This window comes from Virgibacillus sp. AGTR (genome assembly GCF_016919725.2).
Classification (GTDB): Bacteria; Bacillota; Bacilli; order Bacillales; family Amphibacillaceae; genus Virgibacillus; species Virgibacillus salarius.
Map to the genome: position 1 here is coordinate 1 of NZ_JAJERH010000031.1, position 46,006 is coordinate 46,006.

The window sequence follows — 46,006 nt, forward strand, 5'->3', positions numbered from 1 at the left end:
GACCTGGTTAAACAGTTCAAAGTAACCCTTAACGAAAAGACTGTTAGATATACAAAAACATAAGATACGCTGGTGTTATTAATAATGAGATCATATATAATGTTCATTCATGATGTCAGTACCACATTTATGAATCGTAAATACGATTTGATACATAGAAAGGTTATGGTTTTCTTTCATATGAAGTGCTTTATAACAGCATCAAGGTACATAAAAAGGATAAAATTTAATACAATAAGCTAATATCATTTATTCTATAAATAATAGGTAGCGCTTGCATTCTGCTAAGCTAACGACAAATTAAAATGTATGCTATATTATTGATTGTAGAGGTGATGGATATATACTCTTTCTACTTTAGCGTAATTTGATGTCCTCACCCTTAAAAATAGGAACAGTCTAGTTTGGGGAGGATAATAGAAAATTGTTACTGGATAAGACATGGCACGAACTAAAACAATTTTCATGTAAGGGGGGATTTGTCAGACTATGGAAATACTGTCATACTTATTAGGATTTATTTTAATTTTTAATATTGCCTTAGGTGTTTCTATTATCTTTTTGGAACGAAAGGATGCTAGTGCTACATGGGCGTGGTTAATGGTATTATTGTTTATTCCAATTGCAGGTTTCTTTTTATACTTAATCTTTGGTAAGCCGATTAGTAAACGAAGGATATTTACTTGGGATACAAAGAGTAGACTTGGTGTAAAAACAGCTGTACAATCCCAGCTTCGTGCAATTGAAAACGGTACGTTTGCATTCAAACATAAAGAGATAGCAGAGTATGAGGATTTATATTATTTACATTTACGTAATGATGATGCCATCTTTACACAAGATAATAAAGTGACCATTTTTACGGATGGAACAGAAAAGTTTGAATCCCTCATTGCTGATCTGGAAAAAGCTACGGATCATATACATTTGCTTTATTACATCATTCGTGATGATCAACTAGGTAAGCGTATTGCTGACATTCTTATTAAGAAGGCTAATGAAGGTATAGAGGTTCGTGTACTTTATGATGATATGGGTTCCCGTTCATTACGAAGAAAGTATATTAGACGATTACGCAGAGCTGGCGTAGAAGTGGAGGCGTTTTTTCCGCCAAAGATTCCGAAAATCAATTTCAAAATTAATTATCGTAACCATCGAAAATTAGGCATTATAGATGGTAAGGTGGGATATATTGGTGGTTTTAATATTGGTGATGAGTATCTTGGGCAGGATAAGAAATTTGGAAATTGGCGCGATACACATTTGCGTATTTATGGTGATGCGGTTCTGCATATGCAAACTCGCTTTATTTTGGATTGGAACCAAGCTTCTAGGAATGATATCTTATATGAAGATCGTTATTACAACGCTGTTCCAGCTGGTGATGTGGGTGTGCAAATCGTTTCGAGTGGACCAGATTCAGATTGGGAGCAGATAAAAAATGGATACATTAAAATGATTATGTCTGCCAAGGATTATATTTATATCCAAACACCTTACTTTATTCCTGATGAAAGTTTACGGGATGTTCTTAGAATTGCTGCTTTATCGGGGGTAGACGTAAAGATTATGATTCCAAATAAACCGGATCATCCGTTTGTTTATTGGGCAACATTATCCTATGTCGGTGATTTATTAGATGCAGGTGCAGAGGTGTATATTTATCAGAATGGATTTCTTCATGCTAAAACAATCGTAGTGGATGGAAAAATTGCATCGGTGGGAACTGCTAATATCGATGTCAGAAGCTTTCGTTTGAACTTTGAAGTAAATGCATTTCTTTATGATAAAGAGTTAACGAAGCGGTTGGTTGAGGCTTTTAAGGAAGATATTGTGCTATCTACACAAATGACCAAGAAGTTATATAGTAAACGATCATTAGGCATACGGTTTAAAGAATCTATCTCCCGATTAATATCACCAGTATTATAACAAGTTTGAAAGGAGAAAAGTTAAAATGGAAAAGAAAACATGCTCGACATCATTAGCTGTTAAAACGTCTCATGTATTGCCTCCTGATACGAATTCATATGGGACATTGTTTGGAGGCAAGTTAATGGCCCATATTGATGATGTGGCTGCAATAGCTGCATCACGTCATGCACGTAAGCCTGTAGTAACTGCCTCTACAGATTCTGTTGATTTCCTTGCTCCTGTTAAAGAAGGTCATTCGATATGTATTGAGGCATTTGTAACTTGGACGCATAAAACATCAATGGAAGTTTTCGTTAAAGCAGTTACTGAAGATTTACGAACTGGAGAAAGACGTGTTTGTGCTACGGCCTTTTTGACCTTTGTTGCTGTTGATGAAGACGGCAAACCAAGTCCAGTCCCTGAAGTTATACCTGAGACAGATCATGAGAAAAAACTTCATGAGCTAGCTGCCGTCAGAGCTAAACAAAGGATTGAGCGTCGTAAACAATCGAAAGAATTTGCACAGGAATTTGGAACGGATTATCCGTGGAATAGTCGAGGAAAATAAAGGGGGATTTCTTAGAATAAGTAGGGGGAATACATAAGAACAAAAGCGCAAGCGTCCGATTAGAAGCGTAGCGACTGGAGCGAGTCAACGAAGATTAAAGGAATCACGGAGTGCTTGCGAGCGATGATGACTTACCGTAGGGCGATTCGTGAAGTCGCCTCGTTTCTGGGCATTGGAGCTGGACGTGGCTCAACACGCGCCTATTTATCCACATGGGCAAATTTTATAATTTCCTAGACAACAAGAAAAAAGAGAAATTTCTCTTTTTTTGTGTGGTTCATTCCTTTATTGTAGATTTAGTATACAATATTTAGGGTAATAACGAATAACACACACATAAGTATAACGATATGAGCTAAGAAAATGTGGATAGTGTAAAAGGAGGAAGTTTACAGGATGGAGATTTTAAAAAATCTAATTAGCGAAGCCAATAACATCTTATGGACGTATGTATTGATTATAGTCTTAATTGGACTGGGGCTGTGGTTTACATTTAAGACGGGATTTGTACAATTTAAATATCTTCCAGAGATGTTTCGAGTATTGTTCGATAAGCGGACAATTAGCGCGAGTGGTAAGAAAGGTACCTCTTCATTCCAGGCTTTTGCAATAAGTGCTGCCTCTAGAGTAGGTACTGGAAATATGGCTGGAGTGGCTTCAGCCATAGCAGCAGGTGGCCCTGGTGCCGTATTCTGGATGTGGCTAATTGCATTACTCGGATCAGCATCTGGCTTCGTAGAAAGTACACTTGCACAGGTGTATAAAGTACCGGATAAGAATCAATACCGTGGAGGACCAGCTTACTATATGGAAAAGGGATTAAAAAAACGGTGGCTGGCAATTATTTTTGCAATAACGATCACCTTTACCTACGGTCTCGTATTTAACTCTGTGCAATCGAATACAATTAGTTTAGCCTTTAAAGGGCAGTTTGATATTAATCAACACTTGATTGCTTTGTTGTTATTTGTTTTTACTGCAATTGTTATTTTTGGTGGTTTAAAAAGTATTGCAAACGTTACACAGATTATCGTACCGATTATGGCCATTTTATATATTATCTTATCGTTGTATATTTTACTTGTAAACTTTACTGCAATTCCAGATATGTTATCGATTATAATTACGAACGCATTCGGTATTCGGCAAGTAGCCGGTGGAGGCTTTGGCTTGGCGATTATGTGGGGAATTAAGCGAGGATTATTTTCCAATGAAGCTGGTATGGGTAGTGCACCAAATGCTGCAGCAACAGCAGAAGTATCACATCCAGCCAAGCAAGGGTTTATTCAAGCCTTAGGTGTTTTCTTTGATACGTTATTAATTTGTAGTGCAACGGCATTTATTTTAATCACTGCAGGTGGATATGAGGGTAGTAAGGCAGATGGAATCCAATTAACACAAAATGCTTTTGCTTTTCATATTGGAGACTGGGCGAGCGGCTTCATTGCAATTGCCATTTTACTATTTGCCTACAGCTCTATTTTAGGCAACTATTACTATGGTGAAAATAATATTGCATATATAAAGAATAGTAAAACAGGACTGTTCCTTTATCGGATTGCAGCATTAGCGATGGTTTATTTTGGAGCAGTAGCATCCTTTGATTTTGTTTGGTCTTTAGCTGACTTGACAATGGCTATTATGGCATTGATCAATCTCTATGCGATATCGAAGCTATTTAAAATTGCTAATAAAGTACTCCAGGATTATCGAAGACAGCGTAAAGAAGGTAAGGATCCAGTATTTTACCGAGATACTCTAGATAATCAAGAAGGAATCGAGTACTGGGGAAGAGAACAAACAGGTAATACAGAATAGTTCAAAACAGACCACATTGCATTGTGCAATGTGGTCTGTTAATTTTCTCGTCAGTTAAGAAAGTATAAAATCAGTGCAATGACTGCGTTAAGCCAAGTAGTTATTTTGAATGTTAGATGTATATTGGCAATGCTCCGACTAATTACTTCGCTTTCCGCGGGAACGGCCACAGCTAACTCGGTAAAGAAAAACACGTTACCAAGTGGAACTTCGGTCTCGTGCTGTTTCCGCCGGAGTCTCGCTTGTTTCAGGTACTAAATGAATGATTCCGTGCAAAAAACGAACGATAATTAATTTTAACTTATCATCGTTCGTTTTTTATTGTTTCTTCATTCTTTTGTCTCAGTCTCATTTCACTCTTCATCTATTTCTTCTAATGAAATATGATGATCTGCCCAACATTGAATTTCTTTAATAACTGGTTCTAATGCTTTTCCTTTTTCGGAAAGAGAATATTCAATACGAACAGGAAACTCCGAATAAATATCTCTTGTAACGATTCCTTCTTTTTCTAGCATTTTAAGTCGATCAGAGAGCAACCGCCCGCTGATAGGCAAATCAGCTTCCATTTCAGAGAAACGTTTTGTACCTTTTAATAGTTCAAAAAGTATAAGCCCTACCCAGCGTGTGCTAAGAAGTCCCATAGCTTTTTCGAAACGTGGACAAAGGTTCTCCATGATCATCACCTCAATCGGTATCATATATCTATTAGCAAATTCTACAGTTATTACGAAAAGTAACCTATTTTTAGGATAACATAATCTCGATATGTCGTAAATAGATAAGGGGGATAATAACAAATATTTTCCAATTTATTCTAATTATAAAAAGTTATTTGGTAATTTTATTGAATTTATGAAATAATAACGGTATACGAAATAATTTAATTTGGAGGTAAAGAGATGGTTAGTCAACGTACACAAGAAAAATATGCAGAGTTAGCATTACGCACTGGTGTGAATATACAGAAGGATCAGGCATTAATGGTTAATGCGCCAATTGAGGGTGCAGATTTTACAAGAATCGTTGTACGTAAAGCGTATGAGTTAGGAGCAAAGGACGTACATATTAATTGGGTGGATGATGAGCTTACATTGTTAAAATATGAAAACGCTCCAGATGAAGTTATTGCTAGTTTTCCTGAGTGGAAAGTGGAGCTACAAAAAAGCTATGTTGAGGATGGAGCGGCAATATTAAATATTCGTTCAACGAATCCTGATTTATTAAAGGATATTGATCCTTCCCGTGTAGCAAAAGCAAATAAAGCAGCTGGCGAGGCGATGAAGCACCTTCGGAAGTATACCATGAATGATATCATTCCGTGGTCAATTATTTCTATTCCAACAGGAGATTGGGCACAAAAGATTTTCCCAGAAAAATCAAGAGAAGATGCCATTGAAAGCCTTTGGGACGCAATTGTAAAAATAGTAAGGGTTGATCAAGATGATCCGATAGCAGCTTGGGATGCACATAACGAAACACTCCGAACTGCTCGTGAAATCTTAAACAAGAAAAATTATAAGAAGCTAGTATTTACTGCGCCAGGAACAAACTTAGAGATGGAACTTCCTAAAGGACATATTTGGAAGGGGGGTTCTGCAAAAACGTCGAGTGGCACGACCTTTAATCCGAATATGCCAACAGAAGAAGTGTTTTCTATGCCCCACAAATATGGTGTGAATGGTACAGTAGCCAGTACAAAACCGCTTAATTATGGTGGTAGCTTAATCGATAATTTTAGTCTAACGTTTAAAGATGGAAAAGTGGTTGATTATCAAGCTGAACAAGGGGAGAATACCTTAAAGCATTTATTAGAAACAGATGACGGTTCTAAGCGCCTTGGTGAAGTAGCATTAGTACCTCATGAATCACCAGTTTCTCAATCTGGTTTAATCTTCTATAATACGTTGTTTGATGAGAATGCCTCTTGTCATATTGCGCTTGGTAAGGCATATCCTACAAATGTAGAGGGTGGAGCTGCAATGAACGAAGAGGAGCTAGATAAGCATGGAGTGAATGATAGTTTAAATCATGTCGATTTCATGATTGGTTCAGAGCAATTGGATATAGACGGTGTATTTGAAGATGGAACAACAGAAGCTATTTTCCGTAATGGAACTTGGGCATTAGATATAAAGTAAAACAACAATCAGTTGGGGGTATGATTTATCCCCGACTGATTGTTAGTACCACAAGAGTATGACCTAAAGGCCCTGGAACCAATCGGACATTTACTGGCAGTCGATCCCCCACTTATATATATTGCTTTCTTTTTATTGCTTGAAGTGGGTGATCTTACTGCCAGTTATATGCGGGATAAAAGGTGAACAACGGAAGCAGTCAGCTCGAAATAGAGAGCTGACTGCTTCCGTTTATACGGATCCAAGGGTCTTCTTGTCCGAAGGTGAAGGACTTTCGTTTCCGTGGTTGAATGCGTAGGTTTCCTCATGGAAATCGCTTCGTTCGGGAATCTAGGATCAATTGTTACGCTATAGGAGATTTGGGTCTTTACTCACTAGGACATTACACTGGTACTCGTCGTCAAGTCTGGCAAGGACCATCTTTTTTTACCCAATATCCGATTAGATGAAGCTATGTTTTGTCAGTACAGCTTTTATCTTTGTGTAATCATATTCCGTCGGTAGTGCCTCTTTAAGAGACTTTAACTTGATGTCATCAAGTTGTTCTCTAGCTTGTAAGATGGCTTCCTCTTCCTTCGATGTAAAAAATATTTCCCAAGCGATCGGATATCCGTCTTTAAAGGCTTTAAATAAGTGATTTTCTACCGTCTGATGGGATATATCACGTATAACAGCTATATCTTTAATAGATTTGCCAGATTGGAACATTTTATAGCTTATAACATGACTTGGATTCTCGTCTGTTTCAGGGTTATTTTTTTTAGGTTTTGGATGAACAGGATCATTTATGCGAATGATGTTTTTTACATCAGGATTCTGTGATCGCCATTCTTTTAGAACGTTTAAAAATGCTTCACCAAATTGGTCGTATTTCTTCTCACCTACCCCTTTAATTTCTAGCATATCTTCTTTGGTAACCGGAAAATATCTGCTTAATTCCTTTAAGGTTGCATCAGAAAATAAAACATAAGGTGGAACCCCTTTTTCATCAGCCAACTGCTTTCTTAAGTTACGCAATGCCGTAAATAAATCTTTATGGTAATCAGTCTGCTCATTTATCGGGATCGGCATCGTAAACATGTATACAGACTTTCTTCCTTTTAACACTTCAACAGATTGATGATTTAACTTTAGAATTGGAAATCTCCCTTCCTCCGTAGCTAATAATTGTTCTGCTACCAAGAAATGTATCCATTCAGTTAATTCTTTTTCGGTAAAAGCTGAGAGGATTCCGTATGTAGATAATGTATGGAGCCGAAACTCTTTTAGCTTTTTATCTTTCGATCCTTTAAGTACCTTCGCTGTCATCCCAACTCCAAATCTTTCTCCCATCCGTTTTACACAAGAAAGTATTTTCTGCGCTTCCTCTGTAATATCTATTTTTTCCTGACGTTGGATGCAGTTGCTACAGCGACCGCATAATTCATTGTTATCCTCTTGATGAAAATAATTTAAGATAAACGTAGTTAAACATCCATGGGTATGACAATAGTTAATCATGGACTGCAGTTTACGATATTCCCCTTGCTTTGCGGCATCATCCATTAAGGATTGTTCAATAAGAAATTTCTGTAGCTGTATATCCTGTGCTGAGAATAATAATATGCAATCACTTGGCTCCCCATCTCTTCCAGCTCTCCCAGCTTCTTGGTAGTACGATTCAATATTCATTGGCATAGCATAGTGAATGACAAAACGAACATTAGATTTATCAATCCCCATACCAAATGCATTTGTTGCAACCATAAGCTGTTTTTCATCATGAATAAATGCAGATTGCGCATGTTGTCGTTCTTGTTCTGAAAGACCTGCATGATATTTAGCAATCGAATAACCGCGTCTTTCTAGCTGATCATAAAGACTGTCTGCCTGTTTTCTTGTTGCTGTATAAATAATTCCTGATTCAGTGCCTCTTTCCTGTAAAAAAGAGCGGATATAGGAGGATTTATTCTTTCCTTTAATGACGTGAAAGGATAAATTATCTCTTTCGAAGCCTGTATTTACTACATGATTTATGTGTAATAACTGCTGGATATCGAATATGACTTCTTCTGTTGCCGTTGCCGTTAACGCCATTATAATTGGAGCATGATGTAATTGCTTTAATTGTGGAATGATTGATCGATAGCTCGGTCGGAAATCGTGACCCCATTGGGAAATACAATGTGCCTCATCAAAGGCAATTAATGATATATTTATTTGCTTAAGTACATTCAAGAAATTTCCTGAATCAAATCGTTCGGGTGCTACATAAACAAATTTATATCTTCCTAATGCAATATCCTTTAGCCTATGCTGTTGTTCACCTGCAGTTAATGAGCTATTAATATAAGTAGAAGCAATTCCTAAAGACTGTAATGCATCTACTTGGTCCTTCATTAAAGAAATAAGAGGAGATACGATAATTGCAGTGCCTGGCAATGCTAAGCCGGGTATTTGATAGCATATGGACTTTCCCCCACCAGTAGGCATGACAGCGAGAATATTCTTTTTAGCTAAGATGTAATCAATGGTTTCCTTCTGCCCTGGACGGAAGGTTTCATAACCGAAATACGTTTGAAGTAGTTTTTCTTCCTTCATTCCCATGATGTATTTCCTCCTTTTACATGTACCATCCTAACATATTCTTTCTGTAGTTGGTTATAGAAGAAAAAAAGAAGCTGTAAAGATACAGCTCCTGCATATACAAATATTCTATAATTTTACCACACACATAACTGGTAGTAAGACCCCACTGATTGAAGTTTCATTTTTATAAGTTGATATGATTTTTAGCTTTCATGAGCTTATCGTTTAATGTACGGACGGTATTGGCTAATTCAGCAATATCTCACAGCTTTACTGGAATACACTAGCCTAAAGTAATAGTTAAGTCTTTTGGGGTCTAAGCTTTGAAACTAGAAATCCGATACATCCTCCAATAATAGCTGGTAGTAGCCAGCCCAAACCAATATCAAATAAAGGAATTTTCATTACATAGTTCGTGACAGTTGGAATATCAATACCATAGGACGTAATCCCATCATTTAAGCTTATGACTGCGGTAAATAGAATTGCCCCACGGTAGACCTCCGGCCTATTCTGAAATAATGACCGTAGAAAGGTTAGCATAATAAGTACAATAGCTATTGGATATAAGAATACAAGTACGGGAACAGAAAAACTAATGATTGCATCTAAACCCTGATTAGCAATAACAAAACTAGAGAAAGTAATTATAAAAGCAATCAAGGAATAAGAGATTGGCACCAATTTTGAAAAAAATTGCGCACAAGCAACTACTAAACCGACAGAAGTGGTAAAACAGGCTAACGTAACAATAATTCCTAGCAGCAGTGTTCCAAATGTTCCAAAGATTGAAGTTGCAGCATGTGAGAGTATCTCTCCGCCATTACTGAAGCTAGCTGATCCTGCCACCTTTGTACCAATCCAGCCGATAGAGGTATAGACAGTGATCAGACCTACTCCAGCGACCAATCCAGCCTTCAATGTTGCAGTAATAAGCCCTTTCTGTGTGGAAACACCCCTTTCTTTAAAGGCATTTACCACAATAATTCCAAAGGCTAGAGCTGCAATAGCATCCATAGTTAAATAGCCTTCGACAAAGCCTTTAAAAAAAGGACTACTAGCATAATCACTGGTAGGTGCTGTAGCTGGCTGGTCAAATAAGATAATAGCGCCAATTACTAATGCTGTAATAGACAGCAATAGTATAGGTGTTAAATACTGTCCAATTCGATCTACCATTTTTGAAGGATTTAAACTGATAAAAAAGACGAAAATAAAAAATACACTTGTGAACAGCAATAACGTATAAGGTGATACGTTATTAAGAAAGGGTTCGATGCTCATCTCGTAGCCAACTGTAGCTGCACGAGGTATTCCAAAAAATGGTCCAATTGCTAAATACACAGCTGTTGTAAATAGAATGCCAAATAGAGGGTGGACTCGATTTGCTATTTCTCTGGCATCTTTTTTTACGAACGAAATAGCAGTAACTGCTAAAATAGGTAAACCTATACCAGTTATCACAAAGCCTGCAATAGCAGTAATAAAAGACGATCCTGAATGGAGTCCAAGTACAGGAGGATATATGAGATTTCCAGCACCAAAAAATAAAGCAAATAACATAAAGCCGATTATGAATGTATCTTTATTCATCATACGTGTATCCCTTCTATATGATTTCCTGTTGAGATTGTTTATTGAATACAGTTGTATAGCACTCCTTAAATTAAAACGAAATGGAATGAACATTCCTGTATTATCAAATACTAAAGAAAGAAGAGTAATATCTATTTTTTCAATATAATCTGAAAATAAAGGGCGATTTTTTGAATTAATTTTTTTCAGAAAATAACGCAAAGCAGACATCATCTTAACAGTAACAGGTTAAGATTGTCAATGGAAAAGGAGAGAAAAGTAAATGTTGATAATAGTATGATTTATATTTGCCTGAATTAAAATTGTTTACATTCTTTCCTTTCACATTTAAAATGTTTTTATCTTATCTATAATTTGCCATTACAAAGGAATGTGTTATTTCCTTTTATATGGCTATCCGACGTTTTACTTTCTGTAGGATTGATTGCAATGTTACATAAGGAAGTAGTTTCGTTGAAATTTTAAATAGGGGGTATCACATGGTTCCGTCTTTATTATTTGAAATCATGCTAATAGGCTTCTTAGGGATCGGGTCCCAATGGATCGCTTGGCGTTACCGTATGCCGGCTATTGTTGTTATGTCGATCACTGGACTGTTGGCAGGACCAGTTTTTGGTTTAATGAACCCTGAGGAAGACTTTGGCAGTTTATATAGCCCAATTATATCTGTAGCAGTAGCCATTATTTTATTTGAGGGCAGCTTAAATCTCAGCTTTAAGGAGCTCAGGGGACTAGGCAAGCCTGTTTTCCGAATCTCCACTGTTGGTGCATTTATAGCCTGGATTCTCGGCTCATTAACTGCTCACTATATTGCAGGTTTGTCTTGGACCGTTGCTTTTGTAATTGGTGGCCTATTTATTGTTACTGGACCAACTGTAATAATGCCATTATTACGGCAATCAAAGCTAAAGCCTAGACCAGCTAAAATCCTAAAATGGGAAGGAATAATCGTTGATCCAATTGGTGCACTTTTAGCAGTGTTCGCTTTTGAGATTATTACCTTTTTAACAGCAAATGATCCGGATGGAGCAAAGTTAACACTATTTTTTGCAGCATCTATTTTTGCGGCAATATTTGGCTGGGCATGTGGTAAAGGAATTGGCTGGATGTTTGAAACAGGCCATATTCCAGAATTCTTAAAATCTCCAGCAGTTGTCATTGTTGTTATTGTTTGTTTTACCGGTGCAGATGAAATTATGCACGAAACAGGATTATTATCAGTAACAGCTATGGGAATTACACTTGCCAATATGGGGATAAGCTCTATTTCTGACATGCGTCATTTCAAAGAAAACATTTCAATTTTACTCATTTCAACGATATTTATTATGCTAACCGCATCCTTGCAATTAGAAACCCTACTGCAAATATTTAGTCCCAACATTATTGGCTATGTATTATTAATGATGTTCATTGTTCGCCCATTATCGATTTTCCTTTCTACCATTGGCACGGGATTATCATTTAATGAGAAAGCTCTAGTAGGTTGGATTGCACCAAGAGGAATTGTAGCGTTGACCGTATCAGGCTATTTTGCTAGTGTATTGACCGAAGCAGGTTATGAAGATGCACAAATACTAACAACACTTACCTTTGGACTAGTAATTTTTACGGTTGTAGCTCATGGATTTTCAATTGGTTGGTTGGCGAAAAAATTACATTTATCTATGGAAGGAAGACCAGGAGCGTTAATTAATGGAGCTAATCGCTTTACAGTTGAATTAGCTAAATCACTGGCAAAGGCTAATTTTCCAGTAATAATTGTTGACTCTTCATGGGAAAGATTAAGGCCAGTTCGTGAGGCAGGTATTAATTTTTATCATGGAAATATACTCTCTGAGCAGTCGGAATATAACCTGGATACAATTCCATATGAATATTTGCTAGCTATAACAGATGATCATGCTTTTAATTCCCTTGTATGTACAACATTTATGCCCGAATATGGTAGAACTAATGTCTTTAAAGTTAGTCCACTTGATCAAATAAAAGGTGATACAACAGAGGTTGTATCTAAAGTTGGAGGACGGATTTTATTTGATAAGAAATTTACGATGGAAGATTTGTTGGAAAAGCTGAATAATCATTATGTGTTCAGACAAACTACGTTAACTTCACAATATAACTATAAGCAATATGTAGCTGACAAAGATGAATCTACTGCTTTTCTTTATCTAATTAAGCCTTCAGGTCAATTGAAATTTTATTCCGAAGAAATGCGAACTGTTCCAGCAGTAGGGGATACAATAGTAAGTCTGACACCACCTAATAAAGAAAAAGCAAAGATTCAAGCCAAGTTAGAAACGCAGCGAAATAACAATACAAAAGGGAATGAAAAAGAAGTATGAAGCTGAATTGACCCTGTCAAGTAGACATTGGAAATTATAAAAATGGATAGCGGCTTTAGCTCTATATTCAACAGGGCTAGGGCCGTATAATCTTTCTTGATATCTTTCATACCTATGTAAATAGTACTTCTCACATTTGAGAGTCCCCCAAAATGATTCCATTGGAACTTCTTTATAAGAATAGTCTCCTGACAACTAATCAAATACAGCTGCTTCCTTTAACCCACTTATTCCGTCCGTTTCAAATGTCCATCCATTTAGAAAGGGTTGTATTATTTATTTGATATTTGAACATCCTTCTTTGTATCACCTTCATTATTGTTGACATTATTACTTCAAATTAAATTCACTCGAATGAGATCTCTTGGACATAAAAAATTCCCCCTAGGTAAAACAGATTTTTATTTGTTAATCTGTCTAACTTAAGGGGAGCAGTTCAAACGCTTCACTCTTTTAGAAAATAATAAAATTTGCCCATTTGTATAAATATGGTGTCGGGTTGAGCTGCGTCCAGCTCCAGCGCCGAGAAACGAGGCGACTTCACGAATCGCCCTAAGCTAAGTCGACATCGGCCCGTAAGCAAACCGTAGTTCCTATATTTCCGCTGACTCGCTCCAGTCGCTACGTTTCCAATCGGGCTCTTGTGTTTTTGTTCTAAGTTAAGAAAGTATAAATTCAGTGCAATGACTGCGTTAAGCCAAGTAGTTATTTTGAAATGTTTGATGTATATTGGCAATGCTCCGACTAATTACTTCGCTTTCCACGGGCACGGCCTCAACTAACTTTGCAAAGAAGAACACGTTGCAAAGTGGATTTTCGGCTCGCGCTAATCCCGCAGGAGTCTACGTAATTAGTCTCCGCTATGAGAAGGTGCAACAATTCTTGTCATAAGTAATAGGTTGACTTTTTTACAATGGATAAAGTGAAAATCGCTATCCGTGAGTATAAAAGTAGCTGTGTTACTTCATGCTAGCGTTGTAGAGCCTGATAATAGCGAAGGGCGGCCACTTCAACTCCTGTGGGAAATGTTTGACCTGAAGATCCACTTTTTTGAGCGGGTTTTGCTAAAAAAGTTAGCTGAAGGACAAACCCCACGGAAAGGGAAGTGGGCAGCCGGAGTGGTGGTCAAGCAGTAGCTATTATTCCATAATAGCTACTAGAGGGAGCGTAAATCTGAGCATGTAGTGATAAGGACTGAGCGAATTTTGCTCAGTTTTTCTTATTTAAATCGGCTAATTGTTTATTAACTTCAGCAATTTCTCCTTCAAGACGAATAAGTTGTTCCTCTGCAGATGATACTCTGCCGCGGACATACTCAAGTTTATCTAAGTCACTTTGAATCCGTACGTAATCGGATTTTAACTCATCAAGCTTTGCTTGTAACTGCTCTATTGTCATCGTTCATCACCTCTTTATACTAGTGTAGCAAAAAACACTTTACAAAACAGGTAAAAACATTCATAGTATTAGAAAAATAGAGAGGGAATGGTTAAGGTGAAGGTGTTTATTAACCAGGCTGTTGATTCATATGCAAAACGAGTTGAACCGCTTTTACTTCAGAAAGAAGCATGTAATAATTTGATGCTTGGTATTATGAATCGCTTGAAGGAAAACAAAACAGATTGTTTCTTAGGTTGGGTAGAAGCGAATGGGGAAATTATTTATGCATTCCTGCGAACTCCACCCCATAATTGGATCTTGCCAGATATTGAAGTGAATTCTCTCGATTTCATACCGGTTATTACGAATTATTTATATCAACATGGCTATGAGGTTCCTGGCGTACTAGGGCCAATAAAGTATGCAAAAGCTTTCGCCCAGCAATGGGAAGAAAAAAGCGGGAAAACAGCATCCGTACATATGAATGAATTGATCTATCAATTAGACCGTGTGCAGATAGAGTATCCTTTACCAGGACAGCTAATTCAAGCAGAATTAGCTGATCATGCACTTCTAGCAAAGTGGCTTCTTCTTTTTGGAGAGGAAGCTAATGCACCAATAGATGAGTCGCGAGCATCTAGTTTGGCGGCGGAGTTTTTACATAAGCAAACAGCTTATTTTTTGCAGATAGGGGAGAATAAGGTTTCCATGGCGAATAAATCAAGGGAGACGAAGCATGGTGCGACAATTAATGCTGTCTATACCCCTGATAAATATAAGAAAAAAGGGTATGCTACAAGTGTTGTAAGCCAATTAAGTCAAAAGCTGTTAAATGACGGGTATCAATTTTGTAGTTTATATACAGATTTGTCGAACCCAACTGCAAATAATATTTACAAGAAGATTGGCTATTATAAAATTGGTTCTGCTATTGTCTATTTGTTTTAGAGATAACCGAGTGGTTAGGTTAAAACTAAATGAGTAGTTCACAAGCAAATATAATACCATGTTCTAAAATCGCAATCTAAACGATGGGAACCTTTATGATGATCAGCTAACGCACGAAAAAAATTGCTTAGCAACTGATTCTTCGAGCTCATCAGTTATCACAGAAGTCTTCACCACCATAAATGATAAAACTCCAAACCAATATCCGGAACTAAGTTCGTAACCTCGGATTATAGTTTGGAGTTTCACTTTATCTACATGTAATTTATGCTTTTAATAAGCTCAGCATTAGATTAATGCATCTTCCTTATTTTTTTTAGAGTTTACGTATGTTTTATAGAAATGGATAATGATCGTCTTAATCACTGCATAAAATGGTACAGCAAATAGAATACCTAAGAATCCAGCAATGCTTCCTGCTGCTAAGATAACGGTAATGACTGTTAATGGATGTAAGTCTAATGCACGCCCCATAACATTTGGTGAAATTAAATTACTTTCAATTTGCTGCGCGGCTATCATTACGATGGACACCCAAATCACCATAAACGGATCTTGGAATGCTCCAACGATTAATGCCGGAATTACGGCTATAAATGGACCAGCAAAAGGAATTACATTCATTACCATAGCAAATAACGCTAGTGTTAAGGAATATTTTAAGTTAATGATCAAATATCCAATAAATAACAGCACACCGACGGCAAAACTAACAATTAACTGCCCTTGTATAAAGGCTGTTAACGTTCCATCTACTTTGACAAACAAGCTACGAATATTCTCCGCTTTTTTCTTGGAAAAGATTTGTGTAATAAATGGAACTAGCTTCTCTCCATCCTTCAACATGAAGAATAAGAAAAATGGAACGAGAACTAATGCAGTAACAAATCCAATGAGTTGTCCAATAAATCCAAACAAATAATTTAATACACTATCAATATGTGATTGAAGGTTATTCGTAAAATTATTGATTGCTTTGTCTATTTCTGCAGGAATAGCAGTTTGGTTTGATTGCCATAAAGAAATCATATCCTGCGCCCAGTTTACCATTGTTGGAACATTATCAATTAAATTCCTAAATTGTTGTTGGGCAATTGGAGCAATATACATATAGACAAAAACACCAAGAAGAATTAATACAAGAAATACAAGAATAATTGAAAAGATACGATTTATTTTAAGGCGTTCAAAGAAGTACATTAACGGCTTTGTTAAATAGTAAAGAATACCTGCACCTATAATAGGTACGGCGACGGCCCCTATTACTTTCAAAAAGGGTGTAAAAATAAAATCAGTAACCGAAATAAGTAATATTAACAGAAAAACCATTATGAAAAACACTAAAAACTGAAACCAGCGTTTATTTACCACCAACATCCCAACCTTCACAAATCATTTGTATCTATTTTACCTGTTTCAAAGAATAATAGAAAGTATATCTTATTTAGCTTTACGAACTGTTTTGATACGACGACGCTAAAGTAACAATGATATTCCCAAACAAGACAGCTTTGATCTTTACGTTTTCTATTATTTTAACCTAATTTATGAAATCATAAACGATTCAAAATTTGATCGATAGAATAATCTGTGTAAGTATGCTAAAATTCGTATAGATTATATACAGTTGGAGGACATAACGAATGACCAGTTGGGAACAAGTCTATCAAAAATGGGAAACATTCCAAGATCTTGATGCGAATTTAAAGAATGAGTTAACGAAATTAAATGGAAATCAGCTCGCATTGGAAGATGCTTTTTATAAAGAATTGACATTTGGGACAGGCGGGATGAGAGGGATCATTGGTCCTGGAATAAACCGTATGAATATATATACCATTCGTAAGGCTGTTAATGGACTAGCAAATTATCTATTAGAACATACGGTAAATGTAAAAGACAGAGGTGTTGTAATCGCGTACGATTCCAGACATATGTCAAAAGAATTTGCTATTGAGACAGCAAAAGTATTAGGGGCATTTGGAATAACAGCATATGTGTTTAAATCATTAAGACCGACCCCGCTACTTTCCTTTGCGGTACGTTATTTGGGAACGGTATCAGGAATAATGATTACAGCAAGTCATAATCCTCCAGAATATAACGGTTTTAAGGTGTATAATGAGGATGGTGGACAAATAACACCAAATCAGGCAGCTGACATTATTGCCTGCATTCAACAAACAGACGATGAATTATTAGTTCCCTATATGGATCAAGCTACATTAGAAAAAGAAGAACTAATTAACTGGATTGGGAATGAAATTGATAATGCCTACTTAGAAAAATTGATTGATATATCTAAGCTGCCTGCAGAAGAACGTGAGCAAGAGAAAGCTATACCAATTGTCTTTACACCACTTCACGGAACTGCTTATGAGCTCGTATCTCAGGGATTGGCACAATTGAATTTTACGAATGTTCATGTTGTAGAAGAACAAGCTGTCCCAGATCCAGAGTTTTCTACTGTGAAATCACCTAATCCAGAGGAGCATCAAGCATTCACAAGGGCAATACAACAGGGGAAAAAGCATGATGCAGCTATTTTATTAGCAACAGATCCGGACGCCGATCGTTTAGGTGTTGCTGTCAAAGACGACACGGGTAATTATCAAGTGTTAACCGGTAATCAGTTAGGTGCATTAATGCTGGATTATATTTTATCGCATAGTGATTCGGCATTATTAAAAAGCGGACGGATGCTAAAAACAGTAGTGACATCGGAACTAGGTAAAGCAGTGGCGGATTACTATGGAATAACGACAATTAATACTTTGACAGGCTTTAAATATATTGGAGAAAAAATACGGGAGTTTGACGCAACTGGTGAAACATTCGTATTTGGTTATGAGGAGAGCTATGGTTATTTAACGAGTAGCTTTGCACGAGATAAAGATGCGATACAAGCAGCTATGATGGCAAGTGAAATGGCATACTATTGGAAGAATAAAGGTAAAACTTTGCATGATGCGCTTCATGAACTATATGAAAGGCATGGCTATTATAAGGAAGACATGACATCTCTAACTTTAAAAGGGAAGCAAGGGTCTGAGCAAATAGCTAAGATTATGGCTACAATCCGCTCAGAACCATTACAGGAAATTGCTGATTTATGTGTGAAAGCAACAGAAGATTATTTAATTGGTCAACGCTATACGCTCGATAATCCAGAAAATATAGAAGCTATTGAACTACCTAAAGAAAATATGATGAAATTTATTTTAGAACAGCATAGCTGGGTTTGCCTTCGCCCATCAGGTACTGAACCAAAAATCAAATGTTATTATGGGGTTTGTACGGAAAATGAAAAAGAGAGCATACAAAGGATTTCTGCATTAAAACAAGCTATGGAACGGATTCTTGAACAAATTATCGAGGGCTAATATGGTGAATAGATTTGATTCTGTGGGGAAGGCTAGTTACTAAAACTAGACACATGGTAGAATCAATCGTTGACATTTTATGTTTATCGATGTTTAATAGTAAGTAATGTTATATTCCTATTAAAGGGGAGTAGCTGTACAATTTTAGTCGTCATTACGAGAATATTCTCCGGCTGAATTGGCAACGATCGTTGTTAGCGAGACCTTTACCAGTCTAGGTAAGGGTCTTTTTTGATGGTTCTTACCTATTGGTAGGAGCTTTTTTATTTGTACGAAGTTACATAACGTAATTTTAGGTAGAAGTAAAAGCTTCAAGTCGAATATAAGGTTAAAGCTCTATACGAGCGTAGCAGAAGGGAGAGCCTAGAGAATGGGTATTGAATTATTAGTGGAATATTTATGGGTATTAGTAGTTTTAATTGGACTCGAAGGTTTACTAGCCGCTGATAATGCGCTTGTCTTAGCGATAATGGTGAAGCATTTACCGGAAGATCAGCGAAAGAAAGCATTATTCTATGGATTGGCTGGTGCATTTGTATTACGATTTGGTTCATTGTTTATTATTTCATTCCTTGTCGATGTATGGCAAGTACAAGCGATTGGTGCAGCTTACCTGTTATTTATATCGATTAAACATTTATATGATAAGTTAAAATCCAAGGATGAACCAGATGAAGAAGCGAGTGCCAAAGAAGAAAAAGGTAGCGGTTTTTGGATGACCGTCTTAAAAGTAGAATTTGCTGACCTTGCCTTTGCGGTCGATTCTATTCTTGCAGCAGTAGCTTTAGCAGTAGCTTTACCACCAACTAATCTTGGCCATATCGGAAGTCTAGACACCGGACAATTCTTGGTAGTTTTTGCTGGTGGAATGATTGGATTAATTATCATGCGTTTTGCAGCTAATGTTTTTGTGGATTTATTAAATAAGCGTCCTGGTTTGGAAATTGCGGCGTTTGTAATTGTTGGCTGGGTCGGAGTTAAACTAGCTTTAATCGTTCTTGCACATCCAGATATTGCTTGGATACCACATGATTTTCCACATTCAACATTATGGAAATCGATATTCTATGTCGTATTAGTAGGAATTGCGGTTATTGGTTGGTTTACCTCTAGCGATGCAAACAAAAAAGAAAAAGCTCAGGATTAACGTCAATGAATGATCTTTTATGAAGGAATAGATTAGGTTTTCAAAAAAGTCTCTTTTAAAATCAGTGGAATGGTCATCTTAGTCGACAACACGTTAACCTCGTGTGAGGGAGAAGCGCTCTCTGTGGTTCAATTTTTGTTCAACTCCCTACAAAGAAATAATAGGGGAAAGTAAAGCAGTGTGGTACTACCAATCAGTGGGTGCTAAACAACACCCCCCACTGATTGAAGTTTCACTGTATTTTTTGAGCGTACCTGTATAGGCTGCTGAATTATTGTGATTATTCTGATGAAATACTTTTTATAATTATGTGAGCAGGGTTTGAAGCATAACTATTCCCTTTAGAAATGGATGTTTAGTAGTCTATAGCTAAGAGGTGATTACATGGCAGAGCATCATTTTCATTTAAAAGCAGATTGGCCAGGTGGGAGAAATAGTCAAGGCTTCCTAGAGACAGGTAACTTGAAAACAAATATATCTATACCACCTGAAATGGATGGTCCAGGAATTGGAACAAATCCGGACGAAATGCTATTAGGTGCAGCTGCTACCTGTTATATTATTACATTAGCAGCAATGATTGAAAGAGCGGAATTGCCTTTAAAGCAAATGTATTTACATTCGGAAGGGATCGTGGACGTGACAAAGGGAGTATTCACGTATAAGCGAATTATACATCGGCCAACGGTTACTTTAACAGAGCATGCGACAGAAGGTCAACATAGTCAACTCCGCAAATTAGTCATCAAGGCAGAACAAAGCTGTATGATTTCTAGAGCATTAAAAGGAAATGTGGAAATTGAATTAGAACCAACCCTAGTTTGATAAGTGTTTGTCACAAAATTTAGTCTAGCAGATAAGGCTTGGAATGACCGAGTTTCATTTTAAAAAAACAGGAAAGGAAGCTGACTATTGAGGCAGCTTCTTTTTAATGGTTCACTAACAGATGGAATGATGTTACCTAAAGGAATCGTTCCAAGCGAGATAAACTACTGGGGGTATTTGTCATTTTTGATTATACAGAAAGGGATAGATTCTTATATCGAAGATCTGCTCCATTTTGAAAAAGCAGATCCAGAGTGTAGTACATATCCTAGGCTCAAAAAATCAGATGATAAAGCTGGATTAGTAATTAGCTTTTAAAATCACAATATTCTATTTATGTTAGCCGGTTTCTTTAGGAGAAACCGGTTTTTTTAAAAGATAAGAAAGTATAAAATCGGTGCAATGACTGCGTTAAGCCAAGTAGTTATTTTGAAATGTTTGATGTATATTGGCAATGCTCCGACTAATTACTTCGCTTTCCGTGGGCACGACCTCAACTAACTTTGCAAAGAAGAACACGTTGCAAAGTGGATTTTTGGCTCGCGCTATTCCCGCAGGAGTCTACGTAATTAGTCTCCGCTATGAGAAGGTGCAACAATTCTTGTCATAAGTAATAGGTTGACTTTTTTTACAATGGGTAAAGTGAAAATCGCTATCCGTGAGTATAAAAGCAGCTGTGTTACTTCATGCTAGCGTTGTAGAGCCTGAGGCCACTTCAACTCCTGTGGGAAATGTTTGACCTGAAGATCCACTTTTTTGAGCGGGTTTTGCTAAAAAAGTTAGCTGAAGGACAAACCCCACGGAAAGGGAAGTGGGCAGACGGAGTGGTGGTCAAGCAAGCAGTAGCTATTATTCCATAATAGCTACTAGAGGAAGCGTAAATCTGAGCATTTAGTGATAAGGAATGAGCGAATTTTGCTCCGTTTTTCTAATTGTCAAAGGAAATTATAAAATTAGCCCATGTGGATAAAGATGGGCGTGTTGAGCCACGTCCAGCTCCAGCACCCAGAAACGAGGCGACTTCACGAATCGCCCTACGCTAAGTCATCATCGGCTTGCAAGCTCACCGTGATTCCTTTACCTCTGTTGGCTCGCTCCAGTAATCGGGCGCTAGCGCTTTTGTTCGTAAGTGGTTGTCAGCCCTCTTAAAAACTCTAACCCGTGCATCCAAGATGGAAGCAAATCATTCTCTTGACACAAATGCTAAACCGTTGTATCTTATTTAAAGTCATACTAATTTTATCGGAATAATAAAATATGGTAACGATAAAAATTTTTTGCGCATATGATAAGTTCAACTTCATATGCAAATAATAACGGAAATGACAAACAAGGAGGGTTTATATAATGAGTTTACTTTATACCATTGTAAACATCGCAGTACTAGTTATTTTAATTGGATTACTTATATGGATGCAGAAAAAGCATTTTTCATTTACGAAGCGTGTGTTTACTGGGCTAGGTGCTGGTATTGTCTTAGGTGCTATATTACAGCTGGTTTATGGTACAGGTTCAGAAGTATTAACAGAAACTACGGAGTGGTATAGCATCGTAGGTAGTGGTTATATCCGTTTTCTTATGATGATTGTAGTACCGCTTGTTATGGTGTCGATTATTCAATCCATTATAAATTTAGAAAAAACTGCTGAATTAGGAAAAATGTCAGCTTGGATTATTGGCATTTTAATAACAACAACGATGATTGCTGCCTTGATCGGAATTGGTTCGGCAACACTATTTGACTTAAGTGCTGACCAAATAGAAGCTGGGCATGCAGAAAATGAACGAGGAACAATGCTTGAGACCACATTGGGTGAAGTTGAAAATCAATCAGCTCCACAAAAAATTCTGAATTTCATCCCGTCTAATATTTTCTTAGATATGACTGGAGAGCGATCTACTTCTGTTATTGCAGTAGTTATATTCTCGGTAATTGTCGGTATTGCTGTGCTCGGAGTTCGTAGGAAGAACCCAGAACAGGCAGAAATGTTTACAAAGATCGTTAATTCTCTTTATGCAGTCGTTATGAGAATCGTTACATTAATTTTACGTTTAACACCTTATGGTATTTTAGCACTGATGGCAAATACGGTGGCAAGCACAGACTTCGCAGGCATTGTAGAACTAGGTAAATTTGTTCTCGCATCATATGTTGCGTTAATCGTTATGTTTGTTATTCATCTATTATTAGTAAGTTTATTCGGATTGAACCCGTTCATATATTTACGTAAGGTCATTCCTGTATTAGGCTTTGCGTTTACATCACGTTCAAGTGCTGGAACGATCCCGCTAAACATTCAAGCACAACGAAATTCGCTAGGTATTGATCAAGGTATTGCCAACATGTCAGCGTCATTTGGTGCAACAATGGGACAAAACGGATGTGCAGGTATATATCCAGCTATGCTGGCTGTTATGATTGCGCCAACAGTAGGAATCGATCCATTATCACCTGGATTTATATTGCAATTAGTACTTATTATTGGTATTAGTTCATTTGGAATTGCTGGTGTTGGTGGGGGAGCAACCTTTGCAGCATTAATTGTACTTTCCTCCATGAATATGCCAGTTGCACTAGCTGGGCTATTGATTTCCATTGAAGCCTTTATTGATATGGGACGTACTGCTCTTAATGTTAATGGTTCTATGGTTAGTGGGACATTGACATCGAGAATACTAAAAAAGATGGATGTTAAAACATTTAATGATAAAACGGCAATAGAGGAAAGTTCATCCCTTTAAGATTTTTGTCAATATGAAGCGGTAGCTTGTAGAGAACTTAGAGTTTCTCTACAAGCTTTTTTGTAGTCTGTGGAATTTAGTGGAATTTATAAAACCTGCCCATGTGGATAAATATGGGTATGTAGAGCAACGTCTAGCTCCAGCGTCCAGAAATTAGGCGACTTCACGAATCGCCCTAAAAAAGTTATCATTGGCTCGTACAGACTCACCGTGATTTCTTTATCACAGCTGACTCGCTCCAGTCGCTACGTTTCTAATCGGGCGCTTGCGCTTTTCTTATAAGTTAAGAAAGTATAAAATCAGTGCAATGACTGCGTTAAGCCAAGTAGTTATTTTGAAATGTTAGATGTATATTGGCAATGCTCCGACTAATTACTTCGTGAGTCTACGTAATTAGTCTCCGCTATGAGAAGGTGCAACAATTCTTGTCATAAGTAATAGGTTGACTTTTTTTACAATGGGTAAAGTGAAAATCGCTATCCGTGAGTATAAAAGCAGCTGTGTTACTTCATGCTAGCGTTGTAGAGCCTGAGGCCACTTCAACTCCTGTGGGAAATGTTTGACCTGAAGATCCACTTTTTTGAGCGGGTTTTGCTAAAAAAGTTAGCTGAAGGACAAACCCCACGGAAAGGGAAGTGGGCAGCCGGAGTGGTGGTCAAGCAAGCAGTAGCTAGTATTCCATAATAGCTACTAGAGGAAGCGTAAATCTGAGCATTTAGTGATAAGGACTGAGCGAATTTTGCTCAGTTTTTTTATTTAATTGTTTAGAAAAGCCCCGTCTATGCTGGGGTTCCAGAGAGCTTATAGCGTAATAAAAAAAGATCTAAGAATATATTTGGAATCAGCTCAAGGAAGTTTATATGAGTGATCAATCTACATTATTTGAAGCGTTTGGTTCATTTACAGGACAAAAAATAAAAGATTCTTTTAGATGCAGTAGTGAAGTGGTGGTATTGATCCTGTACAAGCCAGGCAAGCTACTTGCTTACAAAAAGCTCGTGCGGAAATGAGACACCGCTTCTCTCTCTAATCCTTACTGCTTTCACTAGTTATTTTAGCTAATCGGATAACTCGCCGGTTTCGCTAAAAATATAATCGGATTTCATGAATCTATTCGTTTTTTTCTATACGAATCTTATATTTATGTTACTATTTTAATAGGTATTAGGATGCGTATGTTAGTGTTATTAGAAAGAAAAAGGGGGGAACCTGCGTGATATTTTTTAAGCAATTATTCGTAAAAGTAATTAAGTTAAATAATTGGTTTCTGCTATTTGCAACATTAACATTGGTTTTTGCTAGCAGTTACTTTATATATTTTTTAGAACCAGATACATTTGCAAGTCCTTTTGAAGGGCTTTGGTGGACCATGACAACTGTAACAACAGTAGGTTATGGCGATGTTTCTCCAGTTACCGTTCCCGGGAAGCTATTTGCAATGTTTTTATACATTGTTGGGATAGGGCTTATGACAATATTTATCGGTAAAGCAATTGATTTTTTAAGTATCCGCAAACGGTTAAAGGAGGAAGGGAAATTGAATATCTCAACAGAGGGACATATTATTTTAATTAACTGGACAAAAAAAGCAAAGATTACATTAGATGAGCTTTTACATACGTTTAAGGATATACCAATTGTTGTTATTGACGAAAAATTAGAGAAAACCCCAATATTGCATGAACAAGTAGAATTTGTTCACGGAAATCCAGCGAATCAGGATGTATTATTACAAGCAAATTTGCTGAAGTGCAAATCCGTGATGGTTTTTGCTCCTGAGAATACGATAGCAACATCTCAGGCAGATGGGCAAACCTTACTAATTGCAACCATCCTTGAAGGAATAGGGAAGGAATATAAACAAAATATCTATACCATTTGTGAAGTATTGGAATCGACGCATATTCAAGCATTTAAACATGCTTCTGTAGAGGAATTTATTACTGCAAACGATACAGCTGGGCATCTTGCGGCACGTTCCATACTTTTCAATGGCTCCAGTGAAATCATTCGACAACTGACGAGTCATAAAGGCTACGATCTTTATTCGATTGGTAAAAAAGAAACATGGAACACGTATGAAGAAGCGCGTACTGATTTAGCACAGCAAGGAGCAATGCTAATAGCAAATGGCAACGATTTATCCATAATAAATCAATTGAAAAAACCTATACCAACGGATGCAAAACTATTTATAATTTGTGATCAGCTTACGTATGAAAAAATTGTTACGCAATAAAAATAAACATTTGTTTAACTAGATGGAGACGAGGATAAAACTGTGTTTATCAACAACTGGAATGATGGTTCGTGTAACTAAGCTGCTCCAGAAATCGACTTCACTTTTGGCATGCGGCTGTTAAGCTTCCTTGGGGGCAGCGAGATCTTTCCTCTCACAGTAATTACGTATATTTCTGGAGAGAGCGTAGTTTATCCCACAAATAACTGGCAGTAATACCCCCAAGGATTGAAGTTTCACTTTATTTTTGTAATAGCTTTAATACGTTGGATACGGATTGTTTCTCCTTTTCCCTGTGATAGCTATTAAAAGGGCAGCCTTTGTATCTCACACGATCCACTACATTCTTGATCGTAAAGGCTTGAGGATTGAGCTTGTCTGTCAATTCATCCCAAAATAATGGAGTTGCAACAGTGGCATCTAGGGTTTTTCTTGGTGAATAAGGGGCAATAATTGTCTTGTTCTTCCCATGTTGCACATAGTCAATATATAATCTGTCATTTCGCTTGTCTTTCATACGTTCAGTTGTAAATAACTGAGGATAAGCATTTTCAACAGTCCATGCAATTGCTTGCGTAAATAATGCGGTCTGCTCATAGGTCATGCTTCTTTCCGGAATAGGGATATAGATTTGCAATCCTTTATTGCCTGAAGTCTTCACAAAGGATGTCAATTTTAAGTCATCTAGTATGGGTTTGATTATTTGTGCCGCCTTTATGGCTAAATGAAATCGTTCTCTATCGGGAGGATCTAAATCAAAGACGATTTCTTGGGGATAGCTACTAGCCAACGTTTGAAACGGAACGTGAAATTCAACAGTGCCATGGTTAGCAAGCCATATGAGTGTATGGAGCGAATCACAAAGAATAGAGCTTTCACCATCCGCTTGTACACGTGGAATAAAATCTGGTGCATACGCTGGTAAATGCTTTTGAAAGAAGTGCTCAGCTTCTACGCCATCTGGTGCACGAATGATAGTTAAAGCACGCTCCTTTAAAAATGGCAGCATATAAGGAGCGATTTCTCTTATATAAATAAGCAGATCCCCCTTCGTTAGATGCCTTTTTGGCCAGAGTAATTTTGTCGTATTTGTCAATTCTATATTTTCAGGAAGCATAGCCATATCAAGATGTAATCTATCAACTGTTAAGTCTTTCGCGTGTACATCAGGCTGTAGTTTGGTAAACTCTGGCTCTCGAAGTTCCCCATCGTATAAATCTAAACTATGGATGGCCGCGCAAATGGCAGGTGGTAACGTGAATACAGAACCTGTTTGTTTACTACCCTTATGGATAAATAGATCTTTTAATGTATGAAGTGCTTCCTCATCTAATCCATGTTTACACTTTCCGATGTCAACGATGGTATCTTCTTGGAAGACGGCGACGGAAAAATAATTATTTCTCATATCGAAGGCAGTTAAGAAACCATGTAATGTTCTCCAATTTTTTATTTTAAACCAATCCTGATGGTTTTTACCGGCCTTATAAGTACTACGTTTTCGTTTAGCAATAATTCCTTCTCCTTTATTTGTAAAAACGCGTTCTAATAACAGCTCAGCATTTGGATATGCGTTTACAAATTGTATGATATTGTTGTGCTTCAGTTGAGAAATGAGAGCTTCTAAAGCTTGCTTACGCTTCGTAAACATTTCTTGGTATAGTTGTCTGCCCTTTTGCATAATAAGATCAAATGCTAGAAAGCTGGCTGGACGATGGATAGCGGCTTCTTGGACCTTGTCTTTATTTTTTAGCCGCCCCCTTTTTTGAATCCAAGCAAAATTAGCCTGATACATGTTATTTAATACAACTAGTTCTCCATCAAGCTGTATAGGTAGAAAGGAAAGAAGTCTCTCTTGATTCCGTTTGCAATATTCGATGATTTCCGGGAACTGTAAAGTTAGATCTTTATTATTCTTACTCATTAGACGGATATTATCGTGCTCCCATTTTAAAACACAACGAAATCCATCGTATTTCACCTCAAACATCCAATTGTCACCTTTAGGTATATCTGTACTTGCTATCGGTTTCATAACATGCATATTTCATACTCCCTTTTAAAAAGATCGTTGTATTTATCTTATTTTTACACAAATGCTGTTGTTTAATCAGGAAGGATAAATAAAGTTATTTCAGCCAAACTATGACAAAGGGAGGTATGTGTGAATGCATACAATGTGGAAAGGTACGATAAGCTTTGGCTTAGTAAATATTCCTGTAAAAATGCATGCTGCAACAGAAAATAAAGATGTTAAACTTCGACAGCTGCACAAGGAATGCCAGTCACCAATCAAATATGAAAAAAGTTGTCCGGTCTGTGATCGACCAATAGAGAATGATGAAATTGTAAAAGCATATGAGTATGCCAAAAATAAATTTGTTGTACTGGATGAAGAGGATTTAAAAGCATTACAGAAGGAACAGGAAGATAAAGCAGTGGAAATTGTCGACTTTGTACAATTAGAGGAAATTGATCCTATTTATTTCGAAAAAAGCTATTATTTATCTCCGAACGAAGGGGGAGCAAAAGCATATGGTCTGTTACGAAATGCTTTAAAAGATACAGGTAAAATAGGGATAGCCAAAATGATCATCCGGTCAAAAGGACAGTTAGCTGTTATTCGTGTTTACGAGAATACATTGGTAGTAGAAACCATTCATTACCCTGATGAGGTTCGTGATGTGAAAGATGTACCAAATGTACCTGATGAAGTGGAAACCGAAAAAAAAGAGCTTGATACGGCAAAAATGCTTATTGATCAATTAACAACTGAATTCGATGCTACGAAATATAAAGATGAGTATCGTACAGCATTACTCGATCTAATTGAACAGAAAAAGAACAATGATGAATCTACTGCTACAGCAACAGAAAAGCCTGCTCCAGAGGCAGCTACAAACTTAATGGATGCACTGCAGGCCTCATTGGATCGAGCGAAGCAAGAAAAGCCAAAGCCAAAGCAACCGAAGAAAAAGACGAAAACAACGGCAAAAAAGAAGAAGACAGGCTCATAAAGAGGCTGAGACAAAAGAATGAAGAATCCAATTAAAAACGAACGATGATTGGTTGAAATTAATTATCGTTCGTTTATTGATCAGAATCATTCATTTAGCACCTGAAATAAGTGAGACTCTGGCGGGAACAGTACGAGTCCGAAGATTCACGTGGTAACGTGTTTTTCTTTACCAAGTTAGCTGTGGCCGTGCTCGTGGAAAGAGCGTATATTTTCACGGTGCGGCGATGATACTCCTATTGATAACATGATTATTCGTATTTTCAGTAAAGAAGTTGTGTTTTGTCCCAGCCTCTTTTCATGCTGTCAAAAATGTCTCGACAGGCTACTTACGAAGTGTACAAAACGTCATGTGTGGAAAGAAGTGAAAGAACGGGTTTGCTTGAACTGGCCTTCTCATAAAGGAAAGTGGATTTACCCGAATAAGAAAAGAGAAAAGTAAAACGTAGCCTCGCAGCTTTAAAAGAACTGCATGGGCTGCGTTATTGTTGTTTTCACGAAAAGCAATTGATATTCGTCCACCCACACACAGGGTTTCTATAAAAGCTGATTTTTCAGTGGAATGCTTCAAAATAGAACTTTGGCCAATTTTACCCCGCATATAATTGGCAGTAAGCCCCACTTCAAGCAATAAAGTGAACCTAATATTGGTGAGTGGGGATCGACTACAAGGTCTTTAGGTCATATTCTTATGGTACTAACCTTCCGTGGGAGGTAAACATTAACCTCCACGGATTGAATTTTTACTTTATCCATTACATCATGACAGCTTTTTTTCAAATCTTTTACAATAACCTAACAAGTCTATGAAATCGGTTAGTAACCTATTTATTTCTATAAAAAATAGGGTAAAGTGGATATTGCACACTTATTTAACATTGACCAAGGGATAAGTTTCAGAATTTTTTAAAAAAGGAGATGCGTAATGGAAAGAAATGCCTTTTTTGATAATGCAAAAGTGCTGTTAATTTTTTTCGTTGTATTCGGTCATATGATCCAACCTTTTACAGACGGATCTCCGAAAATTAATACGCTATATATGTGGATTTATACTTTCCATATGCCAGCATTTATCTTTCTTTCAGGTTTTTTTGCTAAAGGTTCTGGGAATATAAAATATATCTTAAATTTAATGAAAAAATTACTCGTACCATATGTTGTTTTTCAAATCCTCTATTCAGGATATTATTACCTGATTGGTAAATCTGGATGGGAAACGGATTTGTTTAGTCCTCATTGGGCATTATGGTTTTTATTCAGTTTATTCTGTTGGCATATGTTATTATATTGGTTTAAAAAGCTACCTCCAGTATTGGCAGTAGTTATTTCAATTCAATTAGGTCTAATTGTAGGTTACTTTGGTGAAATTGGTCATACGTTTAGTTTATCGCGTACATTTGTATTCTTTCCGTTTTTCCTAATTGGCTACTTCATTACGGAAAAACAGTTAATGTTGATCAAGAACAAGGGAATAAAGGTAGCAGCAATAATAGTAATGGCTGGAATTGCAACTGCTATTTATTATATGCCTGATTTTAATTCAGGTTGGTTGCTTGCTTCTAAATCATATGGAGATTTAGGAATGGGAGAATTTGGAGGACTAGCAAGATTACTTGTCTATTTAACGGCTGCTCTCATGATTGTCAGCGTATTATCGTGGGTGCCTAAAAAGCAATTTAATTGGACTGTTTTAGGAGCTAGAACATTGTATGTCTATCTGCTTCACGGTTTTTTCATTCAATATTTTCGACAAGCAGAATTATTTGAGGTAAATCGAATAATAGATTTGGTTGGTCTTGCTGCTATTTCGTTAGCGTTAGTTCTTCTGTTATCAAGTAGGCCAGTTCTCGGTATTTGGCAGCCAGTTATTGAAGGAAGAGTATCAATTATCAAAAAGACGTATCAAAAAATAAGTAAGCAGCATCCAAAGACAGAATCCTAATCTGATAACAATAAAAGAAAGGGGAAGAATAATCATGAAAGTTTGTGTGTTTGGTGCAAGTGGTTATGTTGGAAGTTCTGTTTACAAACGATTCAAGGCTATCCCCGAAATTACTGTTAGTGGAACATATTTGGATGAACCTGCAATAGTTGCTGATTTAGTAAAATTGGATATAAATGAGCCAGAATCCTTCTCCAACTACTATAAAGCAATGCAACCGGATGTAGTTGTTTGGTCGGTGATGCACGGACCACAAGAACATCAATTGACGGAGCATGGGCTTCTGCACTTGCTAACCCACCTTACCCCTGAAACAAAGCTCGTTTATATTTCATCTGATTTCGTCTACAGTGCTGGGAATGGTCCGTATGATGAGGAGGATCCCGCAACCCCTTTACCAGATGATCATGAGCTGAGTAATTATGCGAATGCTAAAGTCAAAGCTGAACGCTTTATAACGAATGAATTGACCAATTATGTCATCTTAAGAGTAGGTCTGTCTATGGGGAAAATCAGGTTGGCAGGCTTGATCAACGAACAGATAAACTTTCCTATCATTTACGGTCAGGTAAGCCAATTGCATTCCGTGATGATTTAATTCGTACATTTGTCCATGTGGAGGATTTAGCGGCTGTCATTGTAAAAATGGTAGTTAATGACGTATCTGGTGTATTTAATGCCGGTTCTCCTAAGACTAGAAGCTTTTATGAATTTATGCGATTAATGGCTGAAAAAATGGGTTTCAATCCGGAACTTGTAAGGAAAGCATCTGTCGAGGAAATGGTAGATGGAGAAATGCCGAAGAATACGGCATTACGAACAGAGAAAATAAATAAATTAATGAACCAAATGTTTAGAGAGAACGTATAATAAAATAACCCCCTTTTTTTTAAATATAAAAAAACAGACGGCTAAGGATAGGCCGTCTGTTTTTGGTTACATTAATAGCATAGCAGCTTAAAAGATAATATGAGCAATGATTGCAATAATGGGTAGGGTAATTATTGTACGTAACAAAAAGATGATTGCCAAATCTTTAAAAGATACCGGTACCTTAGACCCTAATAATAATCCCCCAACCTCAGACATATAAATTAATTGCGTTACAGAAAGTGCAGCTATAGTAAAGCGGGTTATATCTGCCTCAATGGAAGAAGCAAAGATAGCTGGTAAGAACATATCTGCAAAACCAATTAGGATTGTTTCTGAAGCTGCTTCAGCAGCAGGAATTTGTAAGAGTTCTAATAACGGTATAAATGGCATACCAAGCCATTGGAAAACAGGTGTATTTTCGGCAATTATTAAGGCGATCAGTCCAAATGCCATCACGACAGGAGCGACACCCATCCACATGTCTAGGATGTTTTGGCCACCTTCTTTTATGAATTTATACACACTTGTTTCCTTCTTTGCACGGTTCAATGCTTTTCGGTATCCAAAGGTAAACACGTTGTCACCTTTCGGAATTTCTTCAGATAATCCTTCCGCCTCTTCGTTTACATACGTATTGGATTTGCGCGAGAGCGGAGGAATCCGAGGCATGATTAATGCAGCAATAAATCCGGCTACTAAGACTGTTCCATAAAAAGGTAAGAACATATCTTGGAGTTCAACTTCCGATATCACTACTAATGAAAAGGTGATCGATACGACAGAAAATGTTGTACCGATTACAGCAGCTTCTCGTTTTGTATAGTAACCTTCTTCGTATTGTTTACTAGTAAGTAATACGCCAATTGTCCCGTCACCAACCCAAGATGCTAAAGAATCAATGGAGGAACGTCCTGGTAAACGAAATAATGGTCTCATGATTTTCGTCATTAATGTACCGAATAATTCAAGTAAACCAAAATTCATAAGTAATGGTAAAAACAATCCGGCAAATAAAAATACGGCGAATAATACATGCAACAGATCATCAAGTAATAATTGTCCAGTTGCTTCACCATGAACAAATTCTGGACCAATACGGAAGTAAACCATTACTGCAAATATGGCAGCTATAACACGGGTAATTGTCCAAAATGTGCTCACATGAAAAAGCTGTTGAAAAAAAGGAGTCCCTTTTAATTTTTCCCTTCCTATAAGCTTAGCGAATACACTCATTATTGCAGTAATAACAATAATTACCATCATAATAGCAGATAACTGATCAGCAAGTAGGGTTTGAACCTTCCCAGCAAGTATGGCTATTGGTATCGTAAGCCCTTCTTCTGTCTGTATAGGTGACATAAATAAAAAGATACCAATTAAGGATGGGATGATAACCTTAATATGGTCTTTTATGGTAAAGTGATTATTCTTCATAAGAACCCCCATTGTTCCATATTTCTTATTTATTATAAGGGAAATATACGCATTATCCAACTATTTATTAGGACCGACTTGTTTTAAATAAGTAGATAATCGGGTACATATCTAAAGAGGTGTTGAAGGTGAATAAGGGGCTTAAATATAGATTAGTATATCGCTGCAGTATCATGATCTGGATGACAATCAAATTTATTTTTCTCATGTACAAGTTCCATTTTAGAAATAAAGTATGGGATGACCGGACGATCGCTAAATGGAATATATTAGTAACAAAATTAGCAAGAGAATATCGTAATAAGGCTGTTGAATTAGGCGGTGTATTAATTAAGGTTGGGCAATTCCTTAGTACAAGGACTGACTTTATGCCCGATGCGTTCCTCAAAGAACTAAGTGGATTGGTTGATCGTGTCCCACCAATGCCGTTTAGCTATGCGCGGAAGCTATTAGAAGAGGAATGGGGAGGGGACATCTATGAATATATAGAGGATATTAAACCGACGTCCATCGCATCTGCATCCATAGGTGAAGTTTATTTAGCCAAGTTAAGAGAAGACCATTCAGACGTAGCAATAAAAGTACAGCGTTATCGTGTTGAGGAAATTTTTCATATAGATTTTAAAGCACTTCGAATCGTTTTTTGGTTGATTTCTGTATTTACGTCATTTGGTAAGAAGGCCGATTTACCTTCCTTATACCGAGAACTTATCACGGTTATGAATAAGGAGCTAGATTTTCAACAAGAGTTAAAGCATGCCTGTTACTTTCAAGAGAGATTCCAAGATAATAAGGCCATACATATTCCAAATTATATAGAGCAGTTATGTACGAAAAAGGTCTTGGTGATGGAGTGGATAGACGGTGCAAAAATAACGGATGTCTCGTATATGCATCGACATCAGGTTTCAACGCAGCAGATAGCTAGAAGCTTATTTGACTTTTATCTAGAGCAATTTTTGAATGAAGGTATGTTTCATGCAGATCCCCATGCTGGAAACATCTTGATTCAACAGGATGGAACGATTGTAATTATTGATTTTGGCATGGTTGGAGAGGTACGAAAGCAGGATACGCATTATTTCAAAAAACTAATACAAAATATAATTATGGATGATTACGATCGGGTAATCGAAACATTAGATGAAATGAATTTCATATTACCTCAGGCGAATCGAAAGAAATTAAAACAAATGATTAGACAGACCATTGCTATGTATCAGAATGGTTCATTAAATACAATGGATGCTCATACAATGGAACAATTAAAAGAAGATATTCGTTTGTTTATAAGTGATCAGCCAATCCAATTATCAGCGGATTATGCGTATTTAGGAAGAGCGATATCAATCGTTATAGGTATCCTACTAGCCATTTATCCAGATATAGATTTGCAGAAATGGGCAAAGCCTAAAATTAAAAAATGGTTTGGCGGGAGAAATTTAGCGGAATCCATTTATAAGCAATATGTAAAGGATGCAGTTCAACCAGTATTATCCTTTCCAAAAGCTATGTTAGGTTGGCTAGAAAATGGGGAAAAGGAAAGAAAGTGGGAGAGAGAGAAGCAACAAAAGCAACTGACACATAATTACTTTGTTTTACTTGAAGTAATCTGTTTTGTTCTACTATTGGTTAGTGTTAGCTGTATCCTATTTGCCTATTACCAAAACTTAAGGCGATTGACCACCATTGCTATATCCGGAGCAAGTATATTTGCTGTAATGATGATTTTATTATTCATGAAGCATTACCGCAACATTCGATCAAAGTAATAAGGAGGAGATACACATGAATGATGTCTTAAAAAAAGGTTTTCTTTTGGGATTAGGAGCTGCAGTAACTAGTAAAGAGAAGTTTGAACGCAAGGTAAAGCAACTGGTCGATAAGAATGAACTAACACAAGATCAAGCACGCACGGTTCTGCAAAATTTTGTGGAGAAAGGTGAAATGAAAAAGGATGAATGGAATACGCAGCAATATGAGCAAACACAGAAGCTCGCTAAAGAGTTTGGATTAGCGACAAAGGAGGATGTTAACGAGTTACGGGCTCGTATTACTGAGCTTGAAAACAAGCTTGAAGATCGTTCAGAATAATGAATGAGGCTGCGATAAAATGATTTCAATGTAAATAGGAAGTAATTTCGTGCAAAAACCCACTTGGGAAATATACTTGCTCTTCGGCTGATGACGGATTATCGTGCTATACACTAAGGGGGTGCCGATATCTTCCCAAAGGATAAGCGATACATCGCATGCAAAAAAAGCGCTCTTTTTTCAAGAAGTCTCGTCTCCATATATAGCGAATGCAATGTATGGTTCGTCTTCATGGTTTTGATTTCGTTCCTGCGTCATTTAAATGTGCCATGATGGCGATGAATATAGGATTTGAAGAAAATACTTCACAAGCTCGCTTAGGGAGGGAAAATTGTCATAATACAGGGAATCTATTTTGTCAAAAACAGTAGTTATCTGTAAATTCTGCCTATTTATCATATTGTAGTTGATAATCACCATAAACCGAGGTACAATAGAATAGCATTATCAACTCGTTTCATACTAGGGGGAATCTTAAGCGTATGGTTAGCTTTTTAGAAATATGTAAAGATATGGAGAAGAAGCTTGGCAGAAAATTGCAGGATAACGAAATCAGGTTTTTGCAATGGATGTATAAACGCTATAAAGAAGAACAACCCAAAAGAATTTTGGAATTGGGGTAGAGAGTATGGAAACTGATGCTCATTCGTTTTTTCATCGAGTTGATAGGGAAAAAGATAACCAGTATACGAAAAAACAAGGTCCTGCAATACTCAGGACTTTTTTGTAGTCTAGGAAATTATAAATTAGGCCATGTGGATAAATATGGAGGTGTTAGGCCGCCGTCCAGCTCCAGCGCCCAGAAACGAGGCGACTTCATGAATCGCCCTACGATATGCCATCATCGGCTCGCAAGCACACCGTGATTCCTTTATCTCCGTTGACTCGCTCCAGTCGCTACGTTTCTCATCGGGCGCTTGCGCCTTTGTTCTAAGTTAAGAAAGTATAAAATCAGTACAATGACTGCGTTAAGCGAAGTAGTTATTTTGAAATGTTTGATGTATATTGGCAATGCTCCGACTAATTACTTCGCTTTCGGCGGGCGCGACCTCAACTAACTTTGCAAAGAAGAACACGTTGCAAAGTGGATTTTCGGCTCGCGCAATTTCCGCAGGAGTCTACGTAATTCGTCTCCGCTATGAGAAGGTGCAACAATTCTTGTCATAAGTAATAGGTTGACTTTTTTTACAATGGGTAAAGTGAAAATCGCTATCTGTGAGTATAAAAGCAGCTGTGTTCTTCATGCTAGCGTTGTAGAGCCTGATAATAGCGAAGGCTTGCCACTTCAACTCCTGTGGGAAATGTTTGACCTGAAGATCCACTTTTTTGAGCGGGTTTTGCTAAAAAAGTTAGCTGAAGGACAAACCACACGGAAAGGGAAGTGGGCAGCCGGAGTGGTGGTCAAGCAAGCAGTAGCTATTATTCCATAATAGCTACTAGAGGAAGCGTAAATCTGAGCATTTAGTGATAAGGAATGAGCGAATTTTGCTCCGTTTTTCTTATTGTTATAGAAAGTGATTTATGAAGAGAGAATGATGCAAATAAACGTTTGTTTTACTGAAGCACAGCTTTTATAATGAAAAGAGGTAGAAAAGAAAGGAGCAAGATGAATGGCAGTGGCAAATACCACAATCATACAAAAAATGATAAATGAACTAAACGAAGCAAAAGATCAAGATAATAACACTGAAGAGTTGGTGAAGCATATTCGTCATGTTCGTTTATTATGTGATTTGTTCCTTGAGGATAGTGCAAAAGATCAAGTTAGGGCTAAGGTTAATGGTATTTCTCCCTTAGAGATGAAGGCGATGCTTGGTGATAATGATGCGAAACTACATAGACCATCAAAACCAAGCTCGGGTAATGAACACGATGAAGCAAATGGGGATTCAATTTTTGATTTTTAATAAAGAGGTGTAAATCGTGAAGCTATTTTTAGTATTAGGCATGATTAATGGGTTTTTAGCAGTAGCGTTGGGAGCGTTTGGTGCCCATGGTTTAGAAGGAAGACTTTCAGAAAAAGCTTTATCTACCTGGGAAAAAGCAGTAAATTATCAAATGTTTCACACTATGGCATTATTAGTAACAGGATTATTAATGATGAAGGCTGATCCTGCTAGTATTATTTGGGCAGGCTGGATGTTCTTTATCGGTATCATTCTGTTTTCGGGAAGTTTGTATATTTATTCGACAACTGCAATTAAAACCTTTGCAATGATCACACCGCTCGGTGGTGTAGCATTTTTGATTGGCTGGGTGCTATTGGGTACATTCGCTGTAAAACATTTATAGCTTTATATACGATAGTTTATAGTTGAAATAGGAAATAGATAGAAAATAATACGATAAGTACTGCACGAGCCACTTGCTTTAATGCTTGAATGGATTTGTATAAGTTCCATTCCATCATTCCATCACATACGAGACTAATGGAAATAAGGAAAAGACAGAAAAGAATTAAGAATAAATAGCCTTTTATAAGTGCAATTAATCCGATTACAGCGGCACAAGCTAATGTAATAAGTTCGACTAATATAAATTTTTCATAAGGATGCTTCATGGAATCCATCCTTTCTGTTTACTGCTAAACATCTAATAGCTAAAGGGATAACACAAAGGAAGTTGTGTCATCCCTTTTCTATTAGATCGTATTTTGATTTTTAACGTGGTGAGTATGAGGTATTTGCATATGGATACGCGTAATTTAGTTCTTCATCAAAGGTTACATAGTCTAAATAAACCATCAGCAAGAGGTAGCGTTTACCCGTTTGCGGATCACTTAGAATAATGTGATCTCTGCCTGCACCTTCAATGATCCCTTTGAAAACTTTTGCATTCCACTGGTCATTATTTTCAAAAGTCATATAAACAGTAGCTTCTTTTCCTCGGTTTAAACGAAGAATATTTTCGATGTATGATTCCTGCATGGGAAGCATTCCCTGATTACTGGTCGTAGGATATGGTTGCTGTGTCTGTTGTTGTGTTGGTGGGTATTGTCTCATATTATAACTTGGATAATAAGCTGGAGATGAAGGTGGATAATAGTAATACGGATAAGGTTGATATCCGTTTCCTGCTTGCTGATTGTTATTTTCCTGGTTTTCACTCATGTAAAACCCTCCTATTAGTAAATATTAATGCCTCACTATCGGAAAACGGAAGGACATTCAGAGGCGGTAGGTGAATAGAAGCAATGAGACTTGAATCTTCCTACATTCCATTGACCATACCATTGAGCAGGACAATCTCCAGCGGGCATAAAGAACCATAACGAATTTGTTGCTGGATGCTGTCGTTCTCCCTGAATGACTCTACGAGCTAACCGTTTATCAGCTTCGCGTGCTCGCTGGTAAAAGTAACCTTTTTGTGTCGCTTCAAACCCACCAGGGCTTTGGAATACCATATCATTAATCGTTCGAATTTCTGTAAAATCAAGACAATTAGAAATGACACGATTAATACCTGTATTACCTACCATAAGCATTCCTAACTCCCCGTCCCCCTCCGCTTCCGCACGCATTAATCTTGCTAACAACGCCACATCATTATCTGTATGTGCGACAAGAGCCATTTGCATTCCTCATTTCTGTCCATTCTGGTTGCATTAGTATATGTATGTGGCAGGCATTGAAAATATGTTATAAAATCAAATGTTACGTTTGCTTTGTTAAAGGAAAAGAACAAAAGCGCAAGTGCCCGATTAGAAACGTAGCGACTGAAGCGAGTCAACGGAGATAAAGGAATCACGCTGTGATTACGAGTCGACCCCATATTTACCCATAGGCTTAAATTTTATAATTTCCTAGACTATAAAAAAGATGCCCAATTCATGGACATCTTTTAATTCGCTAAGTAGGAGGCTTATATTTCCAAATATGTTGCTATTGCTTCATTTGGAAGATGGTTTCCCACAAAGAATTCACCAAATTCTCCGTATTTAGAACTTACTTCATCAAAACGCATTTCATAGACAATTTTCTTAAATTGCAATGGGTCATGAGCAAATAAAGTAACTCCCCATTCCCAGTCATCAAGACCAATGGAACCAGTTATAATTTGTGAGACTTTACCCGCATATTTTCTGCCAGTCATGCTATGTTCGTATAACAGTTTACCTCGCACATCTTTTTCAAGCGTGTACCAGTTTTCATCACCATGGCGTCGCCGATCCATCGGATAAAAGCATACATGCTCCCATTTTGGTAAGATTGGTTTTAACCTTGCGGCTATTTCTGGTATTTCTTCCGGATGCTCTTCTTTATACGGTCGGTATTTTGAAAGTTCTACAATCGAAACATAGGAATGAGCAGGTATTAAAAACTCACCCATTTTTGATTTATTCAATTCTGTTTCAATGGTAGCTAATTCATTTGTTGTAGGACGAAGGAACATAAACATAAGATCTGCTTTTTGCCCTACTATATTATAAAGGGCATGACTTCCATCTTTCCCATCTTCAACTTTATCCCATTTAACAAGTAAATGTTGAAGGCTGTCGATTGCTTCCTTACGCTCATCTTCTGTAGCAAGTTTCCAGGAAGTCCAATCTACTGTACGAAAATCATGGAGGCTATACCAGCCGTCCATCGTTTCCACTGCTTCTACCATATCTATCTCTCTCTCCTTTAACTATGTGTGTAAGGTTATGACGAGCACCTTTTAATTTATTTACGATCTGTTTTTACTATAGCATAATTTGGGCAGTATATTCATGACGTAAACATATCAATTCGTCATCGTTCGCTATATTGTCATAAGACTGTCAAAAAACGTATAAAGCTAGATAGGAATTGCTTTAATTTATGTAAAAAATCATCTACTATTTAACTATATCCATTTAGGAGGTTTTATAAAAGTGAGTCAATTATTTGAGCAAGTGAAAGAAAAGGTTTCTAACCAAAATAAATCTATCGTGTTTCCAGAAGGGACAGATGAACGTATATTGACAGCAGCTAGTCAGTTGGCAGCAGCTGACATCCTAACACCAATATTAATTGGTGATAAAACGGTTATTAAACAAAAGGGAGAGGACATTGGAGTAGATGTATCTCGTTGTAAATTGATGGATCCAGTTGAATTTCCAGAATTTGATTTGATGGTGGAGACGTTTGTGGAACGTCGTAAAGGTAAAGTTTCCAAAGAGGACGCGGAAAAAATTCTACTAGATGAGAATTACTTTGGGACAATGCTTGTTTACATGAATCAAGCAGATGGACTCGTAAGTGGTGCTGCGCATTCAACTGCCGATACGGTTAGACCTGCATTACAAATTATTAAGACAAAAGCAGGTGTCCAAAAAACATCAGGTGTATTCATTATGGTGCGAGGACAGGAGAAGTATGTATTTGCTGATTGTGCCATTAATATAGCTCCAAATAGTCAAGATCTTGCTGAAATCGCAGTGGAAAGTGCGGTAACTGCAGAATTATTTGGCGTGGAGCCACGTGTAGCTATGCTTAGTTTTTCTACTAAAGGTTCAGCTAAGTCAGAGGAAACGGAAAAAGTTGTTGAAGCTCTAAACATTGCAAAGGAAAAGAATCCTTCCTTAACTATTGATGGAGAGTTTCAATTCGATGCAGCATTCGTTCCAAGTGTAGCAAAGAAAAAAGCACCGAATGCTGAACTCCAGGGTGATGCTAATGTCTTTGTATTTCCAAGTCTTGAAGCTGGAAACATCGGCTATAAGATTGCCCAACGCTTAGGTGAATTTGAAGCAGTTGGTCCGATCTTACAAGGTTTGAACAAGCCTGTAAATGATCTGTCACGAGGCTGTAGTGCAGAGGACGTTTATAATTTAGCATTAATTACTGCTGCTCAAGCAGAATAATGAAAGGGATTGTTTCGGAAACCTTTTTAGATGAAAAACTTGAATATACAGACTACGGAAGGAGAAACGGTTTACAGATCCACAGTGAGTGTTATCCTGAGGAGAGGCTGAAATTTGTTTTCCGTGGAAAGAAAGTATATTCCAGTTATCTGCTATGGAGGCTTAGACAAAAGTAATGAAAAACGAAAGATAATTAGTGTAGGTTAATTATCTTTCGTTTTTTTGGTGATCTAGGAAAAAATAAAATTAGCCATGTGGCTAAATAGGGGGCGTGTTGAGCCGCGTTCAGCTCCAGCATCCAGAAAAGAGGCGACTTCACGAATCGCCATACGATAAGTCATCATTGGCTCGTAAGCTCCATGAATCCTTTATCTCCGTTGACTCGCTCCGGTCGCTATGTTTCTAATCGGGCGCTCACGCTTTTGTTCTAAGTTAAGAAAGTATAAAATCAGTGTAATGACTGCGTTAAGCCAAGTAGTATTTTGAAATGTTTGATGTATATTGGCAATGCTCCGACTAATTACTTCGCTTTCCGTGGGCACGGCCTCAACTAACTTTGCAAAGAAGAACACGTTGCAAAGTGGATTTTCGGCTCGCGCTAATCCCGCAGAAGTCTACGTAATTAGTCTCCGCTATGAGAAGGTGCAACAATTCTTGTCATAAGTAATAGGTTGACTTTTTTTACAATGGGTAAAGTGAAAATCGCTATCTGTGAGTATAAAAGCAGCTGTGTTACTTCATGCTAGCGTTGTAGAGCCTGATAATAGCGAAGGGCGGCCACTTCAACTCCTGTGGGAAATGTTTGACCTGAAGATCCACTTTTTTGAGCGGGTTTTGCTAAAAAAGTTAGCTGAAGGACAAACCCCACGGAAAGAGAAGTGGGCAGCCGGAGTGGTGGTCAAGCAAGCAGTAGCTATTATTCCATAATAGCTACTAGAGAAAGCGTAAATCTGAGCATTTAGTGATAAGGACTGAGCGAATTTTGCTCAGTTTTTTATAATAGAATGTATCATTTCAGGTGCTTGTGGATTCAATTCGTTCATTTCGTTTTTTCATTTGTTCGAGACGCTTTTCGTAATCCGCCTGTTCCGAATCAGAAAATGGCTGTTCAATCACCTCGTTATTGAAAGCTGCTAAGGATTTCTTCGCTCTAACTTTCATATCCTCCACGGTTAGTTGTGTATTCAATAAGTCTGACAAAGAAGACATCACATGAGGATCTACCGAAGGGTAAGTGAATTTAGTTTTCTCTCCTTTTTTGCTAATATCGTAAAAATCTCTAATTACTTTCGCCCGTTTATAGCTATTGCCTTTAACATCCAAATAAATTTGCACAGCGACACCATCCTTCACCCGACGTTGTGAAATGCCTGCAAATTTTTTCCCATTAATACTTAAATCATAATCTCCAGGGCAATAGGAATTAACAATTTCGTATGCTTCAATCTGATCTGTTAGATCATCAAGCATGTACGTAACAAAACGGACCATAGCTTCATACCCTTCGTGAATGGATAGATCTTTTACTCCAGGAAGGATTAATGAAATATTTAGTACACCGTTATCTAAAGCAACTGCCAAACCACCGGAATTGCGAACAACTACGTGAAATCCAGCCCTTTTCAGCAGCTGTATACCTTCATCGATATAAGGCAGCTTTGCATCTGGAATACCAAGTACAATGGTGTTTGGATGAACCCATAAGCGCATAGTTGGTGGTGATGACCTATGACTAATTGAAAGAGCCAGGGCATCATCAATCGCAAACGAATGTATGGCTGTATAAGCTTCATTATTGAAGGTAGTTAGTGTAGAGTGGTCGATGTAACGAAATGTATCTTGTTGTATCAAATCTTTCCAATTTTTCATAGTTTACTCCTTGATTTACTTGAATAATAAACGAATGCTCCAGGTATTAGTATGTTTAGCTTCTTACTTTTTTCATTTATTTATCCCGCCACTATTGGCAGTAAGATTCCCTTTCAATTTATAGTACATATCATGAAGAGAAAATAGTGGGAACTGCCAGTAAATGTCCGATTGGTTCGGGCCATGGAAGTAGGTTACAAAGGCGTTGCAATAGGACGTGGCGATTTAAGCCTTTGTACGTGTTTGATCAGTAAAAACCTGATTGAAGGTTCACTTTATCTATTATATAATAAAAAGAAATCGTCGAAAAGAAACGGATGGGAATGCATGGCATATAAAGATGAGCAATTACATGAAGAAAAAGTATTTAAAGATCCTGTACATCGGTACGTACATGTAAAGGACAGGGTGATATGGGATTTAATTGCAGCACCGGAATTTCAGCGGTTACGTAGAATAAAGCAATTAGGTACAACGAATATAACTTTCCATGGTGCTGAGCATAGCCGATTTAATCATTCTCTTGGTGTTTATGAGATTGTTCGTAGAATTATAACTAACTTCGAAGGACGACCACATTGGAACAGTGAGGAACGTCTTCTTTGTTTATGTGCTGCGTTATTGCATGATTTGGGACATGGCCCGTTCTCCCATTCGTTTGAAAAAGTATTTAAATTAGATCACGAATATTTCACACAGCAGATTATATTAGGTGATACGAAGGTAAACGCAATATTGGAACGTGTAGCAAAAGGATTTGCGCAGGATGTGTCAGATGTTATTGCAAAAACTTATAAGGATAAGCTAGTTGTTAGTTTAATTTCCAGTCAAATTGATGCGGATCGCATGGATTATTTACAACGAGATACCTACTTTACTGGGGTTAGCTATGGACATTTTGATATGGAGAGAATCCTGCGAGTGATGCGTCCAATGGAGGATCAAGTTGTTATTAAGTACACGGGCATGCATGCGGTAGAAGACTATATTATGAGTCGTTATCAAATGTACTGGCAAGTCTATTTTCATCCTGTTACAAGAAGTGCAGAAGTCATATTATCGAAAATCCTTCATCGAGCAAAGGTATTGTATGAAGATTCAAATTATACATTTAAACTGGAGCCTACGCACTTTCTTTCGTTTTTTACTGGGCATGTTAAACTACAAGATTATTTGAAATTAGATGAGGGGATTGTTTCCTATTATTTTCAACTTTGGCAGGAAGAAGAAGATGACATTTTGAGCGATTTGTGTGAACGATTTACCAATCGAAGGTTGTTTAAATATATTGAATTTAACCCGAATCTACAAATGAATGAATGGATGGAGCTGCATCGCCTATTTATGAATGCAGGAATTGATCCAGACTATTATCTTGTAGTCGATTCCTCATCTGATTTACCCTATGATTTTTATCGCCCAGGGGAAGAGGAGGAGCGGTTACCCATTCATTTGCTTATGCCAAATGGTGAGTTGAGGGAGTTATCTAGACAGTCGGAAATTGTTGAATCCATTTCTGGAAAAAAACGAACGGATCACAAATTGTACTTTCCTATTGATTTAATAGAGAAGATAGAAGATAGTACGGTGAAGAAACGTGTAGAAGAAATTCTTAGTGGTCAGGGAGAGGTAAAGAATGCTAACTAATCATGCAAAGCTAATGCAGTTTTTTTCCGTTGCTAATGAAGTCACTGGCAGGAAAAAGCTTCAAAAAATGATTTATATCCTTCAAAAGTGTGGTATGCCTTTTGAAGAAAAGTATGAATTTCATTTCTATGGTCCCTATTCGGAAGAGCTAACATTACGAGTAGAGGAATTATGTAATTTGGGGTTCATTCATGAGGAAAAGGAAGATAAAATCAATTATTATCAATATCATTATACAATTACAAATGATGGGGAAGAATTTTTACATCAGTTTGCAATGGACATGCCCGATTTTTCCAGTCAGGTGGAAGCAATGAAGGGGAAAAGCTCTAGATTTTTAGAGCTTGTTGCAACAATGCTATATTTTGATGGCTTATCGACAGAAGAAAATATTGCAAAGGTACATACGGTGAAACCAAAGCAAAAATATACGAATGAAGAAATACAAGCGGCACACGCTTTTATTGAAGGCTTGAAGCAATAGAGACAGATAGGTGTCAACATGGTAATACCTATGCTACAATAAAAAGCAGTAAACATAGAAGGAGGGTTCTGGGATGAGTTCCGATCAATCTTCGAATAAGAAAAAAAATAACTTTACGATCATTAAGGATGATTCAACGGATGGACATGGTGGTTACGGATATGGTTCGATTAGTTTAGAAAACATGTCTTCCGTAATTGTGGATCCCAATGAAAATAAGGCTTATGTTGATATGGCAGCAATGCATGCAAGAAGTGATATCGAACGTCGCGTAAAATATTTGAATGATAAAAACGAGGTACCCAATGGTAAATTATATTGGATTGTATGGGTGAATGTTGATCAAGGTGAAAATGGACCATATTATTCTGGTGTAGCAGGTAGTGAGCTACGCGTTGACCGTTCGATTAAACGAGCCTACAAATCCATGCCTGAGCATGTTACACATATGGAAAAGTCGTTAAAAGGTAAAGTTATCGTAGACCATATGGATGAGCATTCTAAGAAATTATTAAAGGATTTCTTGGTTGAATTTGATCCAGACATGTGGAAAAATTCCAAAGATGAATTGAAAGATTCACTTCCAGAATAAGGAGAAAACCTTCTAGCTTGGCAATCTAGCCAACCTAGAAGGTTTTCGTAAATCTGTTATCCCGCATATAACTGGCAGTAAGCTCCACCGGTTTTTACTGAAACATATACGTACAAAGGCTTCATTCGCCACGCCTGTGGCAACGCCTTTGTGACCTACTTCCATGTAGGCCCGAACCAATCGGACATTTACTGGCAGTTGATCCCACACTTAACCATTTTGTTTTTTCTTCATTGCTTGAGTGATTTCAAAAGAGTACAAGGGTTGGATAGTTGACATCCATTGCTAATGGACAGAGCGTGATAAACTTGATGTATTGAAGTGGAAAACGGCGAAGTCTTTACTTCTTACAATCATTCAATAATTGTTAAGAATACTTCCTTATGCTAACATTTAAAAGTGAACATTTTGTGACGTCGAGCTAAAGCAATCGATTTTATCTTGTACTTTGTATTAGAAATTTGTAAAATATAGGAGTACATGGGCTACTCATGTATTACTAGGACAAAAAAGAAGCCGAAACCAGTATATCTGGATTCGGCTTCTTTTTTATAAGTTAAGAAAGTATAAAATTAGTGCAATGACTGCGTTAAGCCAAGTAGTTATTTTGA

The 46,006-nt window shown here is 37.3% G+C and carries 41 protein-coding genes; 29 read left to right on the top strand and 12 right to left on the bottom strand.

Annotated elements, in window-relative coordinates; all coding sequences use genetic code 11:
* The first annotated feature begins 489 nt into the window (after nucleotides 1-489).
* The 3 genes from cls (at nucleotide 490) to JUJ52_RS12440 (ending at nucleotide 4,300) form a co-directional block, all read left to right on the top strand.
* Nucleotides 490-1,932: a cardiolipin synthase gene (gene cls, locus JUJ52_RS12430; protein ID WP_026682614.1), complete on the top strand. Its 1,443-nt coding sequence runs from the start codon at nucleotides 490-492 to the stop codon at nucleotides 1,930-1,932.
* A 25-nt stretch (nucleotides 1,933-1,957) separates the two neighbouring features.
* Entirely contained in the window at nucleotides 1,958-2,482 is a 525-nt protein-coding gene (locus tag JUJ52_RS12435; RefSeq protein WP_205389137.1) for an acyl-CoA thioesterase, read from the top strand.
* 396 nt (nucleotides 2,483-2,878) lie between these two features.
* On the top strand, nucleotides 2,879-4,300 hold the full coding sequence (locus JUJ52_RS12440; protein ID WP_026682616.1) for an alanine/glycine:cation symporter family protein: 1,422 nt from the start codon (nucleotides 2,879-2,881) through the stop codon (nucleotides 4,298-4,300).
* A gap of 353 nt (nucleotides 4,301-4,653) precedes the next feature.
* Here JUJ52_RS12440 and JUJ52_RS12445 read toward each other — a convergent pair whose 3' ends face one another.
* Nucleotides 4,654-4,977 (bottom strand): winged helix-turn-helix transcriptional regulator, encoded by a 324-nt coding sequence (locus JUJ52_RS12445; RefSeq protein WP_026682617.1) that lies wholly within the window; start codon nucleotides 4,975-4,977, stop codon nucleotides 4,654-4,656.
* Between the two features lie 225 nt (nucleotides 4,978-5,202).
* Between JUJ52_RS12445 and JUJ52_RS12450 the strand changes: the two genes are divergently transcribed.
* Entirely contained in the window at nucleotides 5,203-6,441 is a 1,239-nt protein-coding gene (locus JUJ52_RS12450; RefSeq protein WP_121603984.1) for an aminopeptidase, read from the top strand.
* Nucleotides 6,442-6,882: 441 nt separating this feature from the next.
* On the opposite strand, the gene recQ is transcribed toward JUJ52_RS12450, so the two are convergent.
* Both recQ and brnQ read right to left on the bottom strand, forming a co-directional pair.
* Complete coding sequence (recQ, locus tag JUJ52_RS12455) at nucleotides 6,883-9,027, bottom strand: DNA helicase RecQ (protein WP_121603983.1); 2,145 nt, start codon at nucleotides 9,025-9,027, stop codon at nucleotides 6,883-6,885.
* Nucleotides 9,028-9,309: 282 nt separating this feature from the next.
* Nucleotides 9,310-10,605 (bottom strand): branched-chain amino acid transport system II carrier protein, encoded by a 1,296-nt coding sequence (brnQ, locus tag JUJ52_RS12460; protein ID WP_121603982.1) that lies wholly within the window; start codon nucleotides 10,603-10,605, stop codon nucleotides 9,310-9,312.
* Nucleotides 10,606-11,084: 479 nt separating this feature from the next.
* On the opposite strand from brnQ, the gene JUJ52_RS12465 reads away from it, so the two are divergent.
* Both JUJ52_RS12465 and JUJ52_RS12470 read left to right on the top strand, forming a co-directional pair.
* Nucleotides 11,085-12,953, top strand: coding sequence for a cation:proton antiporter (locus JUJ52_RS12465; RefSeq protein ID WP_026682621.1), 1,869 nt, complete (start codon nucleotides 11,085-11,087; stop codon nucleotides 12,951-12,953).
* Nucleotides 12,954-13,891: 938 nt separating this feature from the next.
* The gene (locus JUJ52_RS12470) at nucleotides 13,892-14,089 is read left to right on the top strand and encodes a hypothetical protein (protein WP_121604744.1); all 198 of its coding nucleotides are present in this window, start codon (nucleotides 13,892-13,894) and stop codon (nucleotides 14,087-14,089) included.
* 73 nt (nucleotides 14,090-14,162) lie between these two features.
* Here the strand turns inward: JUJ52_RS12470 and JUJ52_RS12475 are convergent, their stop codons facing one another.
* Nucleotides 14,163-14,351, bottom strand: coding sequence for an SE1832 family protein (locus tag JUJ52_RS12475; protein WP_026679630.1), 189 nt, complete (start codon nucleotides 14,349-14,351; stop codon nucleotides 14,163-14,165).
* 96 nt (nucleotides 14,352-14,447) lie between these two features.
* Between JUJ52_RS12475 and JUJ52_RS23595 the strand changes: the two genes are divergently transcribed.
* Nucleotides 14,448-15,281 carry a GNAT family N-acetyltransferase gene (locus JUJ52_RS23595; protein ID WP_228088989.1) on the top strand — a complete coding sequence of 278 codons (834 nt, stop codon included), beginning with the start codon at nucleotides 14,448-14,450 and terminating at the stop codon, nucleotides 15,279-15,281.
* A 288-nt stretch (nucleotides 15,282-15,569) separates the two neighbouring features.
* Here the strand turns inward: JUJ52_RS23595 and JUJ52_RS12485 are convergent, their stop codons facing one another.
* Nucleotides 15,570-16,658, bottom strand: coding sequence for an AI-2E family transporter (locus tag JUJ52_RS12485; RefSeq protein ID WP_255637665.1), 1,089 nt, complete (start codon nucleotides 16,656-16,658; stop codon nucleotides 15,570-15,572).
* Nucleotides 16,659-16,924: 266 nt separating this feature from the next.
* Between JUJ52_RS12485 and JUJ52_RS12490 the strand changes: the two genes are divergently transcribed.
* The 8 genes from JUJ52_RS12490 to JUJ52_RS12520 all read left to right on the top strand — a co-directional run bounded on the left by JUJ52_RS12490 (nucleotide 16,925) and on the right by JUJ52_RS12520 (nucleotide 25,617).
* Nucleotides 16,925-18,664 carry a phospho-sugar mutase gene (locus tag JUJ52_RS12490; protein WP_205389134.1) on the top strand — a complete coding sequence of 580 codons (1,740 nt, stop codon included), beginning with the start codon at nucleotides 16,925-16,927 and terminating at the stop codon, nucleotides 18,662-18,664.
* A 370-nt stretch (nucleotides 18,665-19,034) separates the two neighbouring features.
* On the top strand, nucleotides 19,035-19,811 hold the full coding sequence (locus JUJ52_RS12495; RefSeq protein ID WP_026679634.1) for a TerC family protein: 777 nt from the start codon (nucleotides 19,035-19,037) through the stop codon (nucleotides 19,809-19,811).
* Between the two features lie 384 nt (nucleotides 19,812-20,195).
* Nucleotides 20,196-20,636 carry an OsmC family protein gene (locus JUJ52_RS12500; RefSeq protein WP_026679635.1) on the top strand — a complete coding sequence of 147 codons (441 nt, stop codon included), beginning with the start codon at nucleotides 20,196-20,198 and terminating at the stop codon, nucleotides 20,634-20,636.
* 87 nt (nucleotides 20,637-20,723) lie between these two features.
* The gene (locus JUJ52_RS12505) at nucleotides 20,724-20,954 is read left to right on the top strand and encodes a hypothetical protein (RefSeq protein WP_166530465.1); all 231 of its coding nucleotides are present in this window, start codon (nucleotides 20,724-20,726) and stop codon (nucleotides 20,952-20,954) included.
* 413 nt (nucleotides 20,955-21,367) lie between these two features.
* The gene (locus JUJ52_RS23400) at nucleotides 21,368-21,496 is read left to right on the top strand and encodes a hypothetical protein (protein WP_255637666.1); all 129 of its coding nucleotides are present in this window, start codon (nucleotides 21,368-21,370) and stop codon (nucleotides 21,494-21,496) included.
* 487 nt (nucleotides 21,497-21,983) lie between these two features.
* Nucleotides 21,984-23,378 carry an L-cystine transporter gene (locus JUJ52_RS12510; RefSeq protein WP_026679599.1) on the top strand — a complete coding sequence of 465 codons (1,395 nt, stop codon included), beginning with the start codon at nucleotides 21,984-21,986 and terminating at the stop codon, nucleotides 23,376-23,378.
* A gap of 555 nt (nucleotides 23,379-23,933) precedes the next feature.
* Nucleotides 23,934-24,062: a hypothetical protein gene (locus JUJ52_RS23405; protein ID WP_255637667.1), complete on the top strand. Its 129-nt coding sequence runs from the start codon at nucleotides 23,934-23,936 to the stop codon at nucleotides 24,060-24,062.
* Between the two features lie 529 nt (nucleotides 24,063-24,591).
* Entirely contained in the window at nucleotides 24,592-25,617 is a 1,026-nt protein-coding gene (locus tag JUJ52_RS12520) for an ion channel (RefSeq protein ID WP_026681836.1), read from the top strand.
* Nucleotides 25,618-25,858: 241 nt separating this feature from the next.
* Here the strand turns inward: JUJ52_RS12520 and JUJ52_RS12525 are convergent, their stop codons facing one another.
* On the bottom strand, nucleotides 25,859-27,661 hold the full coding sequence (locus JUJ52_RS12525; RefSeq protein WP_205389132.1) for a DNA ligase D: 1,803 nt from the start codon (nucleotides 27,659-27,661) through the stop codon (nucleotides 25,859-25,861).
* 124 nt (nucleotides 27,662-27,785) lie between these two features.
* On the opposite strand from JUJ52_RS12525, the gene ku reads away from it, so the two are divergent.
* The 4 genes from ku to JUJ52_RS12545 all read left to right on the top strand — a co-directional run bounded on the left by ku (nucleotide 27,786) and on the right by JUJ52_RS12545 (nucleotide 31,445).
* Nucleotides 27,786-28,634 carry a non-homologous end joining protein Ku gene (gene ku, locus JUJ52_RS12530; protein WP_026681834.1) on the top strand — a complete coding sequence of 283 codons (849 nt, stop codon included), beginning with the start codon at nucleotides 27,786-27,788 and terminating at the stop codon, nucleotides 28,632-28,634.
* 924 nt (nucleotides 28,635-29,558) lie between these two features.
* Nucleotides 29,559-30,575, top strand: a complete 1,017-nt coding sequence (locus tag JUJ52_RS12535) for an acyltransferase family protein (RefSeq protein WP_205389131.1) — start codon at nucleotides 29,559-29,561, stop codon at nucleotides 30,573-30,575.
* Between the two features lie 34 nt (nucleotides 30,576-30,609).
* Nucleotides 30,610-31,173 carry a sugar nucleotide-binding protein gene (locus JUJ52_RS12540; RefSeq protein WP_226983563.1) on the top strand — a complete coding sequence of 188 codons (564 nt, stop codon included), beginning with the start codon at nucleotides 30,610-30,612 and terminating at the stop codon, nucleotides 31,171-31,173.
* Nucleotides 31,174-31,190: 17 nt separating this feature from the next.
* Nucleotides 31,191-31,445, top strand: coding sequence for an SDR family oxidoreductase (locus tag JUJ52_RS12545; RefSeq protein ID WP_226983562.1), 255 nt, complete (start codon nucleotides 31,191-31,193; stop codon nucleotides 31,443-31,445).
* An 87-nt stretch (nucleotides 31,446-31,532) separates the two neighbouring features.
* Here JUJ52_RS12545 and JUJ52_RS12550 read toward each other — a convergent pair whose 3' ends face one another.
* A complete protein-coding gene (locus tag JUJ52_RS12550; RefSeq protein ID WP_026681832.1) occupies nucleotides 31,533-32,882 on the bottom strand; it encodes a YjiH family protein in 1,350 nt (449 codons plus the stop codon).
* 128 nt (nucleotides 32,883-33,010) lie between these two features.
* Between JUJ52_RS12550 and JUJ52_RS12555 the strand changes: the two genes are divergently transcribed.
* The 5 genes from JUJ52_RS12555 to JUJ52_RS12575 all read left to right on the top strand — a co-directional run bounded on the left by JUJ52_RS12555 (nucleotide 33,011) and on the right by JUJ52_RS12575 (nucleotide 37,268).
* Entirely contained in the window at nucleotides 33,011-34,654 is a 1,644-nt protein-coding gene (locus tag JUJ52_RS12555; RefSeq protein ID WP_228088990.1) for an ABC1 kinase family protein, read from the top strand.
* Nucleotides 34,655-34,670: 16 nt separating this feature from the next.
* The gene (locus JUJ52_RS12560; protein WP_026681830.1) at nucleotides 34,671-34,976 is read left to right on the top strand and encodes a phasin family protein; all 306 of its coding nucleotides are present in this window, start codon (nucleotides 34,671-34,673) and stop codon (nucleotides 34,974-34,976) included.
* A gap of 1,190 nt (nucleotides 34,977-36,166) precedes the next feature.
* Entirely contained in the window at nucleotides 36,167-36,406 is a 240-nt protein-coding gene (locus JUJ52_RS12565; protein ID WP_228088991.1) for a hypothetical protein, read from the top strand.
* A gap of 180 nt (nucleotides 36,407-36,586) precedes the next feature.
* On the top strand, nucleotides 36,587-36,883 hold the full coding sequence (locus JUJ52_RS12570) for a YwdI family protein (RefSeq protein ID WP_026681829.1): 297 nt from the start codon (nucleotides 36,587-36,589) through the stop codon (nucleotides 36,881-36,883).
* A 16-nt stretch (nucleotides 36,884-36,899) separates the two neighbouring features.
* Nucleotides 36,900-37,268: a DUF423 domain-containing protein gene (locus JUJ52_RS12575; RefSeq protein WP_026681828.1), complete on the top strand. Its 369-nt coding sequence runs from the start codon at nucleotides 36,900-36,902 to the stop codon at nucleotides 37,266-37,268.
* A gap of 16 nt (nucleotides 37,269-37,284) precedes the next feature.
* Here JUJ52_RS12575 and JUJ52_RS12580 read toward each other — a convergent pair whose 3' ends face one another.
* From JUJ52_RS12580 to hemQ, 4 genes are all read right to left on the bottom strand, one after another.
* Entirely contained in the window at nucleotides 37,285-37,536 is a 252-nt protein-coding gene (locus JUJ52_RS12580) for a hypothetical protein (protein ID WP_026681827.1), read from the bottom strand.
* Nucleotides 37,537-37,636: 100 nt separating this feature from the next.
* Nucleotides 37,637-38,086 carry a spore coat protein GerQ gene (gene gerQ, locus JUJ52_RS12585; RefSeq protein WP_026681826.1) on the bottom strand — a complete coding sequence of 150 codons (450 nt, stop codon included), beginning with the start codon at nucleotides 38,084-38,086 and terminating at the stop codon, nucleotides 37,637-37,639.
* Between the two features lie 35 nt (nucleotides 38,087-38,121).
* A complete protein-coding gene (locus JUJ52_RS12590) occupies nucleotides 38,122-38,547 on the bottom strand; it encodes a cell wall hydrolase (protein WP_205389129.1) in 426 nt (141 codons plus the stop codon).
* A 290-nt stretch (nucleotides 38,548-38,837) separates the two neighbouring features.
* On the bottom strand, nucleotides 38,838-39,584 hold the full coding sequence (gene hemQ / locus JUJ52_RS12595) for a hydrogen peroxide-dependent heme synthase (protein ID WP_026681824.1): 747 nt from the start codon (nucleotides 39,582-39,584) through the stop codon (nucleotides 38,838-38,840).
* A 247-nt stretch (nucleotides 39,585-39,831) separates the two neighbouring features.
* Between hemQ and pta the strand changes: the two genes are divergently transcribed.
* Nucleotides 39,832-40,803 carry a phosphate acetyltransferase gene (pta, locus tag JUJ52_RS12600; RefSeq protein WP_026681823.1) on the top strand — a complete coding sequence of 324 codons (972 nt, stop codon included), beginning with the start codon at nucleotides 39,832-39,834 and terminating at the stop codon, nucleotides 40,801-40,803.
* Between the two features lie 711 nt (nucleotides 40,804-41,514).
* The gene (locus JUJ52_RS12605) at nucleotides 41,515-41,730 is read left to right on the top strand and encodes a hypothetical protein (protein WP_121605629.1); all 216 of its coding nucleotides are present in this window, start codon (nucleotides 41,515-41,517) and stop codon (nucleotides 41,728-41,730) included.
* 87 nt (nucleotides 41,731-41,817) lie between these two features.
* Here the strand turns inward: JUJ52_RS12605 and JUJ52_RS12610 are convergent, their stop codons facing one another.
* Entirely contained in the window at nucleotides 41,818-42,672 is an 855-nt protein-coding gene (locus JUJ52_RS12610) for a lipoate--protein ligase family protein (protein ID WP_205389127.1), read from the bottom strand.
* Between the two features lie 327 nt (nucleotides 42,673-42,999).
* Between JUJ52_RS12610 and JUJ52_RS12615 the strand changes: the two genes are divergently transcribed.
* The 3 genes from JUJ52_RS12615 to JUJ52_RS12625 all read left to right on the top strand — a co-directional run bounded on the left by JUJ52_RS12615 (nucleotide 43,000) and on the right by JUJ52_RS12625 (nucleotide 45,395).
* The gene (locus JUJ52_RS12615) at nucleotides 43,000-44,319 is read left to right on the top strand and encodes an HD domain-containing protein (protein WP_205389126.1); all 1,320 of its coding nucleotides are present in this window, start codon (nucleotides 43,000-43,002) and stop codon (nucleotides 44,317-44,319) included.
* Nucleotides 44,309-44,803 carry a YwgA family protein gene (locus JUJ52_RS12620; RefSeq protein ID WP_205389125.1) on the top strand — a complete coding sequence of 165 codons (495 nt, stop codon included), beginning with the start codon at nucleotides 44,309-44,311 and terminating at the stop codon, nucleotides 44,801-44,803. The genes JUJ52_RS12615 and JUJ52_RS12620 overlap by 11 nt, the downstream gene beginning before the upstream one ends.
* Before the next feature lie 73 nt (nucleotides 44,804-44,876).
* The gene (locus JUJ52_RS12625; RefSeq protein ID WP_121603969.1) at nucleotides 44,877-45,395 is read left to right on the top strand and encodes a YwhD family protein; all 519 of its coding nucleotides are present in this window, start codon (nucleotides 44,877-44,879) and stop codon (nucleotides 45,393-45,395) included.
* The last annotated feature ends 611 nt before the right edge of the window (nucleotides 45,396-46,006 follow it).

Coding starts and splice junctions, on each gene's coding strand:
- cls (WP_026682614.1), top strand. CDS start 490: ATGGAAATACTGTCATACTTATTAGGATTTATTTTAATTTTTAATATT.
- JUJ52_RS12435 (WP_205389137.1), top strand. CDS start 1,958: ATGGAAAAGAAAACATGCTCGACATCATTAGCTGTTAAAACGTCTCAT.
- JUJ52_RS12440 (WP_026682616.1), top strand. CDS start 2,879: ATGGAGATTTTAAAAAATCTAATTAGCGAAGCCAATAACATCTTATGG.
- JUJ52_RS12445 (WP_026682617.1), bottom strand. CDS start 4,977: ATGGAGAACCTTTGTCCACGTTTCGAAAAAGCTATGGGACTTCTTAGC.
- JUJ52_RS12450 (WP_121603984.1), top strand. CDS start 5,203: ATGGTTAGTCAACGTACACAAGAAAAATATGCAGAGTTAGCATTACGC.
- recQ (WP_121603983.1), bottom strand. CDS start 9,027: ATGGGAATGAAGGAAGAAAAACTACTTCAAACGTATTTCGGTTATGAA.
- brnQ (WP_121603982.1), bottom strand. CDS start 10,605: ATGATGAATAAAGATACATTCATAATCGGCTTTATGTTATTTGCTTTA.
- JUJ52_RS12465 (WP_026682621.1), top strand. CDS start 11,085: ATGGTTCCGTCTTTATTATTTGAAATCATGCTAATAGGCTTCTTAGGG.
- JUJ52_RS12475 (WP_026679630.1), bottom strand. CDS start 14,351: ATGACAATAGAGCAGTTACAAGCAAAGCTTGATGAGTTAAAATCCGAT.
- JUJ52_RS12485 (WP_255637665.1), bottom strand. CDS start 16,658: ATGTTGGTGGTAAATAAACGCTGGTTTCAGTTTTTAGTGTTTTTCATA.
- JUJ52_RS12490 (WP_205389134.1), top strand. CDS start 16,925: ATGACCAGTTGGGAACAAGTCTATCAAAAATGGGAAACATTCCAAGAT.
- JUJ52_RS12495 (WP_026679634.1), top strand. CDS start 19,035: ATGGGTATTGAATTATTAGTGGAATATTTATGGGTATTAGTAGTTTTA.
- JUJ52_RS12500 (WP_026679635.1), top strand. CDS start 20,196: ATGGCAGAGCATCATTTTCATTTAAAAGCAGATTGGCCAGGTGGGAGA.
- JUJ52_RS23400 (WP_255637666.1), top strand. CDS start 21,368: ATGTTTGACCTGAAGATCCACTTTTTTGAGCGGGTTTTGCTAAAAAAG.
- JUJ52_RS12510 (WP_026679599.1), top strand. CDS start 21,984: ATGAGTTTACTTTATACCATTGTAAACATCGCAGTACTAGTTATTTTA.
- JUJ52_RS23405 (WP_255637667.1), top strand. CDS start 23,934: ATGTTTGACCTGAAGATCCACTTTTTTGAGCGGGTTTTGCTAAAAAAG.
- JUJ52_RS12525 (WP_205389132.1), bottom strand. CDS start 27,661: ATGCATGTTATGAAACCGATAGCAAGTACAGATATACCTAAAGGTGAC.
- ku (WP_026681834.1), top strand. CDS start 27,786: ATGCATACAATGTGGAAAGGTACGATAAGCTTTGGCTTAGTAAATATT.
- JUJ52_RS12535 (WP_205389131.1), top strand. CDS start 29,559: ATGGAAAGAAATGCCTTTTTTGATAATGCAAAAGTGCTGTTAATTTTT.
- JUJ52_RS12540 (WP_226983563.1), top strand. CDS start 30,610: ATGAAAGTTTGTGTGTTTGGTGCAAGTGGTTATGTTGGAAGTTCTGTT.
- JUJ52_RS12550 (WP_026681832.1), bottom strand. CDS start 32,882: ATGAAGAATAATCACTTTACCATAAAAGACCATATTAAGGTTATCATC.
- JUJ52_RS12560 (WP_026681830.1), top strand. CDS start 34,671: ATGAATGATGTCTTAAAAAAAGGTTTTCTTTTGGGATTAGGAGCTGCA.
- JUJ52_RS12565 (WP_228088991.1), top strand. CDS start 36,167: ATGGGTAAAGTGAAAATCGCTATCTGTGAGTATAAAAGCAGCTGTGTT.
- JUJ52_RS12570 (WP_026681829.1), top strand. CDS start 36,587: ATGGCAGTGGCAAATACCACAATCATACAAAAAATGATAAATGAACTA.
- JUJ52_RS12580 (WP_026681827.1), bottom strand. CDS start 37,536: ATGAAGCATCCTTATGAAAAATTTATATTAGTCGAACTTATTACATTA.
- gerQ (WP_026681826.1), bottom strand. CDS start 38,086: ATGAGTGAAAACCAGGAAAATAACAATCAGCAAGCAGGAAACGGATAT.
- JUJ52_RS12590 (WP_205389129.1), bottom strand. CDS start 38,547: ATGGCTCTTGTCGCACATACAGATAATGATGTGGCGTTGTTAGCAAGA.
- hemQ (WP_026681824.1), bottom strand. CDS start 39,584: ATGGTAGAAGCAGTGGAAACGATGGACGGCTGGTATAGCCTCCATGAT.
- JUJ52_RS12610 (WP_205389127.1), bottom strand. CDS start 42,672: ATGAAAAATTGGAAAGATTTGATACAACAAGATACATTTCGTTACATC.
- JUJ52_RS12615 (WP_205389126.1), top strand. CDS start 43,000: ATGGCATATAAAGATGAGCAATTACATGAAGAAAAAGTATTTAAAGAT.
- JUJ52_RS12620 (WP_205389125.1), top strand. CDS start 44,309: ATGCTAACTAATCATGCAAAGCTAATGCAGTTTTTTTCCGTTGCTAAT.
- JUJ52_RS12625 (WP_121603969.1), top strand. CDS start 44,877: ATGAGTTCCGATCAATCTTCGAATAAGAAAAAAAATAACTTTACGATC.